51 protein-coding genes and 1 tRNA gene (1 of these 52 only partly in view) are annotated in these 56,931 nt (G+C 69.6%); 25 read left to right on the top strand and 27 right to left on the bottom strand.

The genetic code is table 11. The annotated features are described in order from the left end of the window. From BRX43_RS02725 to mmsB, 3 genes are all read left to right on the top strand, one after another. A protein-coding gene (locus BRX43_RS02725; protein WP_125993304.1) for an enoyl-CoA hydratase/isomerase family protein crosses the window boundary here: on the top strand, nt 1-353 show its end. Its footprint begins 730 nt before the window's first position; 353 of the gene's 1,083 nt are visible here — the last part of the coding sequence; the start codon falls outside the window, past its left edge; its stop codon occupies nt 351-353. After that, on the top strand, nt 346-1,122 hold the full coding sequence (locus tag BRX43_RS02720; RefSeq protein WP_125993303.1) for an enoyl-CoA hydratase: 777 nt from the start codon (nt 346-348) through the stop codon (nt 1,120-1,122). Before BRX43_RS02725 ends, BRX43_RS02720 begins: the two co-directional genes overlap by 8 nt. A gap of 242 nt (nt 1,123-1,364) precedes the next feature. Further along, nucleotides 1,365-2,234: a 3-hydroxyisobutyrate dehydrogenase gene (mmsB, locus tag BRX43_RS02715; protein WP_125993302.1), complete on the top strand. Its 870-nt coding sequence runs from the start codon at nt 1,365-1,367 to the stop codon at nt 2,232-2,234. Between the two features lie 62 nt (nt 2,235-2,296). On the opposite strand, the gene msrA is transcribed toward mmsB, so the two are convergent. Further along, on the bottom strand, nt 2,297-2,833 hold the full coding sequence (gene msrA, locus BRX43_RS02710; RefSeq protein ID WP_125993301.1) for a peptide-methionine (S)-S-oxide reductase MsrA: 537 nt from the start codon (nt 2,831-2,833) through the stop codon (nt 2,297-2,299). A gap of 86 nt (nt 2,834-2,919) precedes the next feature. Here msrA and galE point away from each other — a divergent pair, with 86 nt between their 5' ends. Together galE and BRX43_RS02700 are read left to right on the top strand one after the other, a co-directional pair. Beyond that, nucleotides 2,920-3,921, top strand: a complete 1,002-nt coding sequence (gene galE / locus BRX43_RS02705; RefSeq protein ID WP_125993300.1) for a UDP-glucose 4-epimerase GalE — start codon at nt 2,920-2,922, stop codon at nt 3,919-3,921. Continuing rightward, nucleotides 3,918-4,739, top strand: coding sequence for a CoA ester lyase (locus BRX43_RS02700; RefSeq protein ID WP_125993299.1), 822 nt, complete (start codon nt 3,918-3,920; stop codon nt 4,737-4,739). The genes galE and BRX43_RS02700 overlap by 4 nt, the downstream gene beginning before the upstream one ends. Here the strand turns inward: BRX43_RS02700 and BRX43_RS02695 are convergent. After that, nucleotides 4,736-5,401, bottom strand: a complete 666-nt coding sequence (locus BRX43_RS02695; protein ID WP_125993298.1) for a phosphatase PAP2 family protein — start codon at nt 5,399-5,401, stop codon at nt 4,736-4,738. The two genes, BRX43_RS02700 and BRX43_RS02695, sit on opposite strands and share 4 nt — an antisense overlap. A gap of 140 nt (nt 5,402-5,541) precedes the next feature. Here BRX43_RS02695 and BRX43_RS02690 point away from each other — a divergent pair, with 140 nt between their 5' ends. Continuing rightward, nucleotides 5,542-6,876, top strand: coding sequence for a cellulase family glycosylhydrolase (locus BRX43_RS02690; protein WP_125993297.1), 1,335 nt, complete (start codon nt 5,542-5,544; stop codon nt 6,874-6,876). Next, entirely contained in the window at nt 6,873-8,105 is a 1,233-nt protein-coding gene (locus BRX43_RS02685) for a glycoside hydrolase family 27 protein (protein WP_125993296.1), read from the top strand. The genes BRX43_RS02690 and BRX43_RS02685 overlap by 4 nt, the downstream gene beginning before the upstream one ends. A gap of 114 nt (nt 8,106-8,219) precedes the next feature. Here BRX43_RS02685 and BRX43_RS02680 read toward each other — a convergent pair. Continuing rightward, a tRNA-Arg gene (locus BRX43_RS02680) sits at nt 8,220-8,296 on the bottom strand. Between the two features lie 134 nt (nt 8,297-8,430). Here BRX43_RS02680 and cobS point away from each other — a divergent pair. From cobS to BRX43_RS02655, 5 genes are all read left to right on the top strand, one after another. Next, a complete protein-coding gene (gene cobS, locus BRX43_RS02675) occupies nt 8,431-9,435 on the top strand; it encodes a cobaltochelatase subunit CobS (RefSeq protein WP_125993466.1) in 1,005 nt (334 codons plus the stop codon). Nucleotides 9,436-9,444: 9 nt separating this feature from the next. Further along, nucleotides 9,445-11,268 carry a cobaltochelatase subunit CobT gene (gene cobT, locus BRX43_RS02670; RefSeq protein WP_125993295.1) on the top strand — a complete coding sequence of 608 codons (1,824 nt, stop codon included), beginning with the start codon at nt 9,445-9,447 and terminating at the stop codon, nt 11,266-11,268. Between the two features lie 251 nt (nt 11,269-11,519). Further along, nucleotides 11,520-12,662, top strand: coding sequence for an 8-amino-7-oxononanoate synthase (locus BRX43_RS02665; RefSeq protein ID WP_206433076.1), 1,143 nt, complete (start codon nt 11,520-11,522; stop codon nt 12,660-12,662). Beyond that, the gene (gene bioD, locus BRX43_RS02660; RefSeq protein ID WP_125993293.1) at nt 12,659-13,282 is read left to right on the top strand and encodes a dethiobiotin synthase; all 624 of its coding nucleotides are present in this window, start codon (nt 12,659-12,661) and stop codon (nt 13,280-13,282) included. The genes BRX43_RS02665 and bioD overlap by 4 nt, the downstream gene beginning before the upstream one ends. After that, entirely contained in the window at nt 13,279-14,535 is a 1,257-nt protein-coding gene (locus BRX43_RS02655) for an adenosylmethionine--8-amino-7-oxononanoate transaminase (protein ID WP_125993292.1), read from the top strand. The genes bioD and BRX43_RS02655 overlap by 4 nt, the downstream gene beginning before the upstream one ends. Here the strand turns inward: BRX43_RS02655 and BRX43_RS02650 are convergent. The 9 genes from BRX43_RS02650 to BRX43_RS02610 form a co-directional block, all read right to left on the bottom strand. Further along, nucleotides 14,532-16,922, bottom strand: coding sequence for a hypothetical protein (locus BRX43_RS02650; RefSeq protein WP_241214724.1), 2,391 nt, complete (start codon nt 16,920-16,922; stop codon nt 14,532-14,534). The genes BRX43_RS02655 and BRX43_RS02650 overlap by 4 nt on opposite strands. Nucleotides 16,923-17,031: 109 nt before the next feature. After that, the gene (locus BRX43_RS02645) at nt 17,032-17,709 is read right to left on the bottom strand and encodes a flagellar hook capping FlgD N-terminal domain-containing protein (protein ID WP_125993291.1); all 678 of its coding nucleotides are present in this window, start codon (nt 17,707-17,709) and stop codon (nt 17,032-17,034) included. A gap of 12 nt (nt 17,710-17,721) precedes the next feature. Beyond that, a complete protein-coding gene (locus BRX43_RS02640) occupies nt 17,722-19,602 on the bottom strand; it encodes a flagellar hook-length control protein FliK (RefSeq protein ID WP_125993290.1) in 1,881 nt (626 codons plus the stop codon). Nucleotides 19,603-19,672: 70 nt separating this feature from the next. Beyond that, entirely contained in the window at nt 19,673-21,751 is a 2,079-nt protein-coding gene (flhA, locus tag BRX43_RS02635) for a flagellar biosynthesis protein FlhA (protein ID WP_125993289.1), read from the bottom strand. 14 nt (nt 21,752-21,765) lie between these two features. Then, a complete protein-coding gene (locus BRX43_RS02630; RefSeq protein WP_125993288.1) occupies nt 21,766-23,055 on the bottom strand; it encodes a sigma 54-interacting transcriptional regulator in 1,290 nt (429 codons plus the stop codon). Between the two features lie 8 nt (nt 23,056-23,063). After that, nucleotides 23,064-23,420, bottom strand: coding sequence for a flagellar motor switch protein FliN (gene fliN / locus BRX43_RS02625; RefSeq protein ID WP_206433075.1), 357 nt, complete (start codon nt 23,418-23,420; stop codon nt 23,064-23,066). A gap of 11 nt (nt 23,421-23,431) precedes the next feature. Further along, the gene (gene fliF / locus BRX43_RS02620; protein ID WP_125993287.1) at nt 23,432-24,985 is read right to left on the bottom strand and encodes a flagellar basal-body MS-ring/collar protein FliF; all 1,554 of its coding nucleotides are present in this window, start codon (nt 24,983-24,985) and stop codon (nt 23,432-23,434) included. Nucleotides 24,986-25,183: 198 nt separating this feature from the next. Next, entirely contained in the window at nt 25,184-25,867 is a 684-nt protein-coding gene (locus BRX43_RS02615; RefSeq protein WP_125993286.1) for a FliH/SctL family protein, read from the bottom strand. Nucleotides 25,868-25,871: 4 nt separating this feature from the next. After that, nucleotides 25,872-26,906 (bottom strand): flagellar motor switch protein FliG, encoded by a 1,035-nt coding sequence (locus tag BRX43_RS02610; protein WP_125993285.1) that lies wholly within the window; start codon nt 26,904-26,906, stop codon nt 25,872-25,874. A 92-nt stretch (nt 26,907-26,998) separates the two neighbouring features. Between BRX43_RS02610 and BRX43_RS02605 the strand changes: the two genes are divergently transcribed. Both BRX43_RS02605 and BRX43_RS02600 read left to right on the top strand, forming a co-directional pair. Next, nucleotides 26,999-29,839, top strand: coding sequence for a hypothetical protein (locus BRX43_RS02605; protein WP_125993284.1), 2,841 nt, complete (start codon nt 26,999-27,001; stop codon nt 29,837-29,839). Between the two features lie 3 nt (nt 29,840-29,842). Then, nucleotides 29,843-30,268, top strand: a complete 426-nt coding sequence (locus BRX43_RS02600; protein ID WP_206433074.1) for a flagellar basal body protein — start codon at nt 29,843-29,845, stop codon at nt 30,266-30,268. A 16-nt stretch (nt 30,269-30,284) separates the two neighbouring features. On the opposite strand, the gene BRX43_RS02595 is transcribed toward BRX43_RS02600, so the two are convergent. The 7 genes from BRX43_RS02595 to BRX43_RS02565 form a co-directional block, all read right to left on the bottom strand. Then, nucleotides 30,285-31,460 carry a helix-turn-helix domain-containing protein gene (locus BRX43_RS02595; protein ID WP_241214723.1) on the bottom strand — a complete coding sequence of 392 codons (1,176 nt, stop codon included), beginning with the start codon at nt 31,458-31,460 and terminating at the stop codon, nt 30,285-30,287. A 91-nt stretch (nt 31,461-31,551) separates the two neighbouring features. Further along, nucleotides 31,552-32,064: a hypothetical protein gene (locus tag BRX43_RS02590; protein WP_125993283.1), complete on the bottom strand. Its 513-nt coding sequence runs from the start codon at nt 32,062-32,064 to the stop codon at nt 31,552-31,554. A 73-nt stretch (nt 32,065-32,137) separates the two neighbouring features. Further along, complete coding sequence (locus BRX43_RS02585; protein WP_125993282.1) at nt 32,138-33,034, bottom strand: sigma-70 family RNA polymerase sigma factor; 897 nt, start codon at nt 33,032-33,034, stop codon at nt 32,138-32,140. Nucleotides 33,035-33,160: 126 nt separating this feature from the next. Beyond that, complete coding sequence (locus BRX43_RS02580) at nt 33,161-34,108, bottom strand: peptidoglycan-binding protein (protein ID WP_125993281.1); 948 nt, start codon at nt 34,106-34,108, stop codon at nt 33,161-33,163. After that, a complete protein-coding gene (locus tag BRX43_RS02575) occupies nt 34,105-34,533 on the bottom strand; it encodes a hypothetical protein (protein ID WP_125993280.1) in 429 nt (142 codons plus the stop codon). Before BRX43_RS02575 ends, BRX43_RS02580 begins: the two co-directional genes overlap by 4 nt. Further along, nucleotides 34,530-35,882, bottom strand: coding sequence for a flagellar protein export ATPase FliI (gene fliI, locus BRX43_RS02570; RefSeq protein ID WP_125993279.1), 1,353 nt, complete (start codon nt 35,880-35,882; stop codon nt 34,530-34,532). Before fliI ends, BRX43_RS02575 begins: the two co-directional genes overlap by 4 nt. Beyond that, nucleotides 35,882-36,286, bottom strand: a complete 405-nt coding sequence (locus BRX43_RS02565; protein WP_125993278.1) for a flagellar biosynthesis repressor FlbT — start codon at nt 36,284-36,286, stop codon at nt 35,882-35,884. Before BRX43_RS02565 ends, fliI begins: the two co-directional genes overlap by 1 nt. A 207-nt stretch (nt 36,287-36,493) precedes the next feature. Between BRX43_RS02565 and BRX43_RS02560 the strand changes: the two genes are divergently transcribed. From BRX43_RS02560 to BRX43_RS02550, 3 genes are read left to right on the top strand one after another with little or no spacing between them, the layout of a single operon-like run. Next, entirely contained in the window at nt 36,494-37,789 is a 1,296-nt protein-coding gene (locus BRX43_RS02560; RefSeq protein ID WP_125993277.1) for a flagellar hook protein FlgE, read from the top strand. 17 nt (nt 37,790-37,806) lie between these two features. Then, nucleotides 37,807-39,912, top strand: coding sequence for a flagellar hook-associated protein FlgK (gene flgK / locus BRX43_RS02555; protein WP_125993276.1), 2,106 nt, complete (start codon nt 37,807-37,809; stop codon nt 39,910-39,912). A gap of 9 nt (nt 39,913-39,921) precedes the next feature. Next, nucleotides 39,922-40,830, top strand: a complete 909-nt coding sequence (locus BRX43_RS02550) for a flagellin (RefSeq protein ID WP_125993275.1) — start codon at nt 39,922-39,924, stop codon at nt 40,828-40,830. Between the two features lie 161 nt (nt 40,831-40,991). Here the strand turns inward: BRX43_RS02550 and BRX43_RS02545 are convergent, their stop codons facing one another. After that, nucleotides 40,992-43,853 (bottom strand): pitrilysin family protein, encoded by a 2,862-nt coding sequence (locus BRX43_RS02545; protein WP_125993274.1) that lies wholly within the window; start codon nt 43,851-43,853, stop codon nt 40,992-40,994. A gap of 194 nt (nt 43,854-44,047) precedes the next feature. On the opposite strand from BRX43_RS02545, the gene BRX43_RS02540 reads away from it, so the two are divergent. Next, the gene (locus BRX43_RS02540; protein WP_164523501.1) at nt 44,048-44,524 is read left to right on the top strand and encodes a YetF domain-containing protein; all 477 of its coding nucleotides are present in this window, start codon (nt 44,048-44,050) and stop codon (nt 44,522-44,524) included. Nucleotides 44,525-44,602: 78 nt separating this feature from the next. Here BRX43_RS02540 and BRX43_RS02535 read toward each other — a convergent pair whose 3' ends face one another. The 6 genes from BRX43_RS02535 to BRX43_RS02510 all read right to left on the bottom strand — a co-directional run bounded on the left by BRX43_RS02535 (nt 44,603) and on the right by BRX43_RS02510 (nt 49,812). Beyond that, nucleotides 44,603-44,830 (bottom strand): hypothetical protein, encoded by a 228-nt coding sequence (locus BRX43_RS02535; RefSeq protein WP_125993272.1) that lies wholly within the window; start codon nt 44,828-44,830, stop codon nt 44,603-44,605. Continuing rightward, nucleotides 44,827-45,969 (bottom strand): tRNA guanosine(34) transglycosylase Tgt, encoded by a 1,143-nt coding sequence (gene tgt / locus BRX43_RS02530; protein ID WP_125993271.1) that lies wholly within the window; start codon nt 45,967-45,969, stop codon nt 44,827-44,829. The genes BRX43_RS02535 and tgt overlap by 4 nt, the downstream gene beginning before the upstream one ends. Continuing rightward, on the bottom strand, nt 45,966-46,499 hold the full coding sequence (locus BRX43_RS02525) for an EF-hand domain-containing protein (RefSeq protein ID WP_206433073.1): 534 nt from the start codon (nt 46,497-46,499) through the stop codon (nt 45,966-45,968). Before BRX43_RS02525 ends, tgt begins: the two co-directional genes overlap by 4 nt. 10 nt (nt 46,500-46,509) lie before the next feature. Next, a complete protein-coding gene (gene queA / locus BRX43_RS02520) occupies nt 46,510-47,535 on the bottom strand; it encodes a tRNA preQ1(34) S-adenosylmethionine ribosyltransferase-isomerase QueA (RefSeq protein WP_125993270.1) in 1,026 nt (341 codons plus the stop codon). Beyond that, the gene (locus tag BRX43_RS02515) at nt 47,532-48,257 is read right to left on the bottom strand and encodes a peptidylprolyl isomerase (protein ID WP_125993460.1); all 726 of its coding nucleotides are present in this window, start codon (nt 48,255-48,257) and stop codon (nt 47,532-47,534) included. Before BRX43_RS02515 ends, queA begins: the two co-directional genes overlap by 4 nt. A gap of 220 nt (nt 48,258-48,477) precedes the next feature. Then, complete coding sequence (locus BRX43_RS02510; RefSeq protein WP_125993269.1) at nt 48,478-49,812, bottom strand: nucleoside transporter C-terminal domain-containing protein; 1,335 nt, start codon at nt 49,810-49,812, stop codon at nt 48,478-48,480. Between the two features lie 194 nt (nt 49,813-50,006). Here BRX43_RS02510 and BRX43_RS02505 point away from each other — a divergent pair, with 194 nt between their 5' ends. The 6 genes from BRX43_RS02505 (at nt 50,007) to BRX43_RS02480 (ending at nt 53,875) form a co-directional block, all read left to right on the top strand. Beyond that, nucleotides 50,007-50,675, top strand: a complete 669-nt coding sequence (locus BRX43_RS02505; RefSeq protein WP_125993268.1) for a queuosine precursor transporter — start codon at nt 50,007-50,009, stop codon at nt 50,673-50,675. Nucleotides 50,676-50,733: 58 nt separating this feature from the next. Further along, entirely contained in the window at nt 50,734-51,642 is a 909-nt protein-coding gene (argB, locus tag BRX43_RS02500; RefSeq protein WP_125993267.1) for an acetylglutamate kinase, read from the top strand. An 87-nt stretch (nt 51,643-51,729) separates the two neighbouring features. Further along, complete coding sequence (locus tag BRX43_RS02495) at nt 51,730-52,035, top strand: YggT family protein (RefSeq protein WP_125993266.1); 306 nt, start codon at nt 51,730-51,732, stop codon at nt 52,033-52,035. 13 nt (nt 52,036-52,048) lie between these two features. Continuing rightward, the gene (locus BRX43_RS02490; RefSeq protein ID WP_125993265.1) at nt 52,049-52,357 is read left to right on the top strand and encodes a DUF167 family protein; all 309 of its coding nucleotides are present in this window, start codon (nt 52,049-52,051) and stop codon (nt 52,355-52,357) included. Next, nucleotides 52,354-53,220 (top strand): bifunctional methylenetetrahydrofolate dehydrogenase/methenyltetrahydrofolate cyclohydrolase FolD, encoded by an 867-nt coding sequence (folD, locus tag BRX43_RS02485; RefSeq protein WP_125993264.1) that lies wholly within the window; start codon nt 52,354-52,356, stop codon nt 53,218-53,220. Before BRX43_RS02490 ends, folD begins: the two co-directional genes overlap by 4 nt. Before the next feature lie 31 nt (nt 53,221-53,251). Then, nucleotides 53,252-53,875, top strand: coding sequence for a MarC family protein (locus BRX43_RS02480; RefSeq protein ID WP_125993263.1), 624 nt, complete (start codon nt 53,252-53,254; stop codon nt 53,873-53,875). 61 nt (nt 53,876-53,936) lie between these two features. Here BRX43_RS02480 and BRX43_RS02475 read toward each other — a convergent pair whose 3' ends face one another. Next, on the bottom strand, nt 53,937-55,721 hold the full coding sequence (locus BRX43_RS02475; protein WP_241214722.1) for an AcrB/AcrD/AcrF family protein: 1,785 nt from the start codon (nt 55,719-55,721) through the stop codon (nt 53,937-53,939). Between the two features lie 339 nt (nt 55,722-56,060). Between BRX43_RS02475 and BRX43_RS20710 the strand changes: the two genes are divergently transcribed. Further along, nucleotides 56,061-56,711, top strand: coding sequence for a PEPxxWA-CTERM sorting domain-containing protein (locus BRX43_RS20710; RefSeq protein WP_164523500.1), 651 nt, complete (start codon nt 56,061-56,063; stop codon nt 56,709-56,711). Nucleotides 56,712-56,931: the final 220 nt, after the last annotated feature.

Genomic DNA, 56,931 nt, shown 5'->3' with positions numbered 1-56,931 from the left:
AGGAGATCGTCGCCGCGCTGGAGGCGGATGGCGGCGACTGGGCGAGGGCGCAGCATGCGACGCTGGCGACCAAGTCGCCCCAGGCGCTCAAGGTGTCGCTGAAACTGGTGCTCGACGGCCGGAGCATGGCGACCTTCGAGGACGAGATGCGACAGGAATATGCGGTCGCCTCGCGCGTCGTGCAGCGCCACGACCTGGTCGAGGGCGTGCGCGCGCTGATCGTCGACAAGGACCAGTCGCCGCGCTGGCAGCCGGCGACGCTGGACGGCGTCAGCGACCATCTGATCGACCAGATCTTCGCACCCCTGCCCGAGACCGAGGCCTGGACCCCCGATGGAGACGATCATGGCTGAATATCAAACCCTGCTGGTCGAGCAGCGTGGCCCCGTCACGCTCGTCACGCTCAACCGGCCGGAGGCGCTGAACGCGCTCAACGCGCAGCTCCTGTCCGACCTGCTGGCGGCGATGGCGGTGTTCGAGGCGGACCCCAGCCAGGGCTGCGCGGTGCTGACCGGCAGCGCCAAGGCGTTCGCGGCGGGCGCGGACATCAAGGAGATGCAGGCGCAAGGCTTTGCCGACATGTACGCGCACGACTTCTTCGCCGGCTGGGACCAGTTCACCCGCACGCGCAAGCCGGTGATCGCGGCGGTGTCCGGCTATGCGCTGGGCGGCGGCTGCGAAGTGGCGATGATGTGCGACTTCATCCTGGCGGCGGACAATGCGAAGTTCGGCCAGCCGGAGATCAAGCTGGCGGTGACGCCGGGCATGGGCGGGTCGCAGCGGCTGGCCCGCGCGGTCGGCAAGGCCAAGGCGATGGAGATGTGCCTGACCGGCCGGATGATGGACGCCGCCGAGGCGGAACGCGCCGGGCTGGTCAGCCGGGTCATCCCCGCCGCCGATCTGGTCGAAGAGGCGGTGAAGACCGCCACCACCATCGCCGGCATGGCCCCGCTTGCGATCCTGGCGAACAAGGAGATGGTCAACTACGCGTTCGAGACCGGGCTGGCGTCGGGCGTGCAGTTCGAGCGGCGACTGTTCCACGGGATGTTCGGCTCGGCCGACCAGAAGGAGGGCATGGCGGCGTTCGTCGAGAAGCGCGCCGGTGCGTGGAGCGGGCGGTGAGGGGAGTATGAGGCACCGCATTCGGCTGGCGATCCGGTAGGAAAGCCGTCGGCAATCCTACCGTGCTCCTGCGGAGGCAGGAGCCCGAGGTTGCACACCCCGCAAGGCGTTGTTTCACCCGGCTCCAGGCTCCTGCCTCCGCAGGAGCACGGTAGGGGACGTCACAAAGGCCTCGCTCCAGTCGAGGCGTGAATCAAGGAAGAGCCACCGCAAGGACGGCGGCCGGAGAGAGGATCGACGACATGGCACGCATCGCCTTTATCGGACTGGGCAATATGGGCGGCGGCATGGCCGCCAATCTGGCGAAGGCAGGGCATGAGGTCCATGCCTTCGACCTTTCCGCCGAGGCGCTGGCGCGCGCCCAACAGGCCGGTTGCCACCCCGCCGCCAGCGCGCGGGCTGCGGCCGAGGGCGTGGAGGCGGTCGTCACGATGCTGCCCGCCGGCCGGCATGTCGAAGCGGTGCAGGCGGAGATCCTGGAGGCGCTGGTGCCTGGCGCGTTGCTGATCGACTGTTCGACGATCGACGTCGCCACCGCGCGCCGCGTCGCCGATACCGCCACCGCGCGCGGTTTCGCGGCGGTCGACGCGCCGGTGTCGGGCGGGATCGCGGCGGCGGCGGCGGGGACGCTGACCTTCATGGTCGGTGGTGCGTCGGCCGCGTTCGACCGCGCCCGGCCCTATCTGGCGGCGATGGGCAAGGCGGTGATCCATGCCGGCGGCAGCGGGGCCGGCCAGGCGGCGAAGATCTGCAACAACATGGTGCTGGGCGCGACGATGATCGCCACTTGCGAGGCGTTCGGGCTTGCGGAGAAACTGGGGCTGGAGGCGCAGGCCTTTTTCGACATCGCCTCGGTCAGTTCGGGGCAGAGCTGGTCGCTGACCAGCTATTGCCCGGTGCCGGGCGTCGGTCCGACGACGCCGGCCGACCATGACTATCAGGGCGGCTTCGCGGCGGCGCTGATGCTGAAGGACCTGCGACTGGCGCGCGAGGCGGCGGCGCAGGTCGGGGCGGGCACACCGATGGGCGCGCGCGCCGCCGAACTCTACGAGGCGTTCGTCGCGGCGAACCCGGAGCCGGTCGACTTCTCCGGGATCATCAGGAGCCTGTAACGGACCGGGCGGTGGTGCCGTACCACCGCCCATCCACCCGGCGCGTCAACAGGATGTTACGCTCAGACGGTCGCCGCGCGGGACCGGGCCGCGAAGCTCTTGCGCAGCTTCTGGAGCTTGGGCGGGATCACCGCCATGCAATAGGGATTGGACCGGCCGGACGTCTCCCAATAATCCTGGTGATAGCCCTCGGCCGGATACCATTCGCTCATCGGCTCGATCGTGGTGACGATGCGGCCATGATCCTCGCCGGCGCGCTCGATCGCGGCGCGCGCCTCGGCCGCCTGGGTCTCGTCGGCGGGGAAGATCGCCGAGCGATATTGCGTGCCGACGTCATTGCCCTGGCGATTGAGCTGGGTCGGGTCGTGCGTCGCGAAGAAGATGTCGAGCAGGTCGGCATAGCGGATGCGGTCGGGATCGAAGCCGACGCGGATCGCCTCGGCATGGCCGGTGTCGCCGCCGCAGACCTGCTTGTAGGTCGGGTTGGGGACGGTGCCGCCGATATAGCCGCTCTCGACGCTCTCCACGCCGATCACGTCCTTGAACACCGCCTCGGTGCACCAGAAGCAGCCTCCGGCCAGCGTCGCATATTCGGTCATGAAGATGGTCTCCTTTCCCCCCAGATAGGAACGCGCTAACGCGACCGCAAAGGGCTGCGTGCCCATAAGGGCCCTGGAGCGAAGCGATGACGATCGACGGCAAGGTGATGGTGACCGGCGGGGCCGGCTATATCGGCAGCCATGCCGTGCTGGCGCTGCTCGATGCCGGCTATGACGTGGTGGTTCTCGACAACCTCGTCACCGGCTTCGACTGGGCGGTCGATCCGCGCGCGGCCTTCGTCCGGGCCGATGTGGCGGACGAGGCGGCGGTGCGCGTCGCGATCCGCGACCACCGGGTGCGCGCGATCATGCATTTCGCCGGATCGATCATCGTGCCGGAGTCGGTCAGCAACCCGCTCAAATATTACCGCAACAACACCGCCGCCTCGCGCGCGCTGATCGAGAGCGCGGTCGAGGAGGGGGTGCCGCACTTCATCTTCTCCTCGACCGCCGCCACCTATGGCACGCCCGAGCGGATGCCGATCGGCGAGGACGATCCCAAGCGGCCGATCAACCCCTATGGCATGTCGAAGCTGATGACCGAGACGATGCTGGCCGATGTCGCGGCCGCGCATCCGATCAACTATTGCGCGCTGCGCTATTTCAACGTCGCCGGCGCCGACCCGGCGGGGCGGTCGGGCCAGTCGACCGCGGGCGCGACCCATCTGATCAAGGTCGCGGTGGAGGCGGCGACCGGCAAGCGCGATGGCGTCGGCGTGTTCGGCACCGACTTCCCGACGCCCGACGGCACCGGCGTGCGCGACTATATCCATGTCACCGACCTGGCGGCGGCGCATGTCGCGGCGCTTGCGAAGCTGGTCGAACATCCGGGCGAGAGCCACGTCATGAACTGCGGCTATGGCCGGGGCTTCTCGGTCAACGAGGTGCTCGACGCGGTCGATCGCGTCACCAACATGCGGATCGAGCGTCGCTATGAGGGACGCCGCGCGGGCGATCCGGCGGAACTGGTCGCCGACAATGCCAAGATCCTGGCGACGCTCGACTGGCGGCCCGCGCATGACGATCTGGGCGGGATCATCCGCGATGCGCTGGCCTGGGAGCGGGCGCTGGCGGAGCGGCGCCGGTGAGCTGGCGCTCGCTGCTGTTCGTGCCGGGGGACCGGCCGGAGCGGATGGCGAAGGCGGCCGGTTGCGGCGCGGACGCGCTGATCCTCGACCTGGAGGATTCGGTCGCCGCCGCCGCCAAGCCGGCGGCGCGCCTGGCGGTGGCGGGATTCCTGCGGAAAGCGCGCACGCTGCCGCTGATCGTACGGGTCAATCCGCTCGATTCCGGCTTGGTTGAGGAGGATCTGGCGGCGATCCTGCCGGCGAGACCCGACGCGCTGATGCTGCCTAAGGCGGAGGGTGCAGGCTCGGTCGCGGCCCTGGCGGCGCGCGCCGGCCTGCCGATCCTGCCCGTCGCGACCGAGACGCCGGCGGCGATTTTCCAACTCGGCAGCTATGCCGGTGTCGCGCCGCATCTCGCCGGCCTGACCTGGGGCGCGGAGGACCTGCCTGCCGCGATCGGCGCCTCCACCGCGCGCGAGGCGGATGGCGGCTATACCGCGCCCTATCAGCTCGCCCGCGCGCTGACGCTGTTCGGCGCCCATGCCGCGGGCGTGGCGGCGATCGAGACGGTGTTCCCCGACTTTCGCGACCTGGACGCGCTCGCCGCCTATGCCGCGCGCGGGCGGCGGGACGGGTTCACGGGGATGATGGCGATCCATCCCGCGCAGGTGCCGGTCATCAACGCCGCCTTCACCCCGAGCGACGCGGAACGCGCGGCGGCGCAGGCGATCGTCGATCTGTTCGCGGCCAATCCGGGCGCGGGCGCGCTCCAACTCGACGGCCGGATGGTCGACGCGCCGCACTTGAAACAGGCGCGACGCATCCTGGGGCTCGCCTAGCGCTCGCCGCCGATCGAGGCGCGCGTCCGGGCGGTCAGCCACCACCAGCCGAGCGCCCAGAGCGTGCCGAAGCTCCAGCCGGCCAGCACGTCGGACGGCCAGTGGACGCCCAGATAGACGCGGCTCGACCCGATCGCGCCGGTCAGCAGGATCGCGGCGCCGAACAGGTAGCGGCGGGTCGGGCGATCGCGCACCACCTGCGCGGCCAATGCGGCGAGGGTGAGGTAGACGATCGCGCTGTTGGTCGCATGGCCGCTGGGGAAGCTGGCATTGGAGACGTCGACCAGATGCGGCACCAGGTCGGGCCGGGCGCGGCCGATGGTCCGCTTGATCAGCCACACCATCTGCCCACCGGTGGCGGTCGCCAGCACCAGCGCCAGCGCGGTCAGCCACAGCCGCTGCATCAGCAGGAAGCCGGCGACCAGCAGCACGACCAGCGTCACCACCGTGCTGCCGCCGAGCGCCGTCAGGTCGACCGCGACGCCGGGCAGCCAGTGCGGCCCGCCCCAGGCGCGCAGGCCCTGGATGATCGAGCGGTCGAGCACCAGCGGATCGGGGGCGAGCCAATGGCCGAACAGCAGGGCCAGCAGGGCGGCGATGGCGAGCAGCGAGATGGCGGCCAGCGGCTTGGGCAGCGGCCGGGTCGGTCGGGATTGCAACATGCCACCCCGTGTAGGCAGGGCGGAGTGCCGGAGCAAAAGGGAAAGTGCCGGCACTCCGATGGCTTATCCTGCAAATACCGCGAGCCAATGAAGGACGCCGCGGTTATGCCCGTCGCTCATCAGGCGGGAGAGGGGCGGATATGAGCATGGATCGTCGTGGGTTTCTGGGAGCCGCCACGCTGTTGGCGGGATGCGCCACCATGCCGGCCGCACCGGCCGCCGCGTCGCCCGGCTTCGTCCGGCGCGAGGGGATGCGCCTGATGGTCGGCGACCGGCCCTATCGCTTTGTCGGCGCGAACATGTGGTATGCCGCCTATCTGGGGGCCGACGCGCCCTATGGCGACCGCGCACGGCTAGGGCGCGAGCTGGACGCCCTGAAAGCCATGGGCGTCACCAATCTGCGCATCCTCGCCTCCGCCGAGGAAGGACCGCTGCGCAACGCGATCAAGCCGGGCTTCCGCACCGCCACCACGACCAACGCGACGCTGCTCGCCGGGCTGGATCATGCGCTGGCGGAGATGGCGAAGCGCGACATGCGCGCCGTGCTGTACCTGACCAATTTCTGGGAATGGTCGGGTGGGATGATGACCTATTTGTCCTACGTCAATGGCGGTCGCTATCTGGACATGAACGACCCGGCGCATCCCTGGCCGGCCTTCGCCAATTTCAATGCGCAATTCTATGGCGATGCGCGCGCGACCGGCCTGTATCGCGACTGGATCCGCACCTTGGTGTCGCGGACCAGCAGCGCGACCGGCCGGCGCTATGCGGATGATCCGACGATCATGGCATGGCAGCTCGCCAACGAGCCGCGCCCGGCGGGCGACGCGGATCATGCCGATGTCGAGCAGTTCACCCTCTGGGTCCGCGACAGCGCCCGGCTGGTCAAGTCGCTCGATCCCAACCATCTGGTCTGCACCGGGTCGGAGGGGCTGAAGGGCACGCTGGAGCGGCCCGACATCCTGCTCGCCGAACATGGCCTGGCGGAGATCGACTATCTCACCGCGCATATCTGGCCCAACAATTGGGACTGGGTGAAGCAGACCGACCTCGCCAACACCTATCCGCGCGGCGAGACGCTGACCGAGGAATATATCGCCCGGCATGTCGCGCTTGCCCGGCAACTCGACAAGCCGCTGGTGATCGAGGAATTCGGCTATCCGCGCGACGGGGGCAGCAACGATCCCCGGGTCGCGACCGGCTATAAGGACCGGTTCTACCGGCTGATCTATGCGGCGGCGTTGCGCGACATGGGCGAAGGCGGGCCGATCGCGGGCACCAATTTCTGGGCCTGGAACGGCGAGGCGCGGGCGGAGCACCCCGATTACCGGTTCCGCGACGGCGACCGCCACTATATGGGCGACCCCCCGCACGAGCCGCAGGGCTGGTACGGCATCTTCACCGGCGACACGACGGTCCGCATCGTCGCCGATCATGCCGCCGCCATCGCGCGGTTGCCAGGGGCGCGGACATGATCCGCGCCGTCCTGTCCCGCCTGACCCTGGCCGGCCTGCTGCTCCAAGCGGCGGCCCCCGCGCCGGCGCAGGAGGTGCTGGACGCCGACCCCAATCTCTTGGCGCCGTCCCAGGACCCGAAGCGCACCGCCAACGGCCTGGCCCAGACCCCGCCCATGGGCTGGAACAGCTGGAACACGTTCGGGTGCAACGTGAACGAGGCGGTGATCCGCCGTACCGCCGATGCGATCGCGGCGAACGGCATGAAGGCGGCGGGCTATGCCTATATCGTCATCGACGATTGCTGGCACGGCACGCGCGACGCCAATGGCTTCATCACCGAGGATCGCCAGCGCTTTCCCGGCGGGTTGAAAGCGCTGGGCGAGCATATCCATGCCAGGGGGCTGAAGTTCGGCATCTATTCCGACGCGGGCACCAGGACCTGCGGCGGCCGGCCGGGCAGCCAGGGGCATGAATATCAGGACGCGCTGCAATATGCGCGCTGGGGCGTCGATTACCTGAAATATGACTGGTGTTCCTCGGGCGTTCGCAATGCCGAGGAGGCCTATGCCACCATGGCGGATGCGCTGCGCGCGACCGGACGGCCGATCCTGTTCTCCCTGTGCGAATGGGGGAATTCCCGGCCGTGGCTCTGGGCGACGAAGATCGGCAATCTGTGGCGCACCACCGGCGACATCACCGACCAATGGGAGGGAAAGCACGGCCATAGCTGGGGCATCGCCTCGATCGTCGACCGGAACGAGCCGCTCTGGCCCTTTGCCGGCCCCGGCCATTGGAACGACCCGGACATGCTGGAGGTCGGCCATGGCGGGCTGAGCGATACCGAATATCGCGCGCATTTCTCGCTCTGGGCGATGATGGCCGCGCCGCTGATCGCCGGCAACGACGTCGCCGCCATGTCGGATGCGACCCGCGCCATCCTGCTCAACCGCGAGGTGATCGCCGTCGATCAGGACCCGCTGGGCGCGCAGGGGCATCGCGTGATGCGGAGCGGCACCGGGGAGGTCTGGGTCAAGCCGATGGCCGATGGCGGGCGCACGCTGCTGCTGTGGAATCGCGGCGAGGTGCCGGTGCGGATCGCCGCCGACTGGACCAGCCTGGGCCTGCCCGCGACGGTCCGGCTGCGGGCGCGCGACCTGTGGGCGCATCGCGATCTGGGGCGCCTGTCCGGCCGCTACGAAGCCGAGGTCGAACCGCATGGCGTGGTGATGGTGCGGCTGGCGCCCTGAACGGCCCATGGATGGGTAGGGGGCGAATCCATTGCCACCCGGGGATGGCGACGGACAGTCATAAAGGCCTGGACCCAAGGCCATCACCTCCGCGTAAACCGCTAGGAAGGAGAATGGCGCGCCCGGAACGATTCGAACGTCCGACCCTCAGATTCGTAGTCTGATGCTCTATCCAGCTGAGCTACGGGCGCTTGGGAGGTGGCCCTCTAGTCCGGGGCGGCGCGGGGCGCAAGCCCTTTGTTGCGGAAAAAATCCGCGCATCACGAATGATCCAGCCGGTTGAGTAGGGAGCCGCGATCGGCTTAAGGCGTTTGTCGCCATGGCCATGACCGATATCCCCAACGCACAGCCCGACAGCCGGGACACCACCATCCTCGACGCCCCCGACAAGATGGTCGGCGTGCGCGAGATGTTCGGCATCGACCTCGACATGGAGGTCCCCGCCTTTTCCGAAGCGGACGAGCGGGTGCCCGATCTCGACCCCGCCTATGTCTTCGACCGCGATACCACGCTGGCGGTGCTGGCGGGCTTCGCGCACAATCGGCGCGTGATGGTCCAGGGCTATCACGGCACCGGCAAGTCGACGCATATCGAACAGGTCGCGGCGCGGCTGAAATGGCCATGCATCCGCATCAACCTGGACGCGCATATCAGCCGGATCGACCTGATCGGCCGCGACGCCATCGTGCTGCGCGACGGACAGCAGGTGACCGAGTTCCGCGAGGGGCTGCTCCCCTGGGCGCTCCAGACCCCGACCGCGCTCGTCTTCGACGAATATGATGCCGGCCGGCCGGACGTGATGTTCGTGATCCAGCGCGTGCTGGAGACGGAGGGCAAGCTGACGCTGCTCGACCAGAACCGCGTGATCCGCCCGAACAAGTGGTTCCGCCTGTTCGCCACCGCCAATACGGTGGGCCTGGGCGATACCAGCGGCCTGTATCACGGCACGCAGCAGATCAACCAGGGTCAGATGGACCGCTGGAACATCGTCGTCACGCTCAACTATCTGCCCGCCGCGATCGAGGCCCGGATCGTGCTCGCCAAGTCGGGCGAATATGACAAGCCCGATGGCAAGGCGGTGGTCGACAACATGGTCCGGGTCGCCGACCTGACCCGCAAGGGCTTCGTCAATGGCGACATCTCGACGGTGATGAGCCCGCGCACGGTGATCACCTGGGCGCAGAACGCGTTGATCTTCAACGATGTCGGCCTGGCCTTCCGCCTGTCCTTCCTGAACAAGTGCGACGAGGCGGAGCGGCCGCTGGTCGCGGAATATTACCAGCGCGTGTTCGGCAAGGACCTGCCCGAGAGCGTCGCGGCCAAGGCGTGACCGCTTAAGGTGGCGAACGAAACCCCTCTCGACCGGTTCAAGGCGGTACTGGGCGGCACGGCGCGCGCGCTGGCCGAGGTGCCGGACGTCGAGCTGGCCTATACCGCCGACGCGCCGAGCCAGTCGGGCAAGCATCTGAAGGTGCCGATGCCCGGCCGTGCCCTGCCGCCCGAACAGGTGGCGGAGGCGCGGGGCTTCGCCGATGGCTTCGCGCTGAAGCTGCGGCATCACGATGCCGGGCTGCATGCGCGCGGCGCGCCGGTCGATCCGGTCGCGCGCGCGGTGTTCGACGCGGTGGAGACGGCGCGGGTCGAGGCGCTGGGTAGCCGGGGCTATGTCGGCATCGCCGCCAATCTCGACACTGCGCTCGACATGCGGATGCGCTCCGACCCGTTGACGCGCGCCCGGTCGCGCGCCGAGGTGCCGCTGTCGACCGCGCTCGGCCTCCTGGCGCGCGAGGCGATGACCGGGCGCGAGTCGCCGGCGATCGCGCAGCCGGGCCTGGCGCTGATCCGCGACTGGGTGGCGGCCAAGTCCGACCTGTCGGCGCTGGCGCTGGCGCTCGACGACCAGCGCGCCTTCCAGCAACTGGCGTCGCGGATGCTCGCCGACCTGGAGCTTGTCGAGGGCGAGCAGCAGCCCGACGAGGCGGACGAGGGCGAGTCCGACGACGAGGGCAGCGACGAATCGCCGGACGAGAATGGCGACGAGGGCGAGGAACAGGGCGGTGAGGGCCAGGGCCAGGTCGAGGCGCGCGGCGAACAGCGCGAGTCGGACAGCGACGAGGGCGAGGGCCAGGAGATGGGCGAGGATTCGCCCGACGATCTCGACGGCGATCCGGGCGACGAGGGCGAGGAGGGGATGCAGCCCGTCCGCCCCAACCGGCCGTTCAGCGATTTCAGCCCGCAATTCGACTATAAGCCCTGGACGACCGACTATGACGAGGTCGTGACCGCGACCGACCTGTGCGACGCGGACGAGTTGGACCGGCTGCGCGGCTATCTTGACCAGCAGCTCGCGCATCTGCAATCGGCGGTGTCGAAGCTGGCCAACCGATTGCAACGCCGGCTGATGGCGCAGCAGAACCGCAGCTGGGACTTCGACCAGGAAGAGGGGATGCTGGATGCCGCACGGCTGGCGCGGGTCGTGGTCAGCCCGGGCCAGTCCCTGTCCTACAAGGTCGAGCGCGACACCGAGTTCCGCGACACGGTGGTGACGCTGCTGATCGACAATAGCGGCTCGATGCGCGGCCGGCCGATCTCGATCGCGGCGATCTCGGCCGACATATTGGCCCGTACGCTGGAGCGGTGCGGGGTGAAGACCGAGATTCTGGGCTTCACCACCCGTGCGTGGAAGGGCGGGCAGGCGCGCGAGACTTGGCTGGCGGCGGGGCGGCCGCCGCAACCGGGGCGGCTGAACGACCTGCGCCACATCATCTACAAGAAGGCGGACGAGCCGTGGCGGCGCGCGCGACAGAATCTCGGGCTGATGATGCGCGAGGGGCTGCTCAAGGAGAATATCGACGGCGAGGCCTTGCTCTGGGCGCATGGCCGGCTGATCGCGCGGCCGGAGGAGCGGCGTATCCTGATGGTGATCTCCGACGGTGCGCCGGTCGATGATTCGACGCTGTCGGTCAATTCGGGCAGCTATCTCGAACGGCATCTGCGCCAGGTGATCGGCTGGATCGAGTCGAAAAGCCCGGTCGAGCTGATCGCGATCGGCATCGGCCATGACGTGACCCGCTATTACGAGCGCGCGGTGACGATCATGGATGCCGAGCAATTGGGCGGCACCATCATGGAGCAATTGGCGGCGCTGTTCGACGCGAAGTGACCGGGTTCCCGCGGAGGACGTGGACGGGGCGATCTTTCTTCCTCGTCTCCACCCCGGCGGAGGCCGGGGTCCAGTAACGGAACGATGGAGATAGCGCCGCAACGTCCCCCAACCGCATTCCGGCCTTCGCCGGGATGGCAGGGAAATTCCTAAGTCCCACGTCCAAAGTCGTCGGCATTCTCTCCGGGTTTCCGCATGAACCGCACCCCGGTATTTCCCCTCCACCGCCATTTGCGCCTATGGCGCGCGGTATGACGATCGAGCTTCTGTCCCACCCGCTCGCAGCGCAGCGGGCCGACCTTGCGAGTCTCGCCGAGCGGGCGCGGTTGCGTCGGCTGGCGCCGCGCACCGGCGTCGATTTCGCGTCCAACGACTATCTGGGGCTGGCCGACTCCCCCCGCCTGCGCCACGCGGTGGCGACGGCGCTGAGCGAAGGCGTGCCGGTGGGATCGGGTGGGTCGCGCCTGCTGCGCGGCAATCATCCCGAGCATGAGGCGCTGGAGGCGGAGGCGGCGACGTTCTTCGGGACGGAAGCGGCGCTCTATTTCCCGACCGGCTTCGCGGCCAATGCGGCCCTTCTCGCGACATTGCCGCAGCGCGGCGACCTGGTGGTGCATGACGCGCTGGTCCATGCCAGCGCGCATGACGGAATGCGCCTCGGCCGCGCCGATCGGGTCGCGGCGGGGCATAATGATGCGCAGGGCTTTGACGAGGCGATCCGCGACTGGCGGCGCGCGGGCGGCACCGGCACCGCCTGGATCGCGGTGGAGAGTCTCTACAGCATGGAGGGCGACCGCGCGCCGCTCGCCGATCTCGCCGCCGTCGCCGATCGCCACGACGCGATGCTGCTGGTCGACGAGGCCCATGCCACCGGTATCTGGGGCGCGGGCGGGCGCGGCCTGTCCGCCGGGCTGGAGGGACGGCCGAACGTCGTCACGCTGCACACCTGTGGCAAGGCGCTGGGCTGCGAGGGGGCGCTGGTCTGCGGGCCGGCGGTGGTGCGTGATTGTCTGGTCAATCGCGGGCGCGGCTTCATCTTCTCCACCGCGCCGTCGCCGCTGATGGCGCGGGCGGTGCGCGAGGCGTTGCGCATCGTCGCCGACGAGCCGGAGCGGCGCGACCGCCTCGCCGCGCTGATCGCCGGGGCCGAGGTCGCGCTCGCGCCCCATGGCGTCACCGCCAGCGGGTCGCAGATCCTGCCGCTGATCGTCGGCGAGGATGCGGCGACGATGCGGCTGGCCGCCGCCGTGCAGGCGGCCGGCTTCGACGTTCGTGGCATCCGTCCACCGACCGTGCCCGCCGGCACTGCGCGGCTGCGCCTCTCGCTGACGCTGAACGTCGAGGCGGACGATGTGCGGGCGCTGGCCGATGTCCTGAAGGAGGCGCGGGCATGAGCCGCACGATCGTCGTCACCGGCACCGATACCGATATCGGCAAGACCGTCTTCGCCGCCGCGCTGACCCGGGCGCTGGGCGCGCGCTACTGGAAGCCGGTGCAGGCCGGGCTCGACGAGGGTGGCGACGCGGACGGCGTCACCCGGCTGGGCGTGCCGCGCGACCATTGCTTGGCGGAGGCCTATCGCCTCCACACGCCCTGTTCGCCGCATCGCTCGGCGGAGATCGACGGCGTGACGATCGATCCCGCCCGCCTGATCCCGCCGGCGGTCGACGGGCCGCTGGTGGTGGAGGGCGCGGGCGGCGTGCTGGTGCCGGTGACGCGCACCTTGCTCTATGCGGACCTGTTCGCGCGCTGGCAGGCGCCGGTGGTGCTGGTCGCGCGCACCGCGCTCGGCACGATCAACCACAGCCTGTTGTCGATCGAGGCGCTGCGGACGCGCGGCGTGCCGATCCTGGGGGTCGCCTTCAGCGGCGAGGCGGTCGAGGACAGCGAGGCGACGATCACCGCGATCGCCGGGGTGCGACGGCTGGGCCGATTGCCGCGCCTCGATCCGCTGACGCCGGAGACGCTCGCCACCGCCTTCGCCGCGAACTTCCGGCTGGAGGATTTCCGGTGAGCGGCTCGCCCGTCTGGCATCCCTTCACCCAGCATGGCCTGGGCGAGCCGATCCCGCAGGTGGTCCGGGCCGAGGGCGCGGCGCTGCACACGGCGGACGGGCGGCGGGTAGTCGATGCCATCTCCTCCTGGTGGGTGACGACGCACGGGCACGGCCATCCGCGCATCGTCGCGGCGATCCGCGAACAGGCGGAGCGGCTGGACCAGATCATCTTCGCCGGCTGGACGCATGCGCCGGCCGAGACGGTGGCGCGCGGTCTGCTGGCGCTCCTGCCGCCCGCGCTGACCCGCGTCTTCTTCTCCGATTCCGGTTCGACCAGCGTCGAGGTCGCGTTGAAGATGGCGCTGGGATATTGGCTCAACCGGGGCGAGCCGCGCCATCGCATCCTGGTGATGGAGCATAGCTATCACGGTGACACGATCGGCGCGATGTCGGTCGGCGCGCGCGGTGTGTTCAACCGCGCCTATGCACCGCTGCTGTTCGATGTCGGCACCATTCCCTATCCCGCCGAGGGGCACGAACAGGCGACGCTCGACGCGCTGGAACGGGCCTGCGCGGCGGGCGACGTGGCGGCGTTCATCGTCGAGCCGCTGGTGCTGGGCGCGGGCGGGATGCTCTTCTATCCGCCGCAGATCCTGCACCAGATGCGGGCGATCTGCGCGCACGCCGGCGTGCTGTTCATCGCCGACGAGGTGATGACCGGCTGGGGCCGTACCGGCACGCTGCTGGCCTGCGAACAAGCGGAGGTGGTGCCCGACATCCTCTGCCTGTCCAAGGGGCTGACCGGCGGCGCGGTGCCGCTGGCGGTGACGATGGCGACCGAGCCGATCTTCCAGGCCCATTATGGCGAGGACCGGGCGCGAATGTTCTTCCATTCGTCCAGCTACACCGCCAATCCGATCGCCTGCGCCGCCGCCGCCGCCAATCTGGCGATCTGGCGCGACGAGCCGGTGCGTGAGCGGATCGCCGACCTGTCGCGCCGCCAGGCGGAGCGGCTGGCGCGGCTGGCGTCGCTGCCGAGCTTTGCGGGCGCGCGGGCGCTCGGCACGATCGCGGCGATCGAGGTGGAGGGGCCGCCCGGCTATCTCTCCACCCTGGGGCCGCGCCTGCTCGGGTATTTCCGGGAGCGGGACTTGCTGGTCCGGCCATTGGGCAACACCGTCTATGTCATGCCGCCCTATTGCATCGACGATGCGGACCTGGATGCGGTGCACGACGCCATCGCCGACGCCCCCGCCGCGCTCCGGGATTAGGGGGCCGGCGGCAGCGTCGCGGTGGCGCGCTGGTCGGGCGCGTCGCGAAGCTGCACGACCAGCCTGGCATCGGCGGGGCGGGGCAGTTCGACCGAGCTGCCGGTAAAGCCATCGGGCACCGGCACGCTCGCGCCGCCCGCCTGGATGGCGGCGGCCAGATACAGGTCGCGGCCGGTCAGCCGGCACGGTCCGTCGGCGGCGCAGGCGAAACCCGTCAGCACCGGCAGGCGGACCAGCGTGCCGACCGGCACCCAGTCGCTCGCCACCCCGTCCTTCACCACGCGCACCCGCAACGGGCCATAGGCGGTGGGGCCGAGCAGCGCGCCTGGCCGCATCGTCACGATCGCCACCCGGTCGGATTGCAGGCTGAACGCGCCGTTGCCGGCATCGAGCCGGACCGGCGGCCGATCTTGGTCGGTGGCGAGTTCGATCGCCTCCGTGCCCGCGAGGCGCGCCGTTCCCTCGGCCCGCAGCGACACGGTGAGTTGCGCATCCTGCGCCACCGCATCGGCCCCGGCGAGCAGCAGCGGGATCGGTGCGGCCGCGCCGGTCCGCTCGGCACTCCGCGCGATCAGCGTATAGGCCGGCCGCGCCGCCGTCACCGTCGCGCGCGTCGTCAGCGTGCGGCCGTCGACCAGCCGGACGCGGGCGGTCCTGCTCGTGCCGTCCGCCAGGGTCGGCGCGGTGTCGGTGGTCAGGCTTAGTTCGTCCGCATCGCCGACGCGACGCAATCCCGCCGGGCGGAAGATCGTGCCGCCGAGGTCGAGCGTCGCCACCGAATCGAGCCGCGTGCCGGTCAGCACCCCGGTTCGGTCGCCGGCATGGAGGGTAAAGCCGTCGACGCGCCCGGCTTCGGCCAGCGCCTGTACGGACAGCCGCTGCGGCTCGATCTGGCCATGCTGGCGGACGAACAGCGTCAGCGTGCCCGGATCGACGCCGGCGAGCGGCAGCTTCACCGCCAGCCGGTCCGGCCCCGCGGCATCCCAGGCCAGCGTCCGGGTCGCGCCCGAGGGCAGGCGGACCGAGACATTGGCGACGCAAGGGCCTGCGCCGCCGGTCAGTTCGATCGCATTGTCGCGGCCGACCACCGCCGATCCGTCCTGTGCGACCGACCAGGCGGGGCCCGCCCGGACCAGCCGCACGCGCGGGCCGTCGAACGGGGTGAAGCCCCAGACGCCGTGCAGCACGCCCTCGGTCATGCCCGCCAGATCGGCGGTGGCGAGGCCGTTGCCGGCGACCACATAGCCGCCCTGTTCGGGATCGGCCGCGACCGGGATCTCCAGGTCGCGGCCGCCGCGATCCTTCAGCCGCAGCGCCATGTTGCGCGCATAGCCGGTCGAATAGATCAGTGGCGCGCCCTCCACCGGCAGCAGCAGGTCGGGGCGGCTGGCGCACAGCGTCGCGCCCGGATCGGCGAGGCGGAGCGGCGGCGGCAGCGGCGTCTCGATCGGCGGCAGCGCGGCGACCATCACCGATTGCGGCTTGGCGAAGGAGGGCACGGCGTTGAGCAGCAGCGCGATCCGATCGTCCTGATAGAGGCCGAGCGCCGGGATATATTGGAACTGCGCGGTCTGGAACGCGCCCAGGATGCGCGCCACGTCGCGGACCACGCCGATATAGGGGCTGTAATAGCCATATCCGCCCTGCGGCGTCGCGGCGACCTGCAAGGCCAGGTCGGTCGGCGTGCCGCTCAGCGTCTCCGCCAGCGACGCGCTATGCCCGTCCGCCAGCACCAGCGAGTCGCGGCCCTGGGTCAGGCAGGCGGCCTGGAGGTCGGGCTGCTTGAGCAGGCAGCCGCTGTCGAACTTGATCGCCAGGCTGCGCGCGAGCAGCGGCGATACGGTGCTGAGGCGGTCGGGGCCGGCGGCGTCGCCGCGCCGGATGCCGGCAAGGAATGCGTCGAGCCGCGACCGGTCGAGCGCCGCCTGGTTCAGATCCTGCACCGCGCGGACGAACGCCCCCGGCCGTCCCCGCACCGCGCCGGTCAGCGTCGCGAAGTCGCCACCGGTCTGCGGAGCCAGGAACACCAGGGCCTGGCGCGCACCCTTGGGCACGGTCAGCGTCAACGTGTCGCGCTTGTTCTTCCACGTCTCCGCGCTGCTGAACCATTTCTTGGGCGGCGGATTGGTCGCGCCGCGCAGGAAGCCGCCGACCAGCAGATAATGGGTGGACTGGTCGCCAGGCAGCGCGGCGGCGATGTGGAGCGTGTCGCCCGCCGCCAGATCGGGCACCTGCGCGATCGGCAGCGTCACGCCGCCGCGCGTCACCGTCACCTTCAGGACGGGACCCTGCAGGTCGAAGGGGGCGGTTTCCGCCAGGACGGGCGACGACACCAGCGCCAGCAGCGCGGTGTACGACAGGCGGGCGGCGACCGGACGCGGGAACATGGCCGCCGCTATAGGCGCGTGTCCCGCCATCGCTCAACGGCTTCCCACGCCACGATAGGCGGCGCTCCTGCGGAAACAGAAGCACCGTCGGGGCCGATGCGGACCGGAATCAGCTCGTCTTGGCGCTGGTGAGGCGGATCAGCGACGACAGTGGCAGCTGCGCGCCGTTGATGCCGACCGTCACGACATTATTCTTCGACTGCACGTCACCGACCGTGCCGATCGCGTTGATCGTCGCGGACACGCTCACGCCGCCGCTGTCCTGGCCCTTGACGGTCAGCGTATAGGCGCCGTCCGCCGCCTGGCTGCCGTCGCTCTTGGTGCCGGTCCAGGTCACCTCGCCCGTGCCGCTATCGTCGTCGATCGTCTGGGTGGAGACGGTGCGGCCGCCGGCATCCTTGATCGTCGCGGTCAGCGGGCCGGTCATGCCGCTGTTGCTATAGGTCCAGCGGGCCGGGTTCTTGCTGGTCAGGCCGACCGTGTTGCTGTCGAACGTCGCCTCGCGCCCGATCAGATTGGCGGCGGAGGACAGGTCCTGCGTGCTGAACCGCGACAGGATGTCCTTCAGCGTGTTGGTCTGTTGCAGCGACTGTTCGACCTGCGAGAATTGCGCGAGCTGCTGGGTATATTGGGTCGCGTCGGTCGGGTTCAGCGGGTCCTGGTTCTGTGCCTGGGTGGTCAGCAGCTTCAGGAACAGGTTGAAGTCGGGCGACGCCTGCTTGCCGAGCGTGGTGGAGGTGGTGGCGGCGCCGGTCTGCGCGGCGGCGGTGGTGCTGGTAACGGTCATGGCGATTGCTCCTCAGGCCATCAGGTCGACGCGACCGCGCGGCGACACGGTGCGGGTTTCGGCGGCCGGCTCGTCACCGGCGGTCAGCGTGGCATAGGGGCCAGCGGAAAAGGGGGCGCGGCGACCCTGGCCACCGCCGCTGCCGGGCTGACCGGACGAGGCGAAGCCGCCGGTCGAGCCGCCGGTGTCCGCCCGCGTGTCGAAGCGCAGGCTGTCCGAATCCGCCCGCACCCCGGCATCGCCGAGCGCGCGGACCAGCGTATCGGTGTCGCGGCGGAGCAGGTCGAGCGAGGCGGGCTGGTCGGCCGCCACCGTCGCGCGCAGCGTGCCGCCATCGTCGAACGCCAGCCGCACCTCGATCCGGCCGAGTTCGGCGGGCGCGATGCGGATGGTCATCGTCTCGCCGCCGTCCTGCGCGACATGGCGGGCGATGGCGACGGCGGTGTCGTGGCCGATATGGCTGGCCTGGACGACCGGCACGACCGGCGGGGCGGGCGCGGGCTTCGTCGCCTGCTGCACCGCGTCGACCTGCATGCGGAAGGAGGGCGCCGGTGCGCCGGGCCTGGCCTCGCCGGCGACATGCTCGGGCGGCGTCGGATCGCTCGCCACCGCCCGGCCGGTGGGCTTCGCATCGCCGGTCGGCGCGGCCGGGTCGGCGGTGGCTTCCGCGGTCGCGGCGTCAGCGGCGGGCATCGGACTGGCGGCACCCGCGACCGGCGCGGAGCCGGCGGCAGCCTGGGCAACCGGGGCCGGACGACCCGCCACGGCGTGCCCGCTATGCTCCTGACCGTCGCCATCGCTCTCCGCGACACCGGCTTGCGGTGCCGGCGCGGCCACGGGTTGAGCGGGCGGCAGCGGCGGCAGCGGTGGCACGGCCTCGACCGGGACGGGCGACAGGGGCGCGGCGGACAGGTCCTCCGCCGGCTTCGCCGTCCGCGCCTTGCGACTGGCCATCGCGTCAGGCGGAGACGATGGATCGGCGGGTGCCGCATCCATCACCCTATCGGTCGTCGCCTGGCCCGCCGCCGGATCGGCCACGGCTGAAATAGGTTCCGGCAGGGTCGCCGCGCTCGTAAGCGGAACCTTGGACGGTCCCTTGGCGGTGCCAGGCTTGGCATCGGCGGCAACCGGGACGGGCTGCGCCGGGATCGCGTCTGCCGGTCGCGCCGAAGCGTCCGCCGTGATCGCTGCAGGATCGACGGCAGCCGGAGCGGTTGGAGGCGAAAGGCCCCCCCCCGACGGCATGGCGTCGGAAACCGCCGCACCCTCGACAATGGTCAGTCGTGCACCCCCCCACGACGGAAACGGTGTCGCGCCGGAGATCGGCATCGTCTTCGGAACGAAGCTGCGCGTCGTCGCCTCGCTTGTCGGCGACACCGTGATCGAGACCATCGGCAATCGCAGATCGGCCGTGTCGGCATTGCCGATCGGCTTCGGGGCCGGTGGCGCTGCCGGGGGCAAGACGGACGGGGCCGGCGCGACGACGGTGGTCGAGGCCATGGCAGACGGGGCCGGCGCGACGGCGGTGGTCGAGGCCATGACAGACGGGGCCGGCGCGACGGCGGCGATCGCGGCCGGCACGGCGGTTGGCGGACTGTCGATCACACCCTGCGCCGGGCGGGACGGGAGCGGCGACAGGGGCCTTGGAAGCGTGATGCCAGCCCGGGTCGCTTCGATCGCCACATTGGTCAGTCCGTTTCCGATGGCGGCGCCCGCAAGCATCACGAATGGCGAGGTCGATGATTGTACCGAGGGCGCGGCCGCCGGCAGCCAGCCGGCGAAACCCTCGGGAGCCTCCACCGTCGCGATCGGTGCGACCAGGCCGGCTCCTGCCAGGGTTCGGCCTGCCGGGGGCGGGGCGATGAGCGACGAAAAGGGGCTGAGCGCGTTCATGCGGACCTCCTGGGGCGAAACGCGCCCGGTTCATGTGCGGTGGAGCGGGGCAGGTTGGAGGGCGATTGGGTCATCCGACCGTCCCCAGCGAGCGGATGCGCGCCCGCGTATGGATCTCTGTCTGCGACAGCACGACGGTCGCCGGCCGCGCGCGCTCGATGATCGAGCGGACGAAGGGGCGGATCGACGGGTTGGTCAGCAGGCAGGGGATCTCGCCATCCTGCGCCAGCCGGTCGAACGTGTCGCGCACCGCCGCCAGAAAGGCGTGGAGGCGCGACGGGGCCATCGCCAGCTGCCGCTCGTCGCCATGCCCGACGATGCTGTCCGCGAACGCCTCGTCCCATTCGCCGGTCAGCGTCACCACCGGGATCACGCCGTTCCGCGCCTGTTGCGCGGAAATCTGGCGGGCCAGGCGGCTGCGGACATGTTCGGTGATCTGGGTCAGGTTGGTGGTGACGGGCGCGGCCTCCGCGATCCCCTCCATGATCGTCGGGATGTCGCGGATCGACACCCCCTCGGACAGCAGGTTCTGGAGGATGCGCTGCACGCCCGACACGCTGATCTTGCTCGGCACGATGTCGGCGACCAGCTTCTCGGAATCCTTGTGGACCTCGTTCAGCAGCTTCTGCGTCTCGGTATAGCTGAGCAGGTCGGCGATATTCTCCTTCACCAGCTCGGTCAGATGGGTGGTGATGATCGTGCCGCAATCGACCACGGTCAGGCCGCGCATTCCCGCCTCGTCGCGCAGGCCGCGATCGATCCAGAGCGCGGGCAGGCCGAACACCGGCTCGCGCGTCGGCTCGCCCGGAAGGGTCGGACCATGGTCGTCGGGGTTGATGACCAGCAGCCGGTCGAGCCGGATCGTGCCGCGCGCCGCCTCGGTCTCCTTGATATGGACGACATATTCATTGGGCTTGAGCGCGAGATTGTCGATGATCCGCACCGCCGGCAGCACGAAGCCGTAATCGGCGGCCATCTGGCGGCGCAGCGCGCGCACCTGGTCGTCGAGCCGCGGTTCGCGCTGCTCGTCGTTGATCATCGGCAGCAGCGCATAGCCGATCTCGATCCGCACCGCATCGATCGCCAGCGTGCGGCTGATCGGTTCCTCGACCGGCGCCGCATCGTCCGTGGCGGCGGCGGCGGTCAGGCGCTCGCTCACGACCTTCGCCTTGGCATCCTTGTCCAGCTTCCACGCGGCCCAGCCGGTCAGCCCGGCGAACATCGCGAAGGGCAGGAAGGGCAGGCCGGGGATCAGCGCCAGCGCGCCCATCATCACCGCGACGATGCCGAACGCCTTGGGATAGCGGCCGAGCTGCTCGCCCAGCGCCGCGCCGGTCTTGCCGGTCGCGCCGCCCTTGGTCACCAGCAGGCCGGCGGCGGTGGAGACGATCAGCGCCGGGATCTGGCTGACCAGCCCGTCGCCGACGGTCAGCAGCGTATAGGTGTGGAACGCCTCGCCCAGCGGCACGCCATGGACCAGCACGCCCATGACCAGCCCGACCAGAACGTTGATCGCGGTGATGAGCAGCGCGGCGACCGCGTCGCCCTTCACGAACTTGGAGGCGCCGTCCATCGCGCCGTAGAAGCCGCTTTCCTGCTCGATCTCGCTGCGGCGCTCGCGCGCCTGCGTCTCGTCGATCGTGCCGGCGTTCAGGTCGGCGTCGATCGCCATCTGCTTGCCGGGCATCGCGTCCAGGCTGAACCGCGCCGCGACCTCGGCGATGCGACCCGCGCCCTTGGTGATGACGACGAAGTTGATGACGATCAGGATCATGAAGATCGTCAGCCCGATCACGGTCTCGCCGCCGATCAGGAACTCGCCGAACGCCGCGATCACGCCGCCCGCCGCATGCGCGCCCTCATGGCCATGGCCCAGGATCAGCCGGGTCGAGGCGAGGTTCAAGCCCAGCCGCAACATGGTCGAGATCAGCAGGATGGTCGGGAAGGCCGACAGCTGGAGCGGCTTGTCGATGAACAGCGAGGTCATCAGGATCATCACCGACAGGGTGATCGACAGGGCCAGGCCCAGGTCGAGCATCCAGCCGGGCATCGGCAGGATGAGCATCCCGATTATCGCGACCACGCCGATCGCGAGCGCCATGTCGCGATTGGCGCCGATCCGCTGGAGGAAGTTGGTGAGTGCGGGCATCGCCTGTCGTCCGGTCAGGCGGCGGGGACGGAGATGCCCGCCTCGATGAAGATCTTCAGCTTGTTGCGCATCGTCCGCACCGAGATGCCGAGGATGTTGGAGGCGGAGGTTCGGTTGCCCCGGCAGCGCTCCAGCGTCTTCAGGATCAGCGCGCGCTCCACCTCCTCGACCGTGCGGCCGACCAGCGGGTCGATGCCGTCATTGGCGTCGGTCGCGGGCGACAGGCGGCTGCCGTCGGACAGCACCAGGTCCTGCGCGCCGATCCGCTCGTCGCGGGCCAGCACGGCGGCGCGACGGACGACATTCTCCAGCTCGCCGACATTGCCGGGCCAGCCATGGCCGGCCAGCAGCGACAGCGCATCTTCGGTCAGGGGGCGCATCGGCAGTCCTTCGGTCGCCGCGACACGCGCGGCGAAATGATGGGCGAGGAGCGGGATGTCGGGCAGGCGCTCGACCAGCGGCGGCAGCGCGATGCGTGCCGCATCCAGCCGGGCGGCCAGATCGGCGCGGAACCGGCCGTCGTGCACGCGCGCCGCCAGGTCGGCGGTGGTGGAGGCGACCAGCCGGGTCGACGGCGCGGCGGCCAGCGCCATGGCCAGCCGGGCCTGCAGGCCGGCGGGCAGCCAGTCGATGTCGCGCAGGAACAGCGTGCCGCCCCGCGCCTCGTCCAGCTTGCCGCAGCGATCCGCGACCGCTTCCGGAAAGGCGCCGGCCCGGTGGCCGAACAGATCGGATTCGAGCACATCGGCCGGCACGCCCGCGCATTCGACCGTCAGCATCGGGCCCTGCCGCCCGGACTGCGCATGGATGCTGCGGGCGAGCAGCGCCTTGCCCGCGCCGACCGGGCCGGTCAGCAGCACCGGCATCCGCGCCGCCGCGATCGACGCGGCGAAGTCGACGGCGCGGCGCAGCGCCGCGTCCTGCCCGATGATCGTCGATCCCGGCCGCTCGGCGGCGGCGGCCAATGCGGCGGCGATCATCGCCAGCTCCGGCGGCAAGGGGACATAGTCGTCGGCCCCAGCGCGGATCGCCGCCACCGCCAGCGCGGCGGGCGCATCGATGCCGCAGGCCAGCACCGGTACCGCGAACCGCTCGGCGCGAAGCCCGGCGATGAAGCCGGCGACATCCAGCGCGACGTCGATCATGACCAGCGCGACATGCGCCCGGCGCATCGTCGTCATGGCCGAGGTCTCGTCATGCGCGACCACCACCACGGCCCCCGCCTGGGCGGCCAGCGCGGCGGCGCGGTCCAGTTCGCTCGCCGGGCGACCGATCAGCAGGATGCGGATTTCATGCGGGTCCATGCTGTGGCTCACTTTTCGGATTGCACGATTTCGGTGAGCGTCACGCCCAGGGATTCGTCGATCAGCACCACCTCGCCGCGGGCGATCAGGCGATCGTTGACGAAGATGTCGACCGGCTCGCCGACCTTGCGGTCCAGCTCGATCACCATGCCGGTCTGGAGCCGCAGCAACTCGCCGATCGGCATCCGCGAGCGGCCCAGCACCGCCTGCACCCGGACGGGCACGTCGTGCACCGCCTCCAGCCCGTCGGCCAGGTCGCTCTCGGCCGAGGCCTGACCCAGATCCTCCAGATTTTCCAGAAAGTCCTGCGCCGACGGATCGGCGACCATCGCGTTGTTGTCGGTCATGTCGGTCGTATCGGTCATTGCGGGCTCCATCACGCGTTCATCCACTGGCGGATCACCGCGGCGGCTTCGGGGGGAGAGGCGCCGACGGCATCGCCGACGCGTTGGAGGGAGGCGACCTTCACATCGCCATCGATTTGGGCGACGCTGACATCCGCACCGGGCAGGCGGGGAACGTCCGCACCGGCCGGGAGCGCGGCGCCGTCTTCGCCGTCAGGTCCGGCGAGCGCGGCGGCCTCGGCGGCGGCGTCCTTGTCGGCGCCGGGCGCGCGGATCATCTTCATCGCGACCAGGCCGACCGCGGCGATCAGCACCAGCTTGCCGAACCCGGCGAGCATGTCGATCGGCAGCTTCGACAACAGGCCCGGACCATCGTCCTTCAGCGTATCGTCGGCGGCGAAGGCCATGCTTTCGATGACGACGCTGTCGCCGCGCTGCGTATCCGCGCCGACCGCATTCTCGACCAGCCGCGTCAGCCGCTGCACCTGCGGCGCGGGCAGACCCTTGGCGCCGCCATCGACCATCACCGCGACGGTCAGGCGCTTGATCCGGCCCGGACCCCGGGTGACGACGCTGTGCGTCTTGCTGTTCAAATAGGTGGTGTCCTCGGACGTCTGGTCGTGCGCCTCGGTCTTGCCGTTGCCGTCGCCGGTCTTGCCCTGTGCGTCGGGCAGCTGGGTGGAGACGCTGGCGACCGGCGGGGCGGCGTTGGTCTCGTTCGACTGGTCCTTGCCCGCCACGGTCACGACATGGGCCACGACCTGCTTGTCCGGATCATAGACCTCGGATTCCTCCTGCGTCTGGTCGCGGTCGATCTCGGCCGACACCTCGGCGCGGACCTTGCCCTGGCCGACGATCGGCGACAGCAAGGCCTCGATCTCGTCGCGCATCCGGCCCTCGACCTGCGCCTGGCGCTCGTCGGCGGTGCCGCCGCCGCCGGTCGCGGCGTCGCCGGCGCGGGCGAGCAGGGCGCCCGACTGGTCGACGATCGACACCGCCTCGGGCGAGAGTTCGGGGACGGAGGAGGAGACGAGATAGCGGATCGACTGCACCGCCTCGGCCGGCAGGCGGCCGCGCGTCTTCACGGTGACGGCGGCGGTGGCCTTGGTCGCGCTGGTCGCGAACATCGCCCGCTCGGGCATCACGATATGGACGCGCGCCGCGGTGACGTCCTGGAGCGTCTGGATCGAGCGCGACAGCTCGCCCTCGATCGCCCGCGTCTCGTTCAGCTTGGCGCGGCTGGCGGAGACGCCGAACGGCTCCTCCTGGTCCAGCACCTCATAGCCGATCTTGCCGCCCAGCTTGTCGCCGGCCATCGCCATGCGCAGCTCTGCGAGCTTGCTCTCCGGTGCCATGATCGACGTGCCGTCGGCCGACAGCTGGAAGGGGATGCTTTGTCCTTTAAGCTTTTCCGCGATGCCCTGGGCCGATGACGGGTCCAGGTCGGTGTACAGGAATCCCATGCGTTCGTCGCCGCCACGCAGTGCGACCATGGCCAGCACCGCAAGCATCGCTGCGGCGACCCCTCCCATCATCAGGAGGCGCTGGCGTCCGATCTGGGTCCAAAATGTTCTGACTTGATCCAAGATCCGTCCTGTCCGAGCCGGTGCCAATTGCTGGGTTCATTATAGGCGGGCGGCGGGTCGGCAGTTTGTGCCGGGCGGAAAAACTTGCCGTGACGGAATGGCCGGTGGGCAGGGGCTGCCGGGTAGCCGGATGCGACGAGGCCCGCGGATCGCCGACGATCCGCGGGCCTCGAAGAAAGGAAGAGGGCTGGGGCGCGATCAGCTGTCCTGCGGCGGCGGTCCCGACAACAGGCCGGCCAGCGCCTGGCGCACGGCCTCGGCCCGCGCCGCGCCGTCCAGCACCACGCCGCCGCGATCCCAGTGGATATGCGCGTCGCCCTCGGCCAGCGTCGTGTCGCCGACCACGGTCAGCGCCAGCCGGCGGCGATCGCCAGCCTGGCGCACCGCGATCAGCCGCTCGATCTCCTCGACCAGGCTCGGCGCGACCGAGACCTGGATCTCCTGCCCGCGCTGCACCTGTTGCAGCACGCGGCCGATCGCGGCGTCGATCGCCGCGCCGGGAGCCTCGGTGAGTGCGCGCGCGGCGAGCATCTCGGCGGCGGCATGGGCGACCTCGGCCGCTTCTCGCGTGCAGCGATCGGCGATGGCGGTGAGTTCGCCCTCGATCTCCTCGACCGTGGCGTGGAGCGCATCGACGGCGGCGAGCAGGGCGGCCTCGCGCTCCAGCCGGGCGGCGGCGCGACCGGCCTCATAGGCCTCGCCGCGCGCATCGGTCAGCGCCGACTCGCGGTCCTGACGCGCGACGACCAGATCGGCCTCGAGCACCGCGACGCGCAGGCGGAGTTCGTCCGCCGACAGGCTGTCGTTGCCGGCGCCGGGCGTGGGGCTCGCCTCGAACACGCGTTCGAAGGCAAAGGGGCGGATGTGGAAACTATGGTCCATGGCGTCAGGCGATCATCGCGTCGTCGTTCTTGGGATCGTTCAGCATGATCTCGCCCGTATCGGCGAGCTGCTTGGCGAGGCGGACGAGGCCGTTCTGCGCTTCCTCGCAGTCGCGTGCGCGCACCGGGCCCATGCCGGCCATGTCCTCGCGCATCAGCTTGGCCGAGCGTTCGGTCATCGTGCCCATGAACAGGTCGCGGATCGCAGTCGGCGCGCCCTTCAGCGCCAGCGCCATCTGCCGCTTGTCGGCGACGCGGACGATCGCGGCGATCGCGGACGGCATCAGCTTGCCCAGATCCTCGAAGGTGAACATCAGCGAGCGGATCCGCTCGGCGCTGTCGGGCGAGGCATTGTCGAGCGCGCCGAGCATCGCCTCCTCGGTCGAGCGGTCCATCGCGTTGAACACTTCGGCCATCGCCTCGTGCGGGTCGCGGCGCTGGGCGCGGGACAGGTTGTTCATGAACTCGCTGCGCAGCGTATGCTCGACCTGGAGCAGCACGTCCTTCTGCACCGTCTCCATGCGCAGCATCCGCTGCACCACGTCGACCGCATTGTCGCGCGGCAGCTTGCTCAGCACGCGCGCGGCGTGATCCGCCTTCAGCTTGGACAGGATGACCGCGACGGTCTGCGGATATTCGTTCTTCAGATAGCCGGCGAGCACCGTCTCGCTGACGTTGGATAGCTTGTCCCACATCGTCCGGCCGGCGGGACCGCGGATATCCTCCATGATCTCGCGCACCTTGTCGCCGGGCAGCAGCCCTTCGAGCAGGCGTTCGGTCGTCTCGAACGAGCCGTGCAGGGAGTTCATGCCGGACACTTCATTGGCGAAGGAGCCCAGCAGATGCTCCGCGACCGACGCGGGCACGCGGCCGAGCGACGCCATCGCCGCCGACAGCTCCTTGATCTCCTCGACCGACAGATTCTCCCAGATCGGCGCGCCATGATCCTTGCCGAGAACCAGCATCAATGTCGCTGCGCGCTCGATGCCGCTATAGCGTTTCAGCTCCGGCGGTTCGGTCAGCATCGTCATGGTTACCATCCCGTAAATTGCACCAGTTCGCGATCCCGAAAGGGCGAACCATCCTATTATAGGAGGGACCGGATCGACCGGGGCGAGGGCGGGCGAGAATCATGGCCAATAACAGCGCAATGATCGGGCTGGGGATACTGACCGGAAATTCCGGTATCTACAACAGCTTCAAGATGCCGAAGATCGAGACCAGGGCGCAACGCATCGCCAAGGCGGCCTTCATCACCAAGGAAACGACCCCGCCTTGGAAGGAAAAGGCGTCGACCGTGCCGGTGAGCGCGCAAGTGTCGCAGATCAAGTCGATGTACTCCATCATCGACAAGCCCAGCGGCCTCACCGCCGGCCTTTCGGACGATGTGAAGACGGTATTCGCCGCCTATAAGGCGACCGACCGATTGCGCCTGCTCGCCGATGCTGCCGCCAAACCGGGCGTGACCGACATCGAACGGCAAAGCCTGCAAAAGGCCTTTGCCAAAGGATTGACGGACTTGAAGAAGTATCTGGCGAGTGCGCCATCGGACAAGGTCGACCTGGCCTATGGCCGCGTCGCCCGCCAGGTGCAGACGGTCGGCGTGGCCACCTCATCGTCCCAGTCGATGGGCGCGATCGTCGGTGAACAGGTCGCGAATTCCTCTACCGCTGCCCTCTCGGGGCTGACCGGGAAAGAAAAGTTCACGATCACGCTCAAGGATTACGGGGTGAGCGACACGGTAACGATCGATCTGTCGACCGTCACCCAGCCGCCCACCCTGTCCGGGGTGGCGAAGGCGGCCAATGATGCGATCGCCACCCTGTCCAAGAAGAATGCGGATGGGTCCGTCGTCCTGGACGGCGATGGCAAGCCCGTGCCGCGCTATTCGACGCGATTCTCGCTCCAATATACGCCGCCGCCATCGACCAAGGACTCCAATATCAAGAGCGCGCAGGAGGAGACCGGCCGCTACGCCTTGCAGATCCAGCGCGGCGGTACGGAATCCGTGTCGATCGACCAGGTCGGTGGCGACGATGCCATCATGGTGGCGGCCGGTTACAGCGAGTCGAGCTTCGACTCGAGTATCGGCTCCGACGGCAAACCGAAAAGCTATGTCTCCACGACCAGCGCGATCGCGACGGCGATCACGCGTTTCGACCGGGCCGATGGCGACCTGGCGCGCAAGACGCTGTCGACCCTGACCGCGGTCGATCGCATCGCGACCGAGAAGGCGCAGTTCAAGCAGGACAGCGATACGAGCAAGACCAAGAGCAAGGCGGACCCCACGGTGATGGCGGGGCTGTCCGTGGCATCGATGGTGACCGATGGCGAGGGCAACAGCTACATCGTCGGTACCACCGCCGGGGATCTGGGAGCGAACCGCTCGGACGGCCAGGACGATATGGTGCTGACCAAGGTCAGCAGCGAGGGCAAGATGTTGTGGCAGCGGACGCTGGGCACTGCTGGGTCGGCAAAGGGCGCGGCCGTCTCGCTGGCGCCGGATGGCGGGATCGTGGTGGCCGCGACGGTGACCGGCGGCATCGACTCCACCACCAGCGATGGCGACATGCTGGTCACCCGCTTCGACGCGATGGGGGACAGCCAGTTCGAAACGCTGATTAAGTCTTCGGGTACGGATGTCGCGAACGCGCTTGCCGTCGCGGCGGACGGTACGATCGCGGTCGGAGGCCGGAGCGGTGCAAAGGGGGATGCGTTCGTCGTGACCCTGTCCGCAGCCGGGAAGGAGCAGGCGCGCCGAACCATCGGGACGACTGGAAGCGGGACGGTGCGGGCCTTGGCGTTCGGCGCGAACGGCTCCCTCGTCGCGCTGACCAACGAAGCCGGACACGCCAAGCTGCACAGCATGAAGGCGCAAGCCATCGCCACCGATCAGGCGAGCTTGGATCTGGGCACTGCCGATGCCCGGTCGCTGGCGGTCGCCAGCGACGGCACGATCGCGGTCGTCGGTGCCACTTCCGCGGCGATCACGGGCGACAAGGTGAACCAAACAGCCGGTGGTCGGGACGGCTTCCTGACCCGGGTGGCCAGTGATCTGACCGGCGCGACGACGACCTATCTGGCCACAAGCGGCGACGACCAGATCGACAGCGTCAGGTTCATGAACGGTGACTTCTATGTCGGCGGCCGAACCAACGGCAACCTGGACGGCACGCGGACCGGCATGCTCGACGCCTTTGTCGCGCGAATCGATTCGGGCACCGGCGCGATCGGCATGACCCGCCAGTTCGGTCGCAAGGACGGCAGCTATGAACCGGTGATCGTCTCGGCGGCGAAGGGGGGATCGACGGCGCTCTCCGCGCTCGGCCTGTATCGTGGCACCCTTACTCCAACGGACTCGACCAAGCTGGAGGCGCAGACCGATCTGCGCCCGGGCGACAGCTTCAAGATCAAGGTCAATGGCGGATATGCCAAGACGATCACGATCGAGGAGAATGACACGCTCAACACCTTGACGGACAAGGTGCGCAAGGCCACCGGCAGCCGCTACGCCACCGTGAGCATGAGCTATGCCGACAAGGGGCGGGGGCTTCGGATCGCTGCGCAGCCGGGCCAGGAAATCGAATTGATCGCGGGCGCGACCGGCCGGGATGCGCTGAGCAAGCTGGGCCTGGAGGCTCGGCGTATTTCGGCACCCGCGACCGCGAGCAAGGGTGCGCCGTTGGTCACGCCTGGCGGCAGCTTCGGCCTGGATCTGTCCGACAGCCTGTCGCTGGCGAGCAGGAGTGACGCCAAGATCGCGTTGGCCCGCATGGAACAGGCGGTTTCCTACAGCCAGTCGGCCTATCGATCGCTCTATTGGGACGATGCCAAGGCGGCACGGGCCGACCCACCGAAAAACAAGGGCGGCGGCGATGCCGCCGCCGTCGCGCGCTACAATGCGCAGACCGCCAGCTACCAGGCCGCGCTCGATCGTCTCGGCGCCGGCTCCTCCACCTCTTTCGGATTCTGACCCATGGCCGACGGCATTCCCCCCATCCTCTCCGGCATCGCGCGCGAGATGCGGCATCTGGCCGAGCGGCAGAAGGTGGTCGCGCAGAACATCGCCAATTCGGAGACGCCCGGCTACAAGGCGCAGGACGTGGTCGCGCCCGATTTCTCGGCGCTGCTCGACGTGCATTCGGGCCCGGCGACGATCGCGCGGCCGCAGGTCGCGCTGACCGCCGGCATGAGCGCGCTGGGCGCACGGCCGCTGCGCGGCAGCGGCGCGGTGATCGTCGATCATGACGTGAGCGAGACCAAGCCCGACGGCAACAATGTGACGCTGGAGGACCAGCTGCTCAAGATGGGCCGTATCCAGTCCGACTTCGCCGCGATGACCAGCCTCTATCGCAAGCAGCAGGGCCTGCTGCGCACGGCGATCGGCAAGAGCGGGGGCTGATCCCCGCCGGCCACCGTCAGACGAACAGCGCCGCCACGACGCCGGCGACATGGCCGGTCGGCAGCGGGTCGAGCGCGATCTCCGTCTCGGGCAGGACGCTGTATCCCTTCATCGCGCCGTGCCGGTCGAGCGCGACCGACACCAGGCGAAAACCGCCCTCGACCTCGATCAGGGCCAGGCCGCCGGCTTGCGGATAGCGGTCGGGATCGACGATCACCACCGACTGTCCGGGCAGGCCGCCGCCCAGGGTCGGCCGGCAGACGCGCAGGCCGAAGGCGCGCGGGCCGGCGATGGCGGGGCATTCCACCCGCATCCCCGTCGGCGTCATCGCGATCAGCCCGTCGGCCAGCGGCGCGCCGAACAGCGGCACCATCCGCTGGACCGGCGAAACCGGCATCGGCATCTGGCTGGGCGCGGCATCGACCGGAAAGGCGTCGGCCTCGCCACCCGCCAGGCGCACCAAATCCTGGCGCAACCCGGCGATGCGCTGGCGACTGCGGTCGTGGCGGCGCTGCGGGCCGCCGATCGACGCCAGATAGGGCTCGAGCACGCCCTGTTCGTGCCAGCTGACGAGCTGTTTCCGCAAGGCTGCATCATCGGCGACGTCGAACAGGCGGCACAGCGAGTCGATCGTCTGGCGATTCCAGCGATCCAGTCCCTTCTGCGCATTCTCGATCCGCGACAGGATCACCGGCGGAATGTCATAGTCGCGATCGAGCAGCGGGGCGCTCAGTTGCGGGTCGGTGGCGCGGCGGTGGCGCATCGCCGCGGCGAGGAGCAGCGCCATCCGCGCCTCCTCCTCGTCGTCGCTCGCGGCGCCTTCGGCGAAGGGTGCGTACCAGCGTTCGATATCGAAATCGGGGGCGTCCATGTCGAGCAGCAGGTCGACCGGCGCGACATCCAGCGCGGCGGCGATCCGCACCAGCTCGTCGGCCCGCGCGAACACCTCGCCCCGCTCGATCTTCGACAGGCGGATATAGGGAATGTCGCGCAGCGACGCGGCGAAGGGCAGCAGCTTGAGCTGGCCCCGCTCCATCCGCCGTTCGCGGATGCGATTGGGGAAGACGACGTTGCGGAAGCGATCGACGGGGATGCTGCCCGGCGGCCCGGCCGCGACCATGGGGTCGCCGCGACGGGTGCGACGGCGACGCAACGGTACATCGACCTCAAGGGCCGAGCGGTCAGGATTCATTCCTACTTCCCAAGCTCAGACGGGCGCTCTGTCCCTTGCCGAACCTGCATATCGGATGAACGACGCTTCCGATAGATGGGAAGCAATATGGTTAGTGGACGGTGGGGCGATCCATCGCCGCCAGCATCGGCCAGATGCCGTCGGTCGCCATCGGCAGCACGGGCAGGGCATGGCCGTCGCAGCCGGCCAGGTCGAACAGCCAGGCGGGATCGCTGGTCGGCCGGTCATGGGTCAGGGTCAGCCCGGTACCGTCGGTGACCAGGGTGACGGCGGCGCCCATGGCGGGCGCGGTGGCGAGGCGGGCGAGCAACTGGCGAGCGGCCAGGTCGAAAGCGACGACGGCGGGGCGCAGCACCGGATCGCCGGTCAGGACGCGGGCCCGGTCGAGGCAGATGCGCGAGTCCGACGTCCATAGCGTCAGCCGGCCGTCCGGGGTTCGCGCGAGCAGGGCGGCATCGCTGAGCGAGAGCAGGCCACGCGCCACGACGATCAGGTCGCCGGCGGCTTGCTGGAAGTCGGTGTCGACCAGCGCCATCAACGGAGCGATGCGCTTGTCCACCAAATTGTCGCCCATCATCGATACGCTCTCCAGATACTTCTTCATTCTAGGAGCGTTGCGCCGTTTCAGGGCGTAGGTTGCGGGAATTACGGTCGGACGGCGACGCAGCGACACGGGATCAGCGTGCGGCGGCGTCGGCGGGCTTGGCGATGGCGCGCGGGCGGGCGGGCAGGGCCGGGCTGCGCAGGCCATCGGCGAAACGCGGCGTGCGCTGGGCCAGTTCGGCGATCGCCACCGCCGCCCGCTTGGCGACTTGGCGCGAGCGTTCGCGCGCCGCGTCGTCGATCATGGAGACGGCGTTTTCCTCTTCGCTCAGGCTGAGGCGGCGTTCGATCGCCTCGCGATGGGTCGCGATCCGCTCCTCCAGCGCGCGGACCTCGGTGGGGTCGACCGGATAGAGGTCCGAGCGGAGGCGCGGGCCGGTGGTGGTGCCGGCGGCCGGGGCGCGGGTGCGGGCGCGGCGCTTGAGCTGGTCCATGCCGACGGTGCGCAGATGCTCGACATATTCGCTGACCAGGCGGGTCCGCGTGGTGTCGGCCATATAGGAGGAAGCACCCGATTCGGTCCGCTCCAGCGATTCCTCGTCGAGCAGCATCGATTCCAGGCTGTTCTCCTCGCCCTCTCCGGTCGTCGAGACGGCGTGGAGCGACACGGTGGTCGCGGCGACGCGCTTCGCCGAGGGGCGCTGGTCGGTCATCAGGCGGAAGCGCAGGCCCTGCAGCTCGCCGCGGATCTGCCAGTTCACGAAGGTGGTGAACTGCGCCTTTTCCGGGTTGTAGGCCTGGATCGCGCGGTGGACGCCGATCGCGCAGACCTGCTCGGCATCCTCCCAATGGGCGAGAAGGCCGTATTGGCGGATGAAGTGGCGGATGCGGGGCGCGATCAGCTTCAGGATGGTCGCGAAGGCGCGCTCGGATTCAACGCGCTGCCGGTTCGTCTGGCGCTCGCCCTCGGCGGGCGTGGCGGCGATCACGGTAGCGACGGCGGCTTCCAGAGCGGCGGTGATCTTGGACATTGCAGGTTCCCCAAACCCAGGAGCGACGTTCGCTCCGTACGAGGACCTTAGTGAAGCGAAATGGTTAACATCCTGTATAAATCCATTAGGACTTGTTCTCGATCCTATAATGGACGGTGGCGCTTCTCAGAGGGTTCGCGCGAAGCGGCCCGCGTCGATGTGATGATCGACATAGCCGAGCAGCCAGTTGCGATGCGCGGCGGTGGCGGTGCCCGCCTGGGCGATTCGCCGGCCGCTGTCGCCGCTGCCGACCTGCGCGTGGAGCAGGGTGCGGGCGCGATGCTCGTCGAGCCCGCCATGGCGCAGGAAGCGGATCGCGTCGCCCAGGCCCAGGTGATGCGCCAGATAGGCCAGTCGCGCGGTGCCCGATTCGGCGCCATCGATATTGACGCCGGCCCGCTCCAGCCCGTCGAGATTGCGGCGGGCATAATCGGCGATGCCATTGATCGCGGCGGTGGGATCGTAACGGAGCGCGAGGATATTGGCGCGTGCGCTGGCCAGCACCTGACCGTTCCCGCCCAGCCAGCCATTGGCGCTGGCGAGGGCGTTCAGCCAGGTGCCCTGCGTCTCGGCCATGCCTTCCCAGGTGCGGCTGAGGAACTGGCCTAGGCCGGCGGCGCTGGAGCGCGGGTTGCGCGACAGGGTCTGCCAGCGGCCGGACGAATCCTTGCCCGCCTCGGCATCGACGATCGCGGCCAGCGCGGTGGCGGGAATCCCGGTGCGTGCGGCGGCGGTGCGCAGCGCGGGGGCATGGATCTGGTTGGGGCCGAGCCCATCGACCTCGACCGAGGCCGTCGTCGGTGACGATGCGTGGACCGCCGGCTTCGCGGGCGCACTCGGCGCGGCCGGCGATGGGGCGGACTCGCCCAACAGTGCGAGGAGGGAATCGAGATTGGCGCGGCGCGTGTCGCTGTCGAACGAGGGCAGGCGGCCGCCATCCTCCTGGTCGGAGCGACCGGTCGGCCCGAGCGCGGCGCGCCACAGGCGCTGCGACATTTCCGCCTGCGCCTCGCCATAGATCAGCGCCGCGCGCCGCGCCGGCGGCAGCGCCTGGAAGGCGAGGCGGTCGATCACGGTCGCGGACTGGTACGGCGGAACCGCCCGGCACGCGCGCCGACCCGGTCGTCATTCGCCATCTGTTCGGCATTGGCCTCGAGGCGCACCGCTTCCTCGCGGAAGGTGCCGGCGGCATTCTCGATCGCGGTGCGCGAGCCATAGCAGTCCACCGCCTGGCGACGCAGTTCCTCCAGCTGGGCATGGGCCAGCGCCCGCCGCTCGCGCAGGCGCTGGCGGTCGGCGCGGGCGCGCACGAAGAAATGCTCGGTCAACATGCGATGGTCGCTGCCGGACGCGACGCTTTCGCGGCGCATCGCGGCATCGATCTCGCGCTGCGCCAGCTCGACGCGTTGCAGTTCGTCGATGGCCTGGCCGATCGCCGCGCGCACCTGGTCGAGCTGGCGATCGGTCACGCGCAGCGCGGTGTCATAGGGCGTCTTCACGCCGCATCCTCCAGCGTCCGAGCCCCCTCGATCAGGGCGTTCAGGTCGGCGAAGATCTCATCGGCGCGGCCGCGATCCTGCTTGCCCTGCTTCAACAGCCCCTCGATCGTCGGCGCCAGCCGGATCGCGGTGTCGACCTCTGCATTGGAGCCGGGCTTGTAGACGCCGAGCTGCACCATCTCCTCCATGTCGCCGAAGGTCGACAACATGCGGCGCGCGGCGAGGCGGGTCTCGTTCTCGGCGGCGTCGTGGCAGTGCGGTAGGGTGCGCGAGACCGACTTGAGCACGTCGATCGCCGGATAGCGGCCACGCTCGGCGATCTTGCGGCTGATCACGACGTGACCGTCCAGGATGCCGCGCACCGCGTCGGCGACCGGCTCGTTATGATCGTCGCCATCGACCAGCACGGTGAAGACGCCGGTGATCGATCCCTGGCCGGCGCGGCCGGGGCCGGCACGCTCCAGCAGGCGCGGCAGTTCGGCGAAGACGGTCGGCGTATAGCCCTTGGTCGCGGGCGGTTCGCCGCTGGCCAGGCCGATCTCGCGCTGCGCCATGGCGAAGCGGGTGACCGAGTCCATCAGGCACAAGACGTTCAGCCCCTGGTCGCGGAAATGCTCGGCGATCGCCATCGTCGTCCAGGCGGCCTGGCGGCGCATCAGCGCCGGCTCGTCGCTGGTCGCGACGACCACGACGCTGCGGGCGAGACCCTCCGGTCCCAGATCGTCCTCGACGAATTCCTGCACCTCGCGACCGCGCTCGCCGATCAGGCCGATGACGGCCACGTCGCACTTGGTCCAGCGCGCCAGCATCGACAGCAGCACCGACTTGCCGACGCCCGAACCCGCGAACAGGCCCAGTCGCTGCCCGGTGCAGAGCGGCGCGAACACGTCGAGCGCGCGTACGCCGGTCTCCAGCTTGGCGCCGACCCGGGCGCGCTCGGCGGCCGGGGGCGGCGCGGCGCGGATCGGCCGGGCGACGAGCCCCGAGGGCAGGATGCCGCGACCGTCGACCGGACGGCCCAGGCCATCGACCATGCGGCCCAGCCAGGTCACGTCGGGGCGGACGTTGAACTGGCCGGCGGCCAGCACCGCGCGCGCGCCGGTGGCGATGCCATAGGGGTCGCTGAACGGCAGGCACTGGCACAGATCGCCTTCCAGGCCGGTGACTTCCGCTTCCAGCGTGCCCTTGTCATGGGCGATGCGCAGGCGCGATCCGATCGCGGCGGCGCCGGTCAGGCCGGCGACCTCGATCAGCGCGCCGCGCACCGAGACGACCATGCCGTAGCGATCCTCGCGCGGCATGTCGCGCAGGGAGGCCGCGGCCATCGCGAAGGAGCTGTCCGGGCGCATCAGGCGGCCTCCCCCTGGATGTGGGCGAACACCGCCGTTTCATGGTCGATCAGCACCCGGCAGGCGCCGAGCGCGCGGTAGAAGTCGTTGGTGGCGACGAACCGGGCGAATTCCAGGCAGGCCGCGCGGGCCGCCGGGCGTTCGAACACGCTCATCAGATCGGCGAGCAGGTCGACCACCTGGTTCTGGTGGTTGGCGCGATTGGGTTCGTCGATATAGGCGAACATGGTGGCCAGGTAGAGCCGACGGGCCGGCGTCGTGGCCTGATCGGGGTGCATCACCTCGCGCGCGCGCAGCAGCGACACCTGATTTTCGATCAGCAATTCAGTGCGGCCTCGGGCTCGAAGGACCGCGCCGTTCACGATCATCTTCTCGCCATCGCGCAACGCAATCCGCAGGGTCATCGATCGGCTCCATTCATGTGATGGGCATCTTATAGGAACCGTATCGGCAGGTTCGGGCGCGGCCCGGCAATTTTTGCCGTCACTTTCTGGCGGGGCGGCAAATCCGGCCCGGTGGCGACCGGCCGCGACCGCGTCCCTCTATAATCGGTTAAGACGGGCATCGGCCCGCCGCTGTCCCCCGTCCTGTCCCGCATAGGAGACGCACAAGTGAGTCTTTATTCCGCCCTGTCGGCCGGCGTGTCCGGCCTCAACGCGCAGAGCAGCGCGATGGCGACCGTCGCCGACAACATCACCAACATCAACACGGTCGGCTACAAGGCCACCGAGACCCAGTTCAGCACGATGGTGGGCGAGGGGCGCGCGGGCGCGACCTATGTCGCCGGCGGCGTCAAGGCCGTGGCCCATTCGCTGATCTCCAAGGCCGGTCTGCCCACGCCGTCGAGCAACTCGACCGACCTGTCGATCAACGGCAACGGTTTCTTCGTCACGCGCACCGGTTCGGACGCGAACAGCGCCGTGTCGCTGACCCGCGCCGGCTCGTTCGTGCCGAACAAGCAGGGCTATCTGGTCAACACCTCGGGCGCCTATCTTCAGGGATGGCGCCTGTCGCCGACCGGCGGCTATACCAACACCGGCACGATGAGCGGCCTGGAAGCGGTCAAGCTCAACGACCTGCAGGGGACGGCCAGCGCGACCACCACCATCGCGATGAAGGCGAATTTCCCGACCACCACCACGGCCTATACCGGCACCTACAATGCCGGCGACCTGGCGTCGGGCGCGGTGGCGCCGGCATTCACCCGGCCGATGGACGTGACCGACGCGCAGGGCGTGTCGCATCGTGTGAACCTGGCGGTGATCCGCACCGGGGTGAACACGTGGAAGGGCGAGATCTATGCCTCGCCGGCCAGCGAGGTGACGGCCGGCGGCGGCGTGCTGGCCAGCGGCACGATCAAGTTCAACGCGGACGGCAGCCTGGACAAGGCCGGCAGCAGCGCCGCGCTGTTCGGATCGATCACGCCGAGCTGGACGAACGGCGCGGCCGCATCGCCGATCGCGCTCAACTTCGGCGACAATGGCGGCGTCAATGGCTTCACCTCCTATGACACGCCGTTCACTGCGACGCCGACCGTCAATGGCGGCAAATTGGGGACGATCGCATCGATCGAGGTGTCCACCGACGGCATCGTCAGCGCCAAGTTCGAGGATGGCACGTCGCGCGCCGTGTTCAAGCTGCCGATCGCGACCGTGCCCAATCCGGACGGCATGACCCGCACCTCGGGCAACGGCTTCGCCACCTCCAGCCAGTCGGGCGACTTCAAGATCGTCGCGCCCGGCGAGGGCGGCGGCACCATCTCCGCCTTCTCGCTGGAGGCATCGACCTCCGACCTGGGCAAGGAGTTCACCGACATGATCCGCTTCCAGCGCGCCTACAGCGCCTCGTCGAAGATCATCACCACGGTGGACGACATGCTCCAGGAAGTCAGCAACCTGAAGCGCTAAGATAAGGAACGGACGCGGTGTCGCTCAGTCAGATCCTGTCATCGGCCCTGTCGGGCCTCAACGCGGCGCAGGCCGGCATCCGCACCGCGTCCAACAACATCGCCAACGTCAACACGACCGGCTATGCGCGCGAAAGAGTGTCGCAGCAGACCGGCGTGGCCGGCGGCCGGACCAACGGCGTGCTGGTCGGCGAACCCGCCCGGGTCGCCGACCGCTACCTGGAGGATGTGGTCCTTGGCCGCGCGAGCGATGCGGGCGCGGCGGCCACCGCCTCCGACTATCTGCAACGCCTGCAGGCGCTGCTCGGATCGCCGGGATCGGAGACCGCGCTGCCGGGCCGGTTGCAGGCGATCATCGCCACCACCACCGCGCTCGGCGGCACGACCGGCGGTACCACCGCCGGCACGCAGGCGGCCGCGGCCATGATGGGGGCGATCGCCGATACGGTCGCGACGATGCAGTCGATCGGCAGCGATGTCGAGGCGATGCGGAGCGAGGTGGACCAGGATACCGGGCAGACGGTGCGGCGGATCAACACGCTGCTCCAGACGCTGCACGGCCTGAACGACGATATTTCCCGGGCCGAGGCGCTGGGGCAGAGTTCGGCCGGCGCGGCCGACCGGCGGACCACGGCGATTGAGGAATTGTCGGGGCTGATCGGCATCGACACGCAGCGCCTGCCCAATGGCCGCATCACCATCGCGACCAAGGGCGGCGCGACGCTGCTCGACAAGCTGCCACGCCAGTTGAGCTATGACAGCAACGGCTCGGCGACCATGACCTCGGGCTATCCGGCGATCACGGTGCATTTCGCCGACGAGAAGGGCGTATCCGGCGCCGCCACGGGCGAGACGCTGGACGGGCCGCAGCTCGGCGGCAAGCTGGGCGGGTTGATCGACCTGCGCGACCGGCAACTGCCCGATTTCGCCGAGCGGCTGGGCTCGGTCTTTACCGGCCTCGCCAAGGCGCTGAACGCCGCCAGCAACGCCGGTACGGCCGTGCCCGCGCCCAATCGGCTGGAGGGGCGGCCGACCTTGCTGTCCGGCAGCGACCGGCTGGGGTTCGGCGGCGGCATCACCGTGGCGGTCACCGCGCGCGACGGTACGCTGGTCGGTCAGTCCACGATCGACCTGTCCGGCCTGTCGACCGTCGATGACGCGATCGCCGCGATCAATGCCGGATTGGGCGGAGCGGCCACCGCCAGTTTCACCAATGGCAGCTTGTCGATCACGGCGGCGGGCAGCACCAACGGCGTGGTGGTCGCGCAGGACGGCAGCAACCCCAGCGCGCGCGGCGGCGTCGGCTTCTCGCACTATTTCGGGCTGAACGACGTGGTGCGCAGCAAGACCGCGCCGCTCGTCCCCTCCGGCTTCGTGGCGAGCGACGCACACGGGCTGAACTTCTCGGCCGGCGCGACCGTGGAGATGGCGGTCCGCGACTCCAACGGACGGGTCGCGGCGACCTACAGCCTGACCGGCAGCGCCGGGGCCAAGGTCGGCGACCTGGTGACCGAACTGAACGCCAGTCCGCTGGCGCGATACGGTGCCTTCTCGCTCGACGATGGCGGCCGCATCCGGTTCAGCGCCAGCAGCACCAATGGCGGTGCCGAGGTGTCGATCCGGCGGGATACCACCACCCGTGGCACGACCGGCCTGGGCTTCTCGGCCATGGCCGGGTTCGGCGGCCATGAGGCGGGGCTGGCCGGCGCCAGCATCAGCCGCATCATGACGGCCGACGCCACCCGCGTGCCGCTGGCCCGGCTACAGGCCGCCTCGGTCGGGCAGAAGGCGCTGGGCGTCGGCGACCGCTCGGGTGCGAGCGATGTCATCAACGCCCTCTCGGCCGCGACCGAGCTCGGGCGGGACGGCACCACCAGCGTCCAGCAGCTCGCCACCAGGGTGCTGGGCGAGACGGCGGGCACCGCCAGCCGCGCCAAGGAGCGCGCCGAGGAAACCGGCGATCGCCGCAACGACGCCGCCGCCCGGCGCGACAGCTTCTCGGGCGTCAACCTGGACGAGGAACTGGGCCAGCTCGTCGTGCTCCAGAACAGCTACTCCGCCTCCGCCCGGCTGATCAGCGTCGCGAACCAGATGTTCGACTCGCTGCTCGGCACCATCAAATAAGGATCGGTCATGACCCGTATCGCCACCATTCCGCTTCAGCAGGCGCAGGCCGCCGGCATGGCCCGCGCCACCGGCAAGCTGAACGACGTGATCACCAAGCTCAGCTCGGGCAAGAAAGCGCCCGACCTCGCCGGCCTCGGCAGCGATGCGGTCCGCTCGCTCTCGACGCGCAACATGCTCGCCCGGCAGGAGGCGCAAGGCAAGGCGGCGTCGCAGCTCGGCACGACGTTGTCGCTCTACGCCACCAATATCGGTGCCATCGACGAGTCGGTGACCAGCCTGCGCACGGCGTTGCTGACCGCGGCGGGGACCGGAGACGGCACCGGCGTGCAGGGCGCGATCGCCGGTGCGTTTCAGCAGGTCCGCAACGCGCTCAATGCCAGTGACGGCGAAGTGGCGCTGTTCGCCGGCAGCCAGACCCAGGGCACGCCCTTCAAGCCGGTGACGCTGGCCGATACGGTCGGCGCCACGACCGCCACCGCCTTCGCCGATGACGGCGTGCGCGCCTCGGCGCGGGTCGGCGACGCGATCGACGTGACATACGGCGTGTCGGCGCGGGAACTCGGCGGCGACCTGCTCCAGGCGTTCCGTACCCTGGCGGAGGCCGGCGATATCGGCAGCACGCCGACGGCGGCGCAGAAGGCGGCGATGCAGAGCGCGGCGGAGCAGATCCAGAAGGCCCTGTCCGGCGTGCGGTCGATCGACGGCGAAAACGGCCGCAAACAGGCGCTGCTCGAATCGCTCGGCACGCGGGCCGCGGAACGCAGCACGCTGCTCAAGGGCGTGATCGCCGATGCGGAAGATGCCGATTACGCGCAATTGTCCACCGAACTGGACCAGCAGCAACAGGTGCTGAAGGCCAGCTATTCGGTGTTCAGCCAAGTCTCGAAGCTCAGCCTGACCGATTATATCCGCTGATCCGATTTGGTCTTCGGCGATTCCGATCCGGCGCTGCGCGCGTAGCGAAGCGATCCGGCGCCCGCTCCGGACGCCTTGAACCGCTCCGCCACGCTCGTGATGACGATGCCGGGTCTCGTGGACATGGGCAACGTCGATGCGCTTCGGGAATGGAGCCTCGCCTATTTCGTCAACGTCGCGCGATCCAGGTCGAGCGAGGCGGCCGGCACCACCTCCACCTTGGGATAGGCCTTGCGCAGCGGCTCCAGGAACTGCTTGGCATCACCCACCACGACGATGCTCGCTGCCTTGGGGTCGAGCAACGCCGCCGCCGCCGACTGCACCGCCGCCGGATCGACGCCCTGCACCTCGGCGGTGTAGCGGCCCAGCTCGGTCAGCGGCAGCGCCTGCACGACATAGCCGCCGATCAGCCCGGCGATGCCGTCGGTCGTCTCCACGGTGCGGCCGAAATTGCCGACCAGCACCGCCTTGCGCGTGTCCAGCTCGCTCGGCGGCACGGGCGCCTGGCCCATGCGCTGCATCTCGGCAGCGATCAGCGACACGACCTCGGCGGCCGTCTCGTTCTTGGTCTGGGTGCGCGCCGCGATCGCGCCCGGCCGGCGACCGGCCGACAGGCTGCTGCCCGCGCCATAGGCCAGGCCGCGCTTGATGCGGATTTCCTGATTCAGGCGCGACGAGAAGCCGCCGCCCAGCACGGTATTGGCGACCGCCAGCGGATAATAGCGCGGATCGGCCCGCGCGATCGCGGGGCGCGCCACGACCACGCCGGCCTGGCCCGCGCCGGGCATGTCGACCACGATCACGCGCGGCGCCGGAAAGCCGGCCTCCGCGGCGGCGGCGGCCGAAGCGCCGGGGGTCGGCACGGTCCAGCCGCCGAACTGCCGCTGCGCCAGGGCCTGAGCCTTGGCCGGGGTGATGTCGCCGACCAGGATCAGCGCGGAGCGGGACGGGGCCCAGGTCCGCGCATAGGCGGCGGTCAGGTCCTGCCGGGTCAGGGCCTTGAGCGAGGCGGGCGTCCCCTCCAGCGGCGTGCCATAGGGCCGGTCGCCGAACACCGCGCGGCCCGCCACCAGCCCGGCAAGCTGCGCCGGGTTCTTGTACGCGACGGTGATGCCGTCGATCGCCTGGGCGCGGGCGCGCTCGATTTCCTCGGGCGCATAGGCGGGATGCTGCGCGACGTCGGCCAGGATGGTCATCGCCGGATCGATCTGGTCCGACTTCACCGTCAGGTCGACCGACGCGCCGTCGCGGCTGGCATCGCTTTCGATCGCGCCGCCCAGCGACTCGACCGCGCGCGCGATCTCGGTGGCGGAGCGGGTGGCGGTGCCCTTGGTCATCAGCGCCGCCGACAGGCTGGACGCGCCCGCCGCGCGCGCCGGATCGGTCGCGGCGCCGCCGGTCGCGACCAGCGACGCGGTGACCAGCGGCAGGTCGTGCCGCTCGACGGTGATGACACGCAGGCCATTGGCCAGCCGCGTCTCGACCGGCCGGGGAAGGTCGGCGGCGACGGGCGCGGCGGGGGCTGGCGGCTGGATGCGCTGGCCCTCGGGCGCGGGGGTGAAGACGGGGATATCGGCCGGGGCCTTGAGCGCGGCGACCTGTACCGTCGGGGCGATGGTCACCGGATCGGCGGCGGCGTTCGCCGGCTTCTGCTCGGCGGGCAGGTAGCGGATCGTCGCCGCCTGCGCCGCATTCAGATAGCGGCGCGCGACGCGCTGCACATCGGCGGCGGTGACCCGCTGGATCGCGGCGAGCTGGCGGTCGGCGGCGCGCGGATCGCCATCGATGATGACCGAGGAGGCGAGGGTCGACGCCTTGCCCTCCGCCGTCTCGCGCGCGCGGATCGCGCCGGTCAGGATCTGGTTCTTCGCCTCCGCCAGTTCGGCGGCCGAGACGGGCGCGTCGCGCAGACGCGCGATCTCGCGCATCAGCGCCGCCTCGCCCTGCGCCACCGTCTTGCCGCCGGCGAGGATCGCATAGGCGACGAGGTTACCGGTGCCCTGCTTGGTGTCGAAGAAGGTCTCGGCCGATTGCGCGATCTGGTCGCGATAGACCAGGCTCTCATAGAGGCGCGAGCTTTCGCCTGTCGCCAGTACCGCGTTCAGCACCGACAGCGCCGCGATGTCCGGATCGCGGTCGGCGGGGACATGCCAGCTCATCAGCACGGCGGGCAGCGGCGTGTTCGCCTCATAGACGGTGCGCGTGACCGGCGCGGTGCGGGCCGGCTCGGCGACGGTCACGCGGGGGATCGGATAGCCGGGCTTGGCGATCGGCGCGAAATACTGGTCGACCCAGCGGTCGAGCTGCGCGGGATCGAAATTGCCCGACACCACCAGCACCGCATTGTCCGGCCGGTAATAGGTGGCGTGGAAGGCGCGGACATCGTCGATCCCGGCGGACTGAAGCTCCTCCAGGCTGCCGATGCCGGGCCGCGCATAGGGATGCGCGGTGTAGGACACTTCCGGATAATAGATGGAGAACAGCTTGCCATAGGGCTGGGCGAGCGTGCGCTGGCGCAGTTCCTCCTTCACCACGTCGCGTTCGGAGGCGAAGCTGACCGGCTCGACGACCAGGCTGGCCATCCGGTCCGCCTCCGCGAACAACAGGCGTTGCAGGTGGTTGGCGGGCACCACCTCGAAATAATTGGTATAGTCGTCGTTGGTGGAGGCGTTGTTGTAGCCGCCGACATCCTCGGTCAGCCGGTCCATCTGCTCCGGCATCAGGTTGCGCGTCGCCTTGAACATCAGATGCTCGAACATGTGCGCGAAGCCCGAGCGGCCCTTGGGATCGTCCTTGGACCCGACATCGTACCAGACCTGCACCGAGACGTTCGGCGTCGAGGTGTCGCGCAGCGCATAGACGCGCAGGCCGTTGGGCAGCGTGCGCTCGGTGAAGTTGAGCGGCGCGACGCTGGCGGTGCTCGTGGCCGTGTTCGGCGCGGCCTGGGGCGCGGCCGCCTGGGCCAGCAGAGGGGCGGGCAGCAGCGCGGCGCTCAGCAGCAGGCCGGCACGGATCAGACGCATTCAAAGCTCCGGGAACAGGGAAGTCGCGCCGGGAACCTTATATCATCGGCGTCCGCCGTCCAGCGGGATCGGGCCGGTCGCCGACATTCGCCGCGCCGTGCGGCGCCGCCCGCGGCGCGACACGGGGAGGGGCAATCGTCGCATTTCGAACGTTGGGCGATCGATTGGAGAGCGCGATGCCCGATTGGTCGGCGATGTTTAAGCCGGAGCTGTCGCTGTTGGAGGTGATGGCGCGCGGCACGATCATGTACCTGTTCCTGTTCCTCGTCATGCGCTTCCTGCTCAAGCGCGAGGGCGGTCAGGTGAACATCGCCGACATTCTGGTCGTCGTCGCGGTCGTCGATGGCGCTCAGCCCGCGTTCAGCGGCGACGCGCAGTCGATCACCGAAAGCGCGGTGTTCGTCCTGACGATCCTGTTCTGGAGCTGGCTGCTCAACTGGGCCAGCTTCCGGTTCAAGCGATTCGCCTTTCTGACGGCGGCCCCGCCCATGATCCTGTTCGAGGACGGCCGGCTGCAGTGGAAGAACATGCGCAAAGCGCTGATGAGCCGCGAGGAGCTGATGCAGCAGCTGCGAGAGGAGGGCGGCGTTGACGATCTCAGCCAGGTCGAGCGCATCGTCATGGAAGGAGATGGCGAGGTGAGCGTCATCAAGAAGCAGGATGCCGCCTAGGTTTGACCACGCGGGCGTGGGCACTCCATCTCGCGAAGGGGCCCGCACGACGGATGCGCGCCCCTCCCCAAAGCCCGGTCAGCCCTTGTGCTTCGACCCCTTGCGGTCGGACGACTTGCCGCTCGACTGCGCATAGAGCACCGCCGCCGCGACGGCGGCCGAGCCGATGCCGACGCCCAGGCCGATCTTGGCGAGCGGCCAGTTGCGCGCCTTGGCGGCGACCGTTTCGGCGGCGGCCTCGGCCTGCGCCTTCACCTCGGCGGCGGCGGCGAGGATTTCGTTGGGCTGGTCGGTCGTGTCGGTCATGCGGTCTCTCCTTTGGCGGCGCCGTCGTACAGCGCACGGAAATCGGTCGCGAAACGGGTCAGCCGGCCCTCGGCGATCGCCGCGCGCAGATCGGCCATCAGCGTTTCATAGAACCAGATATTATGCTCGGTCATCAGCATCGCGCCCAATATCTCGCCCGAACGCACGAGATGGTGGATATAGGCCCGGCTCCAGGTCGCGCAGACCGGGCAGGAGCAGGTCGGGTCGAGCGGCCCCTGGTCCTCGCCGTGGCGGGCGTTGCGCAGGTTGAGCGGGCCGGTGCGGGTGAAGGCCTGGCCCGTCCGGCCCGAGCGCGTCGGCATCACGCAGTCGAACATGTCGATGCCGCGCTCCACCGCGCCGACGATATCGGTCGGCTTGCCGACGCCCATCAGGTAGCGCGGCTTGTCAGCGGGCAGCTGGTTCGGCGCGAAGTCGAGACAGCCGAACATCGCCTCCTGCCCCTCGCCGACCGCCAGGCCGCCGACCGCATAGCCGTCGAAGCCGATCTCGATCAGCGCATCGGCCGACGCCTTGCGCAATCCCTCGTCCAGCGCGCCCTGCTGGATGCCGAAAATGGCATTGTGTTCGGCATGGTCGCCGCCGCCGTCGAACGCGTCGCGCGACCGCTTCGCCCAGCGCATCGAGCGTTCCATCGCCGCCGCCTGCACCTCGCGCGTCGAGGTGGTCGGCACCAGTTCGTCGAACGCCATGACGATGTTGGAGCCGAGCAGCCGCTGGATCTCGATCGACCGCTCGGGGCTGAGCAGGTGGCGCGTGCCGTCGAGATGCGACTTGAAGGCGACGCCTTCTTCGGACCGCTTGGTCAGGTCGGCGAGGCTCATCACCTGATAGCCGCCGCTGTCGGTCAGGATCGGCTTGTCCCAGCCCATGAAGCCGTGCAGCCCGCCCAGCCGGTGGACCCGCTCCGCCCCCGGCCGTAGCATCAGGTGATAGGTGTTGCCGAGCAATATGTCCGCGCCCGAGGCGGCGACGTCGGCGGGCTTCATCGCCTTGACGGTGGCGGCGGTGCCGACCGGCATGAAGGCGGGGGTGCGGATCGTGCCGCGCTCCATCGCGATGGCGCCGGTACGCGCGCGGCCATCGGTGGTGGCAATCGTGAAGGTGAACCGGCTCATCGGCGGTCGCGCCGCTCCTTGCGAGGGCCCCGCGCGGCGGGGTCTGGGACGGGGCCGTTGGCATCGGCCGCGGTGGTGCGGATCGTCAGCAGCTCGGCGCGGCTGAGCGCGCCGTCTGTGTTGCGGTCGAACCGGGTGAACAGGCGCGAGAAATGCGCCTGGAGCTCGTCGAGCGAGACCTGGTTGTCGCCGTCGCGATCGACGTCGAAGGGGCTGGGCAGCGCGTTGCGATCGCCCAGATAGCGCTCCGCCCAGTCGGCGAAGGGAAAGTAGCGGAGCTGCCCGGTCTGGCCCGTGTCGAACGCCGCGAAGCTGCGCGCGACGCAGTCCTGCATCTCGTTGCGGGTCGTCTCGGCATCGCCGTCCGCGTCGCAGGCGGCCAGGAACATGCCGACCGGCTCGACCACCAGGGTCGCGGGCGTCTGGCCGAACGCCTTGCCCGGCGCGGTGACGCGGATCTCGGGCGCGTCCTGGGGCGGGGGGCTGGGAAGGGACGCCGGGGCCTGGAGCAGCAGGGCGAGGAACAGCATGGCGGACCCTTCAGGGAATCAGCAGCGACGCGTCGCCATAGGAATAGAAGCGATAGCCCTGCGCGATGGCATGGGCATAGGCGGCCTGCATCCGCTCGCGCCCCATCAGCGCCGAGACCAGCATGAACAGCGTCGAGCGCGGCAGGTGGAAATTGGTCATCAGCCCGTCGATCGCGCGGAAGCGATAGCCGGGGGTGATGAAGATCGCGGTATCGCCGGCAAAGGGCGCGATCACGCCGTCTTCCCGGCACGCACTCTCCAGCAGGCGGAGCGAGGTGGTGCCGACCGCGATCACCCGGCCGCCCTTCGCGCGCACCGCGTTCAGCCGATCGGCGACGGCGGCGTCGATCCGGCCCCATTCGGCATGCATCTTGTGATCGGCCGTGTCCTCGGCCTTCACCGGCAGGAAGGTGCCCGCCCCGACATGCAGCGTCAGCGTCTCATGCCCGATCTCCGCCGCCGTCAGCGCGTCCAGCAGCCGGGGCGTGAAGTGCAGCGCCGCGGTGGGCGCGGCGACCGCGCCCGGATCGGCGGCGAACATGGTCTGGTAATCCTCGGCGTCGCGCGCCTCGATCCCGCGCTTGGCGGCGATATAGGGGGGCAGCGGCATCCGCCCGGCGCGCTCCAGCAGCAGCTCGACCGGCTCGTCGCCGGCGAAGTCGAGCAGCCAGCTGCCATCCTCGCCGCGCGCCGTGCTGGTCGCCTCGACGCCCGCGCCGAAGTCGATCCGGTCGCCGTCGCGCAGCCGCTTCGCCCCCTTGACGAAGGCGCGCCAGCGGCGCGGCCCCTCGCGCTTGTGGAGCGTGGCGGCGATGCGGGCCTCGCCGCGCCGACCCTCCAGCTGCGCCGGGATCACGCGCGTGTCGTTGAAGACCAGGCAGTCGCCGGCACGCAGCGCCTGCGGCAGGTCGCCGACCGAGCGATCGAGCGTCGCCTCGCCGTCGAGCACCAGCATCCGCGCCGTGTCGCGCGGGGCGGCGGGGTGCAGCGCGATCCGCTCGGGCGGCAGCGCGAAATCGAACAGGTCGACGTTCAACGGGCGGGCGCAGCCTTGCGGGGGGCCGTGGCGGGCGCGCGCTTCGGCAGCGCCTTGCCGGCGGGGGCGCCGGCGCCGGGACCGGTGCCGGGCAGCGTCACCGGCGCGCCGAGCGCGGCGGGGGCGGGCGGCGGCGCGGGGACATAGGCCGGCGGATTGTCGGCGGCGATATAGGCATGGACGATGCGGCTCGGATTCTGCGGCGGCTCGCCCCGTTCGATCGCGTCGACATATTGCATCCCGTCGATCACCCGGCCGAACACCGTGTACTTCTTGTCGAGCGCGAGACGCGGCTGGAAGACGATGAAGAACTGGCTGTTGGCGCTGTCGTTATCGTCGGCGCGGGCCGCCGACACCGCGCCGCGCACGTGCGGCAGGTAATTGAACTCCGCCTTCACATTGGGCAGCGTCGACCCACCGGTGCCGTCGCCCTTGGGGTCGCCGCCCTGCGCCATGAAGCCGTCGATCACCCGGTGAAAGGTGAGGCCGTCATAGAAATGCTGGCGGGTCAGCGTCTTGATCCGCTCCACCATGTTCGGCGCGACATCGGGCCGCAGCCAGATGGTGACCCGGCCACCGGTCGACAGGTCGAGCAGCCAGAGATTCTGCGTGTCGGTGATCGCAGGCGGTGCCACGCGCGTCGTGGCGGCAGGAGCATCCTGCGCCAGGGCGGGAGCGGCGAGGCAGGCGGCGAACGCAAACAGACCGGCGAAAAGGCGCATGGACATCCACTCTTGGGTAATCGGCGCGGGCTGTAGAGCAATTGCCGGCTTGCGCCAAACTGAACATCGCCGTGCCCACGGGCTGTAAAATGCCGCCCTAGCCGGCGAGGGCGGCCAAAATGCGGCATCGTGTGGCCTGATCGTGCCCCTGCGGAGGCCGGAACCCATGGTTGCACGCACCATCAGGCGTTCCTTGCCCGGCCCTGGGCTCCGGCACATCCTAACCGATCAGCAACCCCGCCAGCGCCGCCGACATCAGGTTGGCGAGGCTCCCCGCCGCCAGCGCGCGCAGGCCGAGCCGGGCGATCATCGGCCGCTGGTTGGGGGCCAGGCTGCCCGTCACCGCCATCTGGATCGCGATCGAGGAGAAGTTGGCGAAGCCGCACAGCGCGAAGGTGATGACCGCGACGGTGCGCGGCGACAGCAGCGCCGCCTGCTTGCCGAGATCGATATAGGCGACGAACTCGTTCAGCACGATCTTTTCGCCGAACAGGCCGCCGGCGATCCCCGCCTCGTTCCACGGCACGTTGAGCAGCACCATCACCGGCTGGAAGACATAGCCGAGCAGCGCCTGGAAGCTGAGGCCGGGCAGGCCGATCAGCCCGCCGAGACTGCCGAGCAGGCCGTTGGCGAGCGCGACCAGCGCGACGAAGGCGAGCACCATCGCGCCCACCGCCACCGCCAGCCGCACGCCGGTCTGCGCACCCTGCGCCGCCGCCATGATCAGGTTGGCGGGCTTTTCCTCGTCATGCGTCGCCTCGGGCAGGGGCTCGCCGGGGATCGCCTCGCTGGGCAAGGAGGCGGGGCCCGCGCCGCTCATCCGGGTCTCGGCGAGTTCGATCTGGCGCGTCTCGTCGGGCAGGTCGCCCAGCGGCAGCTCGCCCTCGGGCGCGACGCTGCGGTCGGGCATGATGATCTTGGCCATCAGGATGCCGCCCGGCGCGGCCATGAAGCTGGCCGCCAGCAGATATTCGATGCGGATGCCCATCGAGGCATAGGCCGCCAGGATCGTGCCCGCCACGCCCGCCATGCCGCTGGTCATCACCGTGAACAGCTGCGGCGGCGTCAGGCCGGCCAGATAGGGGCGGATGACGAGCGGCGATTCGCTCTGGCCGACGAAGATGTTCGCCGCCGCGCACAGCGATTCGACCTTGGAGGTGCCGACCACCCACTCGATCGCGCCGCCGACCCAGCGGACGATCAGCTGCATCACCCCCAGATAATAGAGGATCGACACCAGGCTGGCGAAGAAGATGATGACCGGCAGCGCCGCGATCGCGAAGCTCTGTCCCCCCACTGCCGGGTTGGCGAGGTTGCCGAACAGGAACTCCGTGCCGCGCTGCGAATAGCCGAGCAGCGCCGCGACGCCGCCCGATGCGGTCGCCAGCGCCGCGCGGCCCGGTCCCCAATAGAGCACCACCACCGCGATCAGGGCCTGGAGCGCGAAGGCGGAGCCCACCACGCGCAGCCGGATTGCGCGCCGGTCGGTCGACAGCAGCACGGCGATTCCCAGGATCACGGCGATGCCCGCGATCCCGATCAACAGTCGTTCCATCAGCGCAAAGCTCCGCAGACCATTGCGCCGTCCCATCCGAAAGCCACGCCGTCATTCCTTCTTGCGCGGGCACACCGCGCCCGCATCCCATCCCCGGAACCGCGGGGGTTCCGCCCATCCGGCGGTTCAAATCATAATTTCGGCACGGAGAACAGCCGATTGTGCAGGCGCGGCCGGTTCGCTAGCACTCCGCGATGGACTCCGCCCCCACTCACACCCGTTCCCCAATTCCCGCGGAACGCGGCGTATCCCGTTCGCTGTTCGCCTTTTCGGTCTTCTATGGCGGCATGGTGTGCATCGCCGGCGTGCTCGGCAACAAGCAGGTGGCGCTGGGGCCGCTGGCGGTGGAGGCGGGCATCTTCGCCTTCCTGCTGCTGGTCGTCACCTCCAGCGCGGTCGCCGAACTGCATGGCCGCCACACCGCCAACCGGCTGGTGCAGGTCGGCTTCGTGCCGCTGATCGTCTCCGTCCTCCTGTCGCTGGTGGTTCATGCGCTGCCCGCCTCGCCGGAGATGCAGCCGGTCAACCGCGACGCGATCCAGCTGATCCTGGGCGGCACCTGGCGCATCTGGCTGGGCGGCATCGTCGGCTATGGCATCTCGCAGACGCTGAACGTCACCATCTTCTCCTGGCTGAAGGGGCGCGAGGGTTCGACCCTGTTGTGGCTGCGCGCCGGCCTGGCCAGCATGTTGAGCCAGGTGGTCGACACGCTGTTGTTCGTCACCATCGCCTTTGCCGGCGTCTTCCCGATCGGCGAGCTGCTGCTGGGCCAGATGCTGGCCAAGGTGGTGCTGTCGGGCGTGCTGGTGCCGCCGGCCATCTATCTGTTCGTGGCGCTGGGCAAGCGGCTGGACCGCGCCTGACCATCGGCGCGGTTCGGGGGTCTGGCCTAGCAACCCGCGCGACCCTATAGGCGCGCGCATGACCTATCACCGCCCCGACTCCGCCCTGCTCGCCAAGGCGGAAACGCTGACCGAGGCGCTGCCCTATCTGCAGCGTTATGCCGGCAAGACCTTCGTGGTGAAATATGGCGGCCACGCCATGGGCGACCCCGAATTGCAGCGCGATTTCGCCGAGGATGTCGTGCTGCTGAAGCAGGTCGGCATCAACCCGGTGGTGGTGCATGGCGGCGGCCCGCAGATCGGGTCGATGCTCAAGCGGCTGGGCGTCGAATCGCAGTTCGTCAACGGCCTTCGCGTGACCGACGCGGAAACCGCCAAGATCGCCGAGATGGTCCTGGCCGGATCGATCAACAAGGATATCGTCGGCTGGATCGGCCAGGCGGGCGGCCGCGCGGTCGGCCTGTCGGGCAAGGATGCCGGGCTGGTGCTGGCGGAGAAGGTCGGCGTCCGCGATCCCGATCCGCTCCAGGGCATCGAGCGGCATGTCGACCTGGGCTTTGTCGGCGAGCCGGTGGCGGTCGACCGCCGCATCCTCGACACGCTGTCGGCGGCCGACATCATTCCGGTCGTTGCCCCGGTCGGCATCGGCGCGGATGGCCAGACGTACAACATCAACGCCGATACCATGGCCGGCGCGATCGCCTCGGCGATGGGGGCGTCGCGCTTCTTCCTCCTTACCGACGTGGCCGGCGTGCTCGACAAGGGGGGCGACCTGATGAGCGACCTGTCGCCCGCCGACGTACTGCGCCTGCAACAGGACGGCACCATCACCGGCGGCATGATCCCCAAGGTGCAGACCTGCGTCGCGGCGGTGCAGTCGGGCGTCGATGCGGCGGTGATCCTGGACGGGCGCATCCCGCACGCGATGCTGCTCGAAATCTTTACCCGTCAGGGTGCAGGAACGCTGGTCAGCGCCAGGGGGCGCTGAGGCCGGCGGGGCGGGAAGGAGGCCCAAGGGGTTCTTTCCGGGCCGCGGGCTTCCTATAGATCAGGTCTAGCCACCGGAGTTCCTGCCTTGCTTGCTGTCCTTCAGATCGTCCAGTTGCTGCTCAACCTCCTATGGTGGGTGATCGTCATCCAGGCGATCCTGTCGTGGCTGATCGCGTTCAACATCATCAACACCTATAACGACTTCGTCCGGTCGGTGTGGAACGCGCTGCAGCGCATCACCGAGCCGCTCTATCGCCCGATCCGCCGCATCCTGCCCGATTTCGGCGCGCTCGACCTGTCGCCGCTGATCGTGCTGCTGCTGATCTACATCCTGTCGAGCATCGTGCTGCCCAATATCGCGGCCAGCTATGTCTACGGCCCGACCGTCTGATCCGGCCGGCGGGATGACCGGGCGCCCGTGGCGCGCGGCGAAGGACGGATTGCTGGTGTCGGTCCGGGTCACGCCGCGCGGCGGGCGCGATGCCTGGGGGGTGGGGGCGCCCGAGCATTTCGCCGTCCGCGTCGCCACCGCGCCGACCGATGGCTCCGCCAACGACGCGGTTCGTGCCCTGGCCGCCCGGCATTTCGCGGTGGCGCGCGGCGCGGTGACGATCCACAGCGGCGAGACGGCGCGGGTCAAACGGCTGCACGTCGCCGGCGACCCGCAGATGCTGGCGGAACGCGCGGCGGCGCTTTATGAGGCGGCGCCATGACCGCTAGCATCATCGACGGCAAGGCCGTGGCCGCCACCCTGCGTTCCCAAGTGGCAGAGGGAGTCGCCACGTTCCAGGCGCAGACCGGCCGTGCGCCGGGGCTCGCCGTGGTGCTGGTCGGCGAGGATGCGGCGTCCTCCGTCTATGTCCGCTCCAAGGGCAAGGCGACGGTCGCGGCCGGCATGGTCAGCGTCGAGCATCGCCTGCCCGCCGATGCCGAACAGGCGGCGCTGATGGCGCTGGTGGCCGAGCTGAACGCCGATCCGGCGATCGACGGCATCCTCGTCCAGCTGCCGCTGCCGCCGCAGATGGACGCGCAGGCGGTGATTGCCGCGATCGACCCGAACAAGGACGTCGACGGCTTCCACCCCGCCAATGCCGGGCGGCTGGCGACCGGCCTGCCGGCGCTGGTGCCGTGCACGCCGCTCGGCTGCCTGATGCTGCTCAAGTCGGTCCATCCCAGCCTGTCCGGCCTGGACGCGGTGGTGGTCGGCCGCTCCAACATCGTCGGCAAGCCGATGGCGCAATTGCTGCTCGGCGAAAGCTGCACGGTGACGATCGCGCACAGCCGCACCCGCGACCTGCCCGCCCGGCTGCGCGCCGCCGATATCGTCGTCGCGGCGGTCGGCATCCCGCGGATGATCCGGGGCGACTGGATCAAGCCGGGGGCGACCGTGATCGATGTCGGCATCAACCGGACCGAGACCGGGCTGGTCGGCGATGTCGACTTCGCCGGTGCCGTGGCGGTCGCGGGCGCGATCACGCCGGTGCCGGGCGGGGTGGGGCCGATGACCATCGCCTGCCTGCTCCGCAACACGCTGGAGGCCGCCTGCCGCCGCGACGGCGTGGCCTTCCCGCTGTGAGCCGCCTTGGCCTGGCCGGGGCGCGGGCGGCATGATCGAGCTGTTCGTCTCGTCGCTCATCACCTTCTTCGTGGTGATCGATCCGCCGGGCTGCGCGCCCATCTATGCCGGCCTGTCGGCGGGCGCGACCGCGACCGTGAAGCGGGCGATGGCGGTGCGCGCGGTCGGCGTGGCGTCGCTGATCCTGTTCGTCTTCGCGCTGTTCGGCGAGGCGCTGTTGCGGGGCCTGGGCATCAGCCTGTCGAGCTTCCGCATCGCCGGCGGCATCATGCTGTTCCTGATCGCGTTGGAAATGGTGTTCGAGAAGCGCACCCAGCGCCGCGAGGATCGCGCCGCCAAGGTGGTGGCCGATCACGAGGTCGAGGATGTCTCGATCTTCCCCATGGCGATGCCGATGATCGCGGGGCCGGGCTCGATCGCCTCGGTCATGCTGCTGATGGGCCGCAACGAGGGGCTGGAGCGGTCGCTGGTGGTGCTCGCCGCGATGGCGACGATCCTGCTGCTGACGCTGGTCGCGCTGCTCGCCGCCGGCCCGATCATGCGGGTGCTGGGTGCGAAGATCGAAGCGGTCATCACCCGTCTGCTCGGCGTCCTGCTGGCGGCGCTCGCCGTGCAGTTCGTGATCGACGGGATCACCGTCACGTTGCGCGGGTAGACATTTCCGACCCGCGCGCACCACCCCGGCGCAGGCGGGGGTGGTGCATGGCGGCGGCGGATCAGGAGATCCGGAACATCCGATAGGGCGAACCCTTGACCAGCGGCACCGGCGTCAGCCAGTCGAACGTCGCGCCATGCGCCAGCCGGTCGTAGAAGCCGCCGGGATTGCGCGCGCGATAGATGGTCGCCTCGGCCATGTTCGGGCAGACCAGCAACATCGTCGCGCCATGCCGCTTCATGATCGCCCGCGCCGCCGCCGGGCCGCGGCCAAAGGCGTGCTGCACGTCCAGGATCGCGTCGCCATTGCGATGATAGGGGCCTGCGATGGCGTCGTGATGGGTGATGGTGATGAGGCGCGGGCCCAGGTCGACGAAGGTGAAGACGGTCGCCGCCGGCATCCGGTTCAGCGTCAGCAGGCGCGAGGTCCGCATGCATTCGCCCGTCGCTGCGTTGACGCGGCGCGTATAGGCGCTCGGCCGGTCGATCGGCAGCCACTTGACCGCCAGCCCGGCGAACATGCCGGTCAGCACCACGAACGCCGCCACCGGCCCGCCGACCCGCACCAGCGGCGAGCGGTGGTTGAGGAGCCAGGGCAGGATCATCGCCGCCAGCGCCACCGCGCCCGGCACCGCCAGCATCTGCGCCGCCGGTCCCGCGCGCGCCTGCCAGGCGAGCATCGCGACCGCGAAGCTGGTGAACAGCGCCACTGCGGTCCAGCCCACCGCGCTCGGCTGGCGACGCGCCCGCCAGGCGGCGACCAGTGCGCCGATCAGCCCGATCAGCGGCAGCGTCGCGATCGGGAAGGCGACGCGGAACGGGTGCTTGTAGAGCGGCTTGGCTTCCCGGACATTGTCCAGCCAGGTCCGCGCCAGTTCGGGGCTGACCTGCTCGGGCCGCCCCAGGCATTGCGGGAAGAGGAGCGCGAAGCCGATCGCGATCACCGCGCCCGCCGCCACCGCCATCCCCAGCCGGACCGCCAGCGATCGCGGCGACCACAGCGCCATCGCCAGCAGCAGCGCGCCGGCCACCACCAGCACGCTCAGCCATACCGGGGTCAAGGCGTCGCAGCGCATCACGCGATTGGCATAGGACGCGAAGAGCAGGAAGCCGAGCCCGCCGCCGCCGCCCAGCGTCAGCGCATAGACGGCCAGCCGCTTCGCCTCGCCGGGCGTCCAGATCCAGCGTAGCGTGATGATCGCACCGGCCATGGCGGCATAGGGCAGCATCTCCAGCCCGATCGACAGCGACACCGCGCTTGCCAGTCCGACCTGCAACCCGCCCCGCCCCTGGCGCGAGTCGCTCAGCCCGGCCACGGTCACCGCCAGACAGGCAAGCTGCCAGTTATGATGGTCGATCCGCTCCGGCATGAACATCAGCATCGTCGCGCCGCAACTCGACACCAGCACGATCAGCGCCAACGGCCAGGCAACCGGCGCGACCAGGCGGCGGGCCGTGGCGGCCAGCGCCAGCATCACCACCGACAGCGGCAGCAGCGGGGCAAGGCCGCATGCCAGCCGCTCCGCCCAGCTTGGCGACACGAACAGGCGGAAGAACAGGATCAGCCCGGCGATCGGCAGGTCGACGATGCGGCTCCAATGGATGTCGAAGCCGGCGGGTGGGTTCATCCGATACTGGCGCAGGTCGTACCAGCCCTGGCCATCCAGCCAGGCGCGGACCTGCATCAGCCGCATATTGTCGTCGGTATCGCCGAGCGACAGCCAGCGGATCGCGGTCCAGCGCTCATGCAGGAACCAGGCGGCGACCGCCAGCCAGGCGATCAGGACCAGCGCGACCCAGCGCTGCTCCACATCGCGGCGCAATCCCGTCGAACCGGTTGCGATCACCTATCCGTCCTTCCCTGACGCCGCGCGAGCGGCAAAGCCGAGCGCTTAGTGGCGGCGCACGCCACCGGCAATGGGGCAGGGCCGGCCCGTGAATCGCCCGGCCATGATGATCATCGGTTTCCGCGCCGGAGGGCACGCGCCAATGGCAAGAAGGTTTCTCATGACATGGGTTAGCCCGGTTTGATCTTCTGTGCCGAATTTGAGCAAGGCCATGGAACCATTTGGAATTTACGAATTATTCAGAAACTTCTACATCTGAAACTCCATTAGGGCAGCGTTGCACCGACGACGACCGGGGGGTCCGGAGAGGCTCGGGGGCACCGCATGAAAGGGGTTGTCATGATCAAGAAATTCGCCGTTGCCGCGGCCGTGCTGACGGCTGTCGCATCGCCGGCCTATGCCGTGTCCTTCACCACCCAGCTCGGCAGCACGGCGACCTTCGCCGCGCCGGCTGGTGGGACGGTGGTCGACTTCAACAACGGCACGACCGTGCCCACCGGCTTCACGCTGACCGGCTCGGGCTATATCGTCAGCAATGCCGATTCCGCCTCGACCGGCGCGCGCCCGGCATTCAGCGATGGCTCGGCCTATCTGTCGGTCCTGGGTGGCGGCGCCGCCACGTTGCGGAGCACCGCCATGGGCTATCAGTCGATCAGCCTGTTCCTGGGTTCGATCGATGCGTTCAACACCATCCGCGTGCTGAGCACGACCGGTGCGGTGCTCGCCACCTATACCGGTTCGCAGTTCGTCGTCCCCGCCAATGGCAACCAGGACGTGCCGCGCACCAACCGCCGCATCACCTTCCTTGCGGGCGCCGGTGAGTCGCTGGGTGGCCTGACGCTCAGCAGCGGCACCAACTCGCTCGAGACCGACAACATCGTGTTCAGCGTTCCCGAGCCGTCGACCTGGGCACTGATGCTGGTCGGGTTCGGCATGGTCGGTGGCGCGGCGCGCTATCGCCGTCGCAAGACCGCCGCCAGCTTCGCCTGAAGCACGGCCTCGATTGATCGCGTGGCGGGCGTCGCGTGATCGATGGGGCGCGAAAGTCGTCGTTCCCTTCGGGGAGCGGCGGCTTTCGCGCATCTAGAGCGGGATGACGTGGGGCTGAATCGATGGGGATTTCCATGGAGGCGCTGATCTGATTCAAGGGCAGGCTGGCGGAGGAGGCCGGTCTGCATGGCGAAGCCGTATTCGATGGACTTGCGCGACA

It is taken from the genome of Sphingomonas sp. S-NIH.Pt15_0812 (assembly GCF_003951315.1).
Classification (GTDB): domain Bacteria; phylum Pseudomonadota; class Alphaproteobacteria; order Sphingomonadales; family Sphingomonadaceae; genus Sphingomonas.
Note: the sequence above shows the minus strand (reverse complement) of the source record. Positions and strands in the feature narration are given on the sequence as shown.

Excerpts from the sequence above, each read along its gene's own strand:
- BRX43_RS02720 (WP_125993303.1), top strand. The coding sequence starts at position 346 with ATGGCTGAATATCAAACCCTGCTGGTCGAGCAGCGTGGCCCCGTCACG.
- mmsB (WP_125993302.1), top strand. The coding sequence starts at position 1,365 with ATGGCACGCATCGCCTTTATCGGACTGGGCAATATGGGCGGCGGCATG.
- msrA (WP_125993301.1), bottom strand. The coding sequence starts at position 2,833 with ATGACCGAATATGCGACGCTGGCCGGAGGCTGCTTCTGGTGCACCGAG.
- galE (WP_125993300.1), top strand. The coding sequence starts at position 2,920 with ATGACGATCGACGGCAAGGTGATGGTGACCGGCGGGGCCGGCTATATC.
- BRX43_RS02695 (WP_125993298.1), bottom strand. The coding sequence starts at position 5,401 with ATGTTGCAATCCCGACCGACCCGGCCGCTGCCCAAGCCGCTGGCCGCC.
- BRX43_RS02690 (WP_125993297.1), top strand. The coding sequence starts at position 5,542 with ATGAGCATGGATCGTCGTGGGTTTCTGGGAGCCGCCACGCTGTTGGCG.
- BRX43_RS02685 (WP_125993296.1), top strand. The coding sequence starts at position 6,873 with ATGATCCGCGCCGTCCTGTCCCGCCTGACCCTGGCCGGCCTGCTGCTC.
- cobS (WP_125993466.1), top strand. The coding sequence starts at position 8,431 with ATGACCGATATCCCCAACGCACAGCCCGACAGCCGGGACACCACCATC.
- BRX43_RS02665 (WP_206433076.1), top strand. The coding sequence starts at position 11,520 with ATGACGATCGAGCTTCTGTCCCACCCGCTCGCAGCGCAGCGGGCCGAC.
- bioD (WP_125993293.1), top strand. The coding sequence starts at position 12,659 with ATGAGCCGCACGATCGTCGTCACCGGCACCGATACCGATATCGGCAAG.
- BRX43_RS02650 (WP_241214724.1), bottom strand. The coding sequence starts at position 16,922 with ATGTTCCCGCGTCCGGTCGCCGCCCGCCTGTCGTACACCGCGCTGCTG.
- BRX43_RS02645 (WP_125993291.1), bottom strand. The coding sequence starts at position 17,709 with ATGACCGTTACCAGCACCACCGCCGCCGCGCAGACCGGCGCCGCCACC.
- BRX43_RS02640 (WP_125993290.1), bottom strand. The coding sequence starts at position 19,602 with ATGAACGCGCTCAGCCCCTTTTCGTCGCTCATCGCCCCGCCCCCGGCA.
- flhA (WP_125993289.1), bottom strand. The coding sequence starts at position 21,751 with ATGCCCGCACTCACCAACTTCCTCCAGCGGATCGGCGCCAATCGCGAC.
- BRX43_RS02630 (WP_125993288.1), bottom strand. The coding sequence starts at position 23,055 with ATGGACCCGCATGAAATCCGCATCCTGCTGATCGGTCGCCCGGCGAGC.
- fliN (WP_206433075.1), bottom strand. The coding sequence starts at position 23,420 with ATGACCGATACGACCGACATGACCGACAACAACGCGATGGTCGCCGAT.
- BRX43_RS02615 (WP_125993286.1), bottom strand. The coding sequence starts at position 25,867 with ATGGACCATAGTTTCCACATCCGCCCCTTTGCCTTCGAACGCGTGTTC.
- BRX43_RS02610 (WP_125993285.1), bottom strand. The coding sequence starts at position 26,906 with ATGGTAACCATGACGATGCTGACCGAACCGCCGGAGCTGAAACGCTAT.
- BRX43_RS02605 (WP_125993284.1), top strand. The coding sequence starts at position 26,999 with ATGGCCAATAACAGCGCAATGATCGGGCTGGGGATACTGACCGGAAAT.
- BRX43_RS02600 (WP_206433074.1), top strand. The coding sequence starts at position 29,843 with ATGGCCGACGGCATTCCCCCCATCCTCTCCGGCATCGCGCGCGAGATG.
- BRX43_RS02595 (WP_241214723.1), bottom strand. The coding sequence starts at position 31,460 with ATGAATCCTGACCGCTCGGCCCTTGAGGTCGATGTACCGTTGCGTCGC.
- BRX43_RS02590 (WP_125993283.1), bottom strand. The coding sequence starts at position 32,064 with ATGAAGAAGTATCTGGAGAGCGTATCGATGATGGGCGACAATTTGGTG.
- BRX43_RS02585 (WP_125993282.1), bottom strand. The coding sequence starts at position 33,034 with ATGTCCAAGATCACCGCCGCTCTGGAAGCCGCCGTCGCTACCGTGATC.
- fliI (WP_125993279.1), bottom strand. The coding sequence starts at position 35,882 with ATGCGCCCGGACAGCTCCTTCGCGATGGCCGCGGCCTCCCTGCGCGAC.
- BRX43_RS02565 (WP_125993278.1), bottom strand. The coding sequence starts at position 36,286 with ATGACCCTGCGGATTGCGTTGCGCGATGGCGAGAAGATGATCGTGAAC.
- BRX43_RS02550 (WP_125993275.1), top strand. The coding sequence starts at position 39,922 with ATGACCCGTATCGCCACCATTCCGCTTCAGCAGGCGCAGGCCGCCGGC.
- BRX43_RS02545 (WP_125993274.1), bottom strand. The coding sequence starts at position 43,853 with ATGCGTCTGATCCGTGCCGGCCTGCTGCTGAGCGCCGCGCTGCTGCCC.
- BRX43_RS02540 (WP_164523501.1), top strand. The coding sequence starts at position 44,048 with ATGTTTAAGCCGGAGCTGTCGCTGTTGGAGGTGATGGCGCGCGGCACG.
- BRX43_RS02535 (WP_125993272.1), bottom strand. The coding sequence starts at position 44,830 with ATGACCGACACGACCGACCAGCCCAACGAAATCCTCGCCGCCGCCGCC.
- tgt (WP_125993271.1), bottom strand. The coding sequence starts at position 45,969 with ATGAGCCGGTTCACCTTCACGATTGCCACCACCGATGGCCGCGCGCGT.
- BRX43_RS02525 (WP_206433073.1), bottom strand. The coding sequence starts at position 46,499 with ATGCTGTTCCTCGCCCTGCTGCTCCAGGCCCCGGCGTCCCTTCCCAGC.
- BRX43_RS02515 (WP_125993460.1), bottom strand. The coding sequence starts at position 48,257 with ATGCGCCTTTTCGCCGGTCTGTTTGCGTTCGCCGCCTGCCTCGCCGCT.
- BRX43_RS02510 (WP_125993269.1), bottom strand. The coding sequence starts at position 49,812 with ATGGAACGACTGTTGATCGGGATCGCGGGCATCGCCGTGATCCTGGGA.
- BRX43_RS02505 (WP_125993268.1), top strand. The coding sequence starts at position 50,007 with ATGGACTCCGCCCCCACTCACACCCGTTCCCCAATTCCCGCGGAACGC.
- argB (WP_125993267.1), top strand. The coding sequence starts at position 50,734 with ATGACCTATCACCGCCCCGACTCCGCCCTGCTCGCCAAGGCGGAAACG.
- BRX43_RS02490 (WP_125993265.1), top strand. The coding sequence starts at position 52,049 with ATGACCGGGCGCCCGTGGCGCGCGGCGAAGGACGGATTGCTGGTGTCG.
- folD (WP_125993264.1), top strand. The coding sequence starts at position 52,354 with ATGACCGCTAGCATCATCGACGGCAAGGCCGTGGCCGCCACCCTGCGT.
- BRX43_RS02480 (WP_125993263.1), top strand. The coding sequence starts at position 53,252 with ATGATCGAGCTGTTCGTCTCGTCGCTCATCACCTTCTTCGTGGTGATC.
- BRX43_RS20710 (WP_164523500.1), top strand. The coding sequence starts at position 56,061 with ATGATCAAGAAATTCGCCGTTGCCGCGGCCGTGCTGACGGCTGTCGCA.